Annotated in this window: 49 protein-coding genes (1 of these 49 running past the window's edge); 14 read left to right on the top strand and 35 right to left on the bottom strand. The window is 36.0% G+C overall.

Translation table 11 applies throughout. The features are described from left to right. The 35 genes from ESZ48_RS13230 to ESZ48_RS13060 all read right to left on the bottom strand — a co-directional run. Nucleotides 1–1842, bottom strand: partial view of a hypothetical protein gene (locus ESZ48_RS13230; protein ID WP_129017982.1) — the 5' portion only. Its footprint begins 99 nt before the window's first position; only the first 1842 of its 1941 coding nucleotides appear in the window; it begins with the start codon at nt 1840–1842; its stop codon lies beyond the left edge, outside the window. Nucleotides 1843–1845: 3 nt separating this feature from the next. Beyond that, complete coding sequence (rffA, locus tag ESZ48_RS13225) at nt 1846–2991, bottom strand: dTDP-4-amino-4,6-dideoxygalactose transaminase (protein WP_129017981.1); 1146 nt, start codon at nt 2989–2991, stop codon at nt 1846–1848. Between the two features lie 25 nt (nt 2992–3016). Beyond that, nucleotides 3017–3889 carry a lysylphosphatidylglycerol synthase transmembrane domain-containing protein gene (locus ESZ48_RS13220; RefSeq protein ID WP_129017980.1) on the bottom strand — a complete coding sequence of 291 codons (873 nt, stop codon included), beginning with the start codon at nt 3887–3889 and terminating at the stop codon, nt 3017–3019. Beyond that, nucleotides 3870–4943, bottom strand: a complete 1074-nt coding sequence (locus tag ESZ48_RS13215) for a CapA family protein (RefSeq protein ID WP_129017979.1) — start codon at nt 4941–4943, stop codon at nt 3870–3872. The genes ESZ48_RS13220 and ESZ48_RS13215 overlap by 20 nt, the downstream gene beginning before the upstream one ends. Before the next feature lie 137 nt (nt 4944–5080). After that, nucleotides 5081–5785: a formyltransferase family protein gene (locus ESZ48_RS13210; RefSeq protein WP_129017978.1), complete on the bottom strand. Its 705-nt coding sequence runs from the start codon at nt 5783–5785 to the stop codon at nt 5081–5083. Between the two features lie 26 nt (nt 5786–5811). Further along, nucleotides 5812–6996, bottom strand: coding sequence for an ATP-grasp domain-containing protein (locus tag ESZ48_RS13205; protein WP_129017977.1), 1185 nt, complete (start codon nt 6994–6996; stop codon nt 5812–5814). Nucleotide 6997: 1 nt separating this feature from the next. After that, nucleotides 6998–7933 carry a glycosyltransferase gene (locus ESZ48_RS13200; protein ID WP_129017976.1) on the bottom strand — a complete coding sequence of 312 codons (936 nt, stop codon included), beginning with the start codon at nt 7931–7933 and terminating at the stop codon, nt 6998–7000. A gap of 14 nt (nt 7934–7947) precedes the next feature. Continuing rightward, nucleotides 7948–9198, bottom strand: coding sequence for a glycosyltransferase family protein (locus tag ESZ48_RS13195; RefSeq protein ID WP_129017975.1), 1251 nt, complete (start codon nt 9196–9198; stop codon nt 7948–7950). An 84-nt stretch (nt 9199–9282) separates the two neighbouring features. After that, nucleotides 9283–10473 (bottom strand): glycosyltransferase family protein, encoded by a 1191-nt coding sequence (locus tag ESZ48_RS13190; protein WP_129017974.1) that lies wholly within the window; start codon nt 10471–10473, stop codon nt 9283–9285. Further along, nucleotides 10474–11448, bottom strand: a complete 975-nt coding sequence (locus ESZ48_RS13185; protein ID WP_129017973.1) for a glycosyltransferase family 2 protein — start codon at nt 11446–11448, stop codon at nt 10474–10476. 193 nt (nt 11449–11641) lie between these two features. Continuing rightward, the gene (locus tag ESZ48_RS13180) at nt 11642–12676 is read right to left on the bottom strand and encodes a CgeB family protein (protein WP_129017972.1); all 1035 of its coding nucleotides are present in this window, start codon (nt 12674–12676) and stop codon (nt 11642–11644) included. Nucleotides 12677–12820: 144 nt separating this feature from the next. After that, a complete protein-coding gene (locus ESZ48_RS13175) occupies nt 12821–13915 on the bottom strand; it encodes a glycosyltransferase family protein (RefSeq protein WP_129017971.1) in 1095 nt (364 codons plus the stop codon). An 87-nt stretch (nt 13916–14002) separates the two neighbouring features. Continuing rightward, nucleotides 14003–15115 (bottom strand): glycosyltransferase family 4 protein, encoded by a 1113-nt coding sequence (locus ESZ48_RS13170; RefSeq protein WP_129017970.1) that lies wholly within the window; start codon nt 15113–15115, stop codon nt 14003–14005. 2 nt (nt 15116–15117) lie between these two features. After that, a complete protein-coding gene (locus ESZ48_RS13165; protein ID WP_129017969.1) occupies nt 15118–16077 on the bottom strand; it encodes a glycosyltransferase family 2 protein in 960 nt (319 codons plus the stop codon). After that, the gene (locus tag ESZ48_RS13160) at nt 16068–17306 is read right to left on the bottom strand and encodes a glycosyltransferase (protein ID WP_129017968.1); all 1239 of its coding nucleotides are present in this window, start codon (nt 17304–17306) and stop codon (nt 16068–16070) included. Before ESZ48_RS13160 ends, ESZ48_RS13165 begins: the two co-directional genes overlap by 10 nt. Continuing rightward, nucleotides 17307–18206, bottom strand: a complete 900-nt coding sequence (locus ESZ48_RS13155; protein WP_129017967.1) for a polysaccharide deacetylase family protein — start codon at nt 18204–18206, stop codon at nt 17307–17309. Beyond that, nucleotides 18206–19111, bottom strand: coding sequence for a hypothetical protein (locus ESZ48_RS13150; protein ID WP_129017966.1), 906 nt, complete (start codon nt 19109–19111; stop codon nt 18206–18208). The genes ESZ48_RS13155 and ESZ48_RS13150 overlap by 1 nt, the downstream gene beginning before the upstream one ends. Then, entirely contained in the window at nt 19111–19350 is a 240-nt protein-coding gene (locus ESZ48_RS13145; protein ID WP_129017965.1) for a phosphopantetheine-binding protein, read from the bottom strand. The genes ESZ48_RS13150 and ESZ48_RS13145 overlap by 1 nt, the downstream gene beginning before the upstream one ends. Continuing rightward, nucleotides 19343–21073: an HAD-IIIC family phosphatase gene (locus tag ESZ48_RS13140; RefSeq protein WP_129017964.1), complete on the bottom strand. Its 1731-nt coding sequence runs from the start codon at nt 21071–21073 to the stop codon at nt 19343–19345. Before ESZ48_RS13140 ends, ESZ48_RS13145 begins: the two co-directional genes overlap by 8 nt. 36 nt (nt 21074–21109) lie before the next feature. Beyond that, nucleotides 21110–22297 (bottom strand): SDR family oxidoreductase, encoded by a 1188-nt coding sequence (locus ESZ48_RS13135; RefSeq protein ID WP_129017963.1) that lies wholly within the window; start codon nt 22295–22297, stop codon nt 21110–21112. Next, nucleotides 22294–23181, bottom strand: a complete 888-nt coding sequence (locus ESZ48_RS13130) for a glycosyltransferase (RefSeq protein ID WP_129017962.1) — start codon at nt 23179–23181, stop codon at nt 22294–22296. Before ESZ48_RS13130 ends, ESZ48_RS13135 begins: the two co-directional genes overlap by 4 nt. Next, complete coding sequence (locus ESZ48_RS13125) at nt 23178–23609, bottom strand: GNAT family N-acetyltransferase family protein (RefSeq protein ID WP_129017961.1); 432 nt, start codon at nt 23607–23609, stop codon at nt 23178–23180. Before ESZ48_RS13125 ends, ESZ48_RS13130 begins: the two co-directional genes overlap by 4 nt. A gap of 219 nt (nt 23610–23828) precedes the next feature. Further along, nucleotides 23829–25028, bottom strand: a complete 1200-nt coding sequence (locus tag ESZ48_RS13120; RefSeq protein ID WP_129017960.1) for an ATP-grasp domain-containing protein — start codon at nt 25026–25028, stop codon at nt 23829–23831. A 1-nt stretch (nt 25029) separates the two neighbouring features. Next, nucleotides 25030–26112: a DegT/DnrJ/EryC1/StrS family aminotransferase gene (locus ESZ48_RS13115; RefSeq protein ID WP_129017959.1), complete on the bottom strand. Its 1083-nt coding sequence runs from the start codon at nt 26110–26112 to the stop codon at nt 25030–25032. Beyond that, the gene (locus tag ESZ48_RS13110) at nt 26109–27551 is read right to left on the bottom strand and encodes a lipopolysaccharide biosynthesis protein (protein ID WP_129017958.1); all 1443 of its coding nucleotides are present in this window, start codon (nt 27549–27551) and stop codon (nt 26109–26111) included. Before ESZ48_RS13110 ends, ESZ48_RS13115 begins: the two co-directional genes overlap by 4 nt. A 173-nt stretch (nt 27552–27724) precedes the next feature. Then, complete coding sequence (gene rfbA, locus ESZ48_RS13105) at nt 27725–28597, bottom strand: glucose-1-phosphate thymidylyltransferase RfbA (protein ID WP_129017957.1); 873 nt, start codon at nt 28595–28597, stop codon at nt 27725–27727. A gap of 71 nt (nt 28598–28668) precedes the next feature. Continuing rightward, nucleotides 28669–29718: a dTDP-glucose 4,6-dehydratase gene (gene rfbB, locus ESZ48_RS13100; RefSeq protein ID WP_129017956.1), complete on the bottom strand. Its 1050-nt coding sequence runs from the start codon at nt 29716–29718 to the stop codon at nt 28669–28671. A 245-nt stretch (nt 29719–29963) separates the two neighbouring features. Beyond that, the gene (locus ESZ48_RS13095) at nt 29964–30884 is read right to left on the bottom strand and encodes a 3'(2'),5'-bisphosphate nucleotidase CysQ family protein (RefSeq protein ID WP_129017955.1); all 921 of its coding nucleotides are present in this window, start codon (nt 30882–30884) and stop codon (nt 29964–29966) included. A gap of 164 nt (nt 30885–31048) precedes the next feature. Further along, nucleotides 31049–31624, bottom strand: a complete 576-nt coding sequence (locus tag ESZ48_RS13090; protein WP_129017954.1) for an acyltransferase — start codon at nt 31622–31624, stop codon at nt 31049–31051. Between the two features lie 502 nt (nt 31625–32126). Beyond that, complete coding sequence (locus ESZ48_RS13085) at nt 32127–33083, bottom strand: Gfo/Idh/MocA family oxidoreductase (RefSeq protein ID WP_129017953.1); 957 nt, start codon at nt 33081–33083, stop codon at nt 32127–32129. Nucleotides 33084–33598: 515 nt separating this feature from the next. After that, entirely contained in the window at nt 33599–34624 is a 1026-nt protein-coding gene (locus ESZ48_RS13080; RefSeq protein WP_129017952.1) for an NAD-dependent epimerase, read from the bottom strand. A 10-nt stretch (nt 34625–34634) separates the two neighbouring features. Further along, nucleotides 34635–36026 (bottom strand): UDP-glucose 6-dehydrogenase, encoded by a 1392-nt coding sequence (locus ESZ48_RS13075; RefSeq protein ID WP_129017951.1) that lies wholly within the window; start codon nt 36024–36026, stop codon nt 34635–34637. A 67-nt stretch (nt 36027–36093) separates the two neighbouring features. Then, nucleotides 36094–37041, bottom strand: coding sequence for a GDP-L-fucose synthase family protein (locus ESZ48_RS13070; protein ID WP_129017950.1), 948 nt, complete (start codon nt 37039–37041; stop codon nt 36094–36096). A 2-nt stretch (nt 37042–37043) separates the two neighbouring features. Then, nucleotides 37044–38159, bottom strand: a complete 1116-nt coding sequence (gmd, locus tag ESZ48_RS13065) for a GDP-mannose 4,6-dehydratase (protein ID WP_129017949.1) — start codon at nt 38157–38159, stop codon at nt 37044–37046. Nucleotides 38160–38327: 168 nt separating this feature from the next. Then, entirely contained in the window at nt 38328–38789 is a 462-nt protein-coding gene (locus ESZ48_RS13060) for a UpxY family transcription antiterminator (protein WP_129017948.1), read from the bottom strand. A gap of 554 nt (nt 38790–39343) precedes the next feature. On the opposite strand from ESZ48_RS13060, the gene ESZ48_RS13055 reads away from it, so the two are divergent. The 14 genes from ESZ48_RS13055 to ESZ48_RS12995 all read left to right on the top strand — a co-directional run bounded on the left by ESZ48_RS13055 (nt 39344) and on the right by ESZ48_RS12995 (nt 55984). After that, nucleotides 39344–41512: a T9SS type A sorting domain-containing protein gene (locus ESZ48_RS13055; protein WP_223266450.1), complete on the top strand. Its 2169-nt coding sequence runs from the start codon at nt 39344–39346 to the stop codon at nt 41510–41512. Nucleotides 41513–41670: 158 nt separating this feature from the next. Continuing rightward, nucleotides 41671–43941, top strand: a complete 2271-nt coding sequence (locus ESZ48_RS13050) for a T9SS type A sorting domain-containing protein (RefSeq protein WP_129017946.1) — start codon at nt 41671–41673, stop codon at nt 43939–43941. A 65-nt stretch (nt 43942–44006) separates the two neighbouring features. Next, on the top strand, nt 44007–44171 hold the full coding sequence (locus ESZ48_RS19330; protein ID WP_190246263.1) for a hypothetical protein: 165 nt from the start codon (nt 44007–44009) through the stop codon (nt 44169–44171). 20 nt (nt 44172–44191) lie between these two features. Beyond that, complete coding sequence (locus tag ESZ48_RS13045) at nt 44192–45334, top strand: hypothetical protein (protein ID WP_129017945.1); 1143 nt, start codon at nt 44192–44194, stop codon at nt 45332–45334. Nucleotides 45335–45387: 53 nt separating this feature from the next. After that, nucleotides 45388–46431, top strand: coding sequence for a nucleotidyltransferase family protein (locus ESZ48_RS13040; RefSeq protein ID WP_129017944.1), 1044 nt, complete (start codon nt 45388–45390; stop codon nt 46429–46431). A gap of 72 nt (nt 46432–46503) precedes the next feature. Beyond that, on the top strand, nt 46504–47073 hold the full coding sequence (locus ESZ48_RS13035) for a hypothetical protein (RefSeq protein WP_129017943.1): 570 nt from the start codon (nt 46504–46506) through the stop codon (nt 47071–47073). 1724 nt (nt 47074–48797) lie between these two features. Further along, on the top strand, nt 48798–49160 hold the full coding sequence (locus ESZ48_RS13030) for a hypothetical protein (protein ID WP_129017942.1): 363 nt from the start codon (nt 48798–48800) through the stop codon (nt 49158–49160). A gap of 1862 nt (nt 49161–51022) precedes the next feature. After that, nucleotides 51023–51616 carry a Crp/Fnr family transcriptional regulator gene (locus ESZ48_RS13025; RefSeq protein WP_129017941.1) on the top strand — a complete coding sequence of 198 codons (594 nt, stop codon included), beginning with the start codon at nt 51023–51025 and terminating at the stop codon, nt 51614–51616. 427 nt (nt 51617–52043) lie between these two features. Next, on the top strand, nt 52044–52568 hold the full coding sequence (locus ESZ48_RS13020) for a YceI family protein (protein WP_129017940.1): 525 nt from the start codon (nt 52044–52046) through the stop codon (nt 52566–52568). 112 nt (nt 52569–52680) lie between these two features. Next, nucleotides 52681–53559, top strand: a complete 879-nt coding sequence (locus tag ESZ48_RS13015) for a pirin family protein (protein WP_129017939.1) — start codon at nt 52681–52683, stop codon at nt 53557–53559. A 91-nt stretch (nt 53560–53650) separates the two neighbouring features. Next, entirely contained in the window at nt 53651–54223 is a 573-nt protein-coding gene (locus ESZ48_RS13010) for an NADPH-dependent FMN reductase (RefSeq protein WP_129017938.1), read from the top strand. Nucleotides 54224–54480: 257 nt separating this feature from the next. Further along, entirely contained in the window at nt 54481–55410 is a 930-nt protein-coding gene (locus ESZ48_RS13005) for a DUF5996 family protein (protein WP_129017937.1), read from the top strand. Between the two features lie 48 nt (nt 55411–55458). After that, nucleotides 55459–55743, top strand: a complete 285-nt coding sequence (locus tag ESZ48_RS13000) for a GNAT family N-acetyltransferase (RefSeq protein ID WP_129017936.1) — start codon at nt 55459–55461, stop codon at nt 55741–55743. A gap of 34 nt (nt 55744–55777) precedes the next feature. Next, on the top strand, nt 55778–55984 hold the full coding sequence (locus ESZ48_RS12995) for a (4Fe-4S)-binding protein (protein ID WP_129017935.1): 207 nt from the start codon (nt 55778–55780) through the stop codon (nt 55982–55984). Nucleotides 55985–57671: the final 1687 nt, after the last annotated feature.

Raw genomic sequence — 57671 nt, 5'->3', positions numbered from 1 at the left:
AATAATATAATCTATTTTATAATCATTTATGAAGCTTAATTCTATAGAATTTCGACTTAGACCAGGATTGTTTTTGATTTTATTACTTCCATATTTATACATTGGGGTATTCATTTCCGCAGCCTTTATAGATTGAAATGGGATGTTCTCTTCTCTTATATAAGTAGTTAAGTCTACTTGAAAATAACCATTGCCTTTATGATCAAACAAAGAAGAAACCAAGGACAAATTTGATTTGGCTGCAAATTCAGAATTTTCTCTATTTTCAATGTTTTTATAAAAACCACCTATTTTGTTGTTAATTTCAAGTTGTGACACTTGTTTTAAAAATGATTTACTGAAATTAAATGTCCCTACAAATCGGGAACCTTCTAAGTTGAAAAGCACAAAGATAAAAGAATATAAAAGCTGAAATCCCAGTAAAACAAATACAACTTTACTTAGGAGGGTTTTTATAGTATTTAAGGCATACATTAATCCGACAAACGTCAAAGAAGCTAACATCGGATTAAGCACTATGCTATTAAAAGTTCCTGCTTCCAAATGTGGGACAAATGAGGCAAATAGCAAACTAAATATTTCCATACAAACAGCAACAAAAATAATGACTATGGTATAGCTACTTTTTTTATTTTCATTTCTATTGCGCCATAAATAGACCAAAGAGATAAGAACGAATGGTAGATAGAATAACCAAATGCGTGCCAAGTTAAGTCTAAAAAAATATCTTAATCCTTCAAGTAGATATATCTTTATTATATTCAATGCAGATAAGTCAATTCCTCTACCTCCCACTGTTTTAAATAGAAAAAAATAAAATAATATAATAAAAAATGCAGGAAGGGTTCCTACAATTATGGTGTGTAAGGCTATTGAACCTTTTTCCTTCTGATAGTAATATTGAAAAATACCTAAAACAACCAAAACCACCGAAATTGTAGGCAGGTATAAAATATTAATACAACTTAAAAAGGCTAAGAAATAAACTGCAAAGCTCTTATATCCTTTTCTATAAAATATAAAAAAGCATACAAAACATATATAGAACATATAATTCCTTGGATAATTTATAATATTATCTTGCAAACCGCCTAATAAAAAAGGTAATTTACCCATTGAGAATGGAATTAATAGTGAGGCTACTAATAATAATAAATTTCTATATATTGAAGTTATCTTTAATAACGAACGTCCTAACACATAAAAAGCCAGGGCTGCCAATGCGCAAACAAATGGCGTGAAAACATATATAAAAACGAATACGCCACTATTTAAAGAAGTGTTCAAAAACAAAGCCTGTGTCCAAATCTCAAAATAATGGTATGGAATGGGATTGGCACTATAAAATAATGTTTCGGAAGCAAAATAATTGTACCAGCTATTTGATTTTTCTATTCCATATATATTTAACGATTCAGCGACATCGGAATAAAAGCCAAAATCACCCCATCCCAGTTTCACTATGTCTGGATTAAAGTAATCATGTCTAAATAATTGAACTCCAAGAAAGACCAATGAAAACCCAAAAAACAGTCCAATAGTTTTAAAATCTGTTTTATTTATTTTTTTATACCATAAGAAATCAGGTTTTAATTTTGAATACAAATACTGACTCAATAAAAGCAGAACAAAAAGCACCATTATTGTTTTTCCTGAAGTTATAAAAATGGCATAAAAACAAATTGATAAAATGAAACCTAAAGTGATTTCTAAAAAAGAACCTAAAAAATCATCGTTAAAAAATTGGCGTAAACTACCATATATAAATTTTCCTATTAAAAGGAAGAAAAGCAAATATATGGGTAGTGTTAAAATGTCAAATACTATTTTTGAGAACTCCACGAATTAAGCATTATAAAAATTAATGATCAATTGACTAACCTGTTCTACATCTTCTACATTGAGATCACAAAACAACGGTAATCTTAATAATGTAGCTTCGTATCTATCTGTATTTGGCAAGGTAAAAATCTGATGGTTCTCCAAATAATATTCAGACTTATTCAAAGCCAAATAGTGAAAAACGGCACTAATGCTATTTAATTTTAAATGTTTTATTAAAGCGGTACGTTCTTCTAAATCTTTACACAGTACATAAAACATATGACCATTTCTCGACGCAAATTCTGGTATTTTGGACAACTTTAATACCCCTTTAGCTTCTAAAGGCTTTAAATTGGTGTAATACGTTTTCCAAATTGCTTTGCGTTTGCTTTGAATGTGTTCAAGAGCTTCCAATTGCGCCCATAAAAAAGCGGCGGTAATTTCGCTGGGTAGGAAGCTACTACCTGTATCTACCCAGCCGTATTTATTAATCTCTCCTCTAAAAAACTCAGCACGATTGGTCCCTTTTTCCCATATAACCTCAGCTCTTGCCACAAAGCGGTCGTCGTTGATCCCTAAAAAGCCACCTTCACCACATTGAATATTCTTGGTTTCGTGAAACGAAAACGCACTTAAGTGGCCAATACTTCCCAATGCCCTTGTTACACCATCTTTTCCGGTGTAAAAACTGTCAATGGCTTGAGCAGCATCTTCCACAACAAATATGTTATGTTTGTTGGCAATGGACATAATAATATCCATATCACAGGCAACTCCAGCATAATGGACAGGAACAATAGCTTTGGTCTTAGATGTGATCAACGCTTCCAAACTTTGCTCATCAATACCTGGATGGTCACTACGACTATCGGCAAAGACAATTTTAGCGCCTTGGCGCACAAACGCTAAGGCCGTTGACACAAAAGTATAGGACGGTACAATAACCTCATCTCCGGGCTTAATATCCAACAACAACGCACACATTTCTAAAGCATCAGTGCAGCTAGTAGTTAACAGTGCTTTTTTCACCCCTAACTTCTCTTGAAAATAGGCTTGACAGAGTTTTGTGTATTTTCCGTTCCCACTGATATGACCTGTACTGACGGCATCATAAATAAAGTGAACTTCCTTACCAGTGATATAAGGCTTATTAAAAGGTATACTCATAAAAATAAAATTTTATTATTGTGAATTATTTGTCTTTCAGATAGATGACATAGCCAACTAGTCCGACAATAATTTTAGTAAAATACATTAATAATGAAATGGTAATAGCAATAGAGGCATCTACACCGTAGAGTGTTAGAAGTCCTGAAAAAACACCTTCTCTAACTCCTAAGCCTCCTAACGAGATTGGTAACACAGTACCGATGTAAACGATTGGCATAATAAAAATATAAGAAACAAATGGGATGTCTAATCCTAAAAAATTAGAGAATAAATAAGCAATTAATATGTCTCCCATCTGGGCCAATAAAATTACCAAGACCGTTTTAAATGCGAATAGATTTGTAACCTTTAGTTTAAATCTATTTAATACTAAAGTCAGGATTGGAAGCATTAAAATAAGAACAAAAGGCGAGGCTTTTAAAATCACGTTGGGCACATAAGATTGTAAATTGAAACCTGATGGGAAATTTTGAAAGAAAAAACTGATGCTTAATAGGACTAATAAACCGTACAGGCCAGTAAGTCGCTCGCCTAATGTGACAGCAGCTGAATTCTTATAATTGACGCCATGATTGGAAACCAATTTCTTTATTCTTACCGCATCTCCACCAATGGCCCCTGGAAGAAAAATATTGAAAAACATACCAATCAAATAATACTTAAAAATAACTATCGAATTAATTGATTTTTTTAGAAAATAAAGCACAATTAAATGATATCTGTAAGACATTATAAAAAGAGACACACAAGTTATTAGGCATGCAATAAAGATATAAATGAATACCGTCTTATCTAAATTGAGAAGAACCGAAATATCCAGCTTTAAGAAAAGAAAAATCAATAAAGAAAATGAAAATATAATCTTTAAAATTAATTTAATGTTTATATTTTTCATAAATTATATCAGGATTAATCTTTTCTTCTTTTCCATACTTCACTATAAAAACAAAACGTCGATATAACCAATTTAAAAAAAGTCTTTTATTTTTAATCTTATAGAAGTTTTTACTTAGCATATTAAGGTATTCAACTCTGAGTCGCTTTCGCGAAGCATTAACATCTTCAATAGTTGAACTTATAATTTCGCTTTTAAATTCGACATCAATCTTGTCCTTAGTTACAGCTGGGCATCCCTCTTCATTTAAATAACATGAAGTTTGCTTCCAATCCATTAATGCGTCCTTGTCTATAGATAAATTTAATATAGTTGAAATTCTTGCTCGTTTCTGCCAATAATCTGAAACAAAATTACCCAAACTAAAAAAAACAGGAATGTTCTTAAATAAATATGCTGGCTGTAAAACATGAGGATGATGTCCTACTATAGCATCAACACCTAATTTGGATAAATCATTTAAAATTTCTAGCTGTTTCTCACTAGGATGATCAACAAATTCATTACCCCAATGGACATAGATGACAACTTTATTAACAGATTCTATTTTCAATCGTTCTATTAAATTTTTCCATTCCTCATTTGTGGGATTATAGAAATAAGGCACATCAGGAGTTTTCACCTTAAGATAACTAACACCAATTATCGCTAATTTGAGATTATCATGACTCAAGATGGCATATGGGTGGTTTTTTTTTCCAATTACTTTAATAGCAGCTGCTTCTAATGAGTTGACAGTGTTATTAAATGAATCCAGACCATAATCCATACTGTGATTATTTGCTACACTGACCACATTGATGTTGGCTTGTAGCATTACCTCTACAACATTATTGTCACAACACATTGACCAGTTGGAAACGGTTGGTTTTAGAGGGCGATCCTTAATTATGGATTCAAAATTTGCTACATTGAACTGAGCCTGAGAAAAAGAATTTTCAACACCCTGAAATACTTTTTTATAGTTCGTTTTATGATGTAAGCTATCAAAGCCAAAACCGAATTTCACGGGTTGATCTCCAAATATTAAATCTCCAACAAAATTAATTTTCATAATTTAAATTTTTAATTATCAATAAATCTGTTGTTGAAGTGAGAAAATTAATAATATTCTATAGTACTTATTTTAATTGGGTTTTTTAAATTAAAGCACTTTTATTATTGAAAACAGATTTTTCAAAATTAGTAACCTTACATTTTGTGAGGGGTCGACCACTTTTTTAAATTAAAATAGTATGCGAATCGATTTATTAGACGATGTAAAACTAACTTCCTTTTTTTTATGTTATAAAAATACCTACTCTGACTGTTTTTCTTCATATAATTATTCTGAGTAGGCAAATTATAATCAATCATTAGTAACGCTTGAGGAATAAGTTGTGCCGTTAACTCTGATAATCTTCTATGAATCATTATTAGATTCTCCTTTAAGAACAACTTCTGTTTGCCTTGTATGATAATTTCTCCTTGATCAAATTTATCACTTATTGTATGGATAGTTGCTCCATAAAAACCCTCAATATTCGCCCATTGATGTAGATATGCTCTTTTACCTTTATAATCTGGCAATACAGAACCATGACAATTTATAATCGGATATTTAAAATAAATGTTATGTTCAACAGGAATCTTGTAACTCCATCCGCAGCTAATCAAAACATCAGCTTGGAGACTTTTCAACATTTCAATTACTTTCGGGCTTTTAAGCTTTATATCATCAACTATATGAATTTCTATTTTATGTTTTATAGCAAGTTCTACAGCACATCCAGTATCAGTTTCGCACATTAAAACGAATGGTTTCGTTCTTATGATTGGATTATCGATCAATGCAGAAATAACTATCTCTGTTTTTTTTGCATTGGCAGGGCCTAATAGTATCCAATTATTGATCATATTTTTATTCTTTAGATTATTTTATGTTATATTAACATAAACAAGTCATCATTCTTTATAGCTGCCACATTTTTATAATAATTGTCTGCATCAGATTTCAATATCATATAACCAATTAAATCAGAATTATTAGTCATTATATTTGCTTCTTCTCCCTCCCTTTTTGCGTAATTAATATGTTCGATAAATGAATATTTCGACTTTAAAACATTCCGATTGGCGATTTTTGAAATTAGACCCTTTCGATGAGACCCAAAAACAGCGCTACTATAGGTTGTTGGATTCTTATTTGGAGAAAATTCGACCTCCAATCCCATAGTCCATTGAATTAATTTTTCGTTTAAGTCAATTCCATAACTTTTCTTGATAAGATCGACAATACCGTTACCGCCATTTCTTAATCCCATCTCAATGACTGTTAAAATGCCTTCATTTACCATAACATCAAAATTTAAAGGCCCTGACCTATAACCAAGAGTATTACAGATAGCTTCGAGATGCACTCTAATTTGATCAATAACTGTTGGATTAAGGCTGCCCGGAATGGTATGACCCAAAACTAAAGCTCCTTTTAAATGTTTAGTAGTTGTTACAATAAATTCCACTTTGCCGTTCACCATAAAAGCATCCCCTCCAACTTCTTGACCTAGGATAAATTCCTCTATGCACACCCATCCGTTACGGGAATAAGATTTAGCAGAAATAAACGTTGACTCTAAAGTTTCAATTGAATCATTTGCGCTAATGAAATGAATTCCCCTTGAACCTGAAGCATCATCAGGCTTTACAACAAATCTACCGGAAGAATTTTGAATATATTCTAAATACAATTTAACATCTTTACATTTTATAAAATCAGGAGATTCAATTTGATTATCCTTTTGGAATTTTCTAAAATTTGTTTTACTGGATACGATATCTGCGGCGAAAAATGTAGGCCCAATTAACTGATATTTATCCACCAATTTTCCAATAGTAGGGAGCGCCACATCAGAACCCGTAGTCATTATGGCTTTAATGTCCTTTTTCTCTACAAGTGCGGATAGCTTATCGTAATCTGTAATATCTATATCTACAACCTCATCACAGAATTCAAGTCCGGGATAATTGCCTTTGTAAGTCGCCACAATTATCCAATAGCCAAATTCCTTAGCTCTTTTAATGAGATTAACCTGAAAAATTCCAGCTCCTAATATTAGTATTTTTTCCATTCTATTTATATAGAGAATCTAAACCCGGTTTTTGTTGTTCCTTTACAATTCTAATTAAGTATTCTCCAATGATTCCCAAAGCCAATAAATTCAATCCTCCAAATAGGCTTATTAAAGATACAATAGAGGCGTAACCAGGAAAATTGATATCAAAAAATAATTTTCTGATCAATACAGTTATTATGAATAAGATGGAGCATATAAAACCAAAAGCGCCTACATAGCCTAAAAGTTTTAAAGGGAGCGAGGAATAATGTAGAATGTTATTTAAAGTCAGACTCATCAATTGCTTCAGAGAATAACCACTTTTACCAAACTGTCGGTCATTATGCTTCACTTCGATATTCTCAATGTTATGGGTTGCTCTAATTATAAGACTAGAAACGGCTGGAGAAGAATTATAATTATTAACAATAACATTTACCAAATCATTGCGCATAATTCTAAATGGTGATTTTTTTAAACCTGCTGGTTTGCTCAAGAACATGACGTCAGCTTTGTTAATAACGTAACTCCCAAAATTTCGCCATGGAGAGTGTTTTTTGTCTCCTGAAAAAGGAATAGCGAATACAGCATCTGGTCCATTTTTTTCAGCTATCCTTGAAATTAACTTTGGAATTTCACTAACAGGGTGTTGCAGATCATCATCCATTGTAATAACAAATTCTCCTTTGGCTTTGGATAATCCGACTAACAAGGCCATGTGTTGTCCTTGATTCTTACGTAACGTAATTACATGTACAAAGTCAAAAAGCAAATCGAGTGTCTCTAAGGTTTTATTGGTGTCTAAGAAAAATGGGCTGTCGTTAACAAAAATGAGTTCAAATTTAATGTCTATTTCATTTCCGAGAACACCAATTTGTTGGGTCAAAAGTTCCAAACTTTTAGTGCTTTTATATACGGGTACTACTATTGAAACGTCGATTGTGTTTTGCATAATTTTTAATGAACTTAATTTTTAATTTCTAGAGCTTTATCCATCGCCTCAGCCAATACTTTTGCAGATTGAATACAGGTATAGGCGCCCAAATGCTCCAAATTAAGATCCCATTGCACTTCGTGTTGAAAATTGATTAGGATGGATCTTAATTTTTTCACAATCACTTCTTTGGAGTCTCCATCATTATAAGGCATTAAAAACGCGTCAGCATTAGCCTCTCTAATCACATCAACCGCAGAACTTTCAGCGTGCAACATTGAGAATAAAGGGCGTTTACTCAACAAACATTGGAATGTTTTAGAAGCGGTATAGTGGATTTCTGTACTGCCAAAAAGCATGACCCGATCCGCTTTAGACAAGAAATTAAGGATATGCAAAAACGGGAACCGTTGGCGATGTTCAATGACAATATCCTCCAATCCATAATCTTTGGCATAGGCGGTAATACGCTTAGCCGGATAAGATCCGGTACCCACAAAATACAATCGCACTGCGGCGTCCCATTTTCCATCTGCCCTTAAGGCAGCTACGGATTCAAAAAAAGACTGCACAAAAAGATGCGAGTTAGGCAAAAATGCACCGGCATACAACCACGGCTTACAATCAGGCTGATCGTCCCAAGGCATTTTTAAGCCTTCCAACTCAATCTCATGATCATTAGGATCAAACCCATAGGGCATTCCTGCATGAACTGGAGGTGTTTTAAAATTTCGATCGATGACGGGCTGGTAATAGGGCGTTGACACCCCAGTAATCAAAGCGGCCTTTTTAACCGCATAAGGTTCTAAAGTTCTTGCCACAGCTTGGCTTAGCTTCGCTCTAAAATCACTCTGATTGGTAATATCACGTACCCATGGATCTATATAATCAATACCATAAGGAATTCCGGTTTTGTCATGAACTATCCGTCCCAATAGCGCTGTATAGAACGATGGTATTGGAATCCAAATAAAATCAATCTGTCGTTCTCTACACAGCCGCAATGCTTCCTTTTTTAAAAATGGAAAGGCCCGCAACCCAATATCACCTATCAATCTAGGTTTGGTCACGTTATAGGCTTTGGTATAAACCACTTCAATATCCTTAGAAACTGTTTTACCTATGAGCGGATCAGGTGTTTCTTCATAATATTTAGAATCGACCGTGAGCAATAGCGGATGCCACCCAAATTGTTTTAGATAGTTGCCCATTAAACGTGGACGCTGAACACTAGCTAAATTCGCTGGCACCCAATGTGGATGAATTATCAATACAGTTTTCATATGCTTATATGTAATACATTCTATTTTCAAAAATTAAACTCTATATAGCCAATCCTCAGGCGTCTAAAAACTTACTAAAGAAAATTATGCAAGAAGCCTCTTTAATTTAAGTTGTTCATTTTCCCAAGCAAATAATTTTGCCTTGTTCCATCTATGCTTTTTTCTTTCTATTGCAATTTGTTTCTCATCAATTTCCACTAAAGATTCAATTAAAGTTTTACTTATAATAACACCTGATTCATAGTCTAGGGAATTCATAAATTGCGTTTGCCCAAACGTATCTGTTGCTACAATGTATAGACCAGCTTGGGCATACGCTAAAAACTTATTTGTCAGACAGATGTCCCTATTAAGATCGGCCTTTACATTTTCAAGAGCTAGACCAATATCCATACGACTTAGAAATTCATGCAACGCCTCTTGCTGCATAATATCATGAAATATGACATTCTCGTCAAAACTGAATGTCTTTAAATAGTCCTTATTTTTGTTACCTATAAGGTGAAATTCGATGTGTTCATAACTCTTTGCCGCATCAAACACCTGTTCCAAGCCTCGATTGGGGCCAATATGCTGAGAAAACCAAACGGCTTTGATACGCTCTGAAGAGTTTTCTTTGGGTTCCACAAAATCAGTGGCATGGAATGCATTAATAATGGTTTCCTGTTTGGTTCCATCGGGAACTTTGAAATGTTTTTCACATTCCAATTGAATTCCTTTTGAAGCATAAGTAATGGCCTGTGCCTTGGCAAAACTTTCTGCCATGAGGTGCATTCTGTTCTGTTTTTCCAAATGCTCATTAAAATAAAGCGCCTCTCCTGGATAATAATCTTCTATATCTAACTGCAATGCGATTCCCTTCTGTTCTGATAGCTTTACGGCGGCGTAAAAAGCACCTAAATTATGTGCCACTATCCTAGAATAGTTTGTTTTTTCCGATAACATTTGAGCCGTGTCCGATAGCTGTAAAGCTTTGTCATTGTTGGCAAAAGCACAAATTTTAAAATTTTGAGGTGCTTTACTGTTATACAAGATGGCTGCTTTATGGGCAAGTTTACTTTTCAGCGTTTGGAACACCGCTTTTTTTCTATCAATTTCGATAAATTGAACGTCAGGATTTCTAGTTATAATAGCTTCTGAAAGTTCCGAGCTCCAATCGTGATGCTTAAAACACAGGACATGACAATCATAATCGCTTTTTAAAGCTTCAAATTCTTTTACCAATCTTGGGTTAGAAGCCAAACTTGACGTTGTGATAAATAGAATTTTATTCATTTAGGATTTTATGTATTTATGAGCAAAAACAGAGAACGCCTTTGCAGCTCGCCAGCCAAATAAGTGTTTTATACTTTCAATCAATTTTCCTCCCAACACGGGCATATAGGCGCTGCCTCCAAAGTACTTTACATTTTGAATAGCCGTCTTATAGATGGCAAGATGCTTAGGATAGGCATCTATAGCGATTATTTTATATTGGAGCGCCATGGCATTCTTATAAGCTTTAGTGTCTTTAAAACTACTTAGTTGCTCGGCTTTAGAGTTGAGAGACTCGAATTGACTAGAAATATGCTTTTCGGTCTTTCCACTACTAATGCTGCCTGCATTTCTGTGTTTTCTATAATAACACAACACACCTTCCGCAAAACAAATGCCTTGTGAGGCCATAGCTACTCTGCAGAAAAACTCGCCATCTTGGTCTTTCACTAATTCTTCATTCCAAAACCCTGCTTTGTCCATCACTGATTTTGGCGTTAACCAGGCATGCTGTGCAACCATATTATGGTTTATGCCATCACCGCCATAAAGATTTAATAAAAAATCCCCAGGAGTATCTGTTGTGTCTAAAAACGAAGCATCCGTAATAACTCCTTCATCAATGGTTTCATAAAAATGCCGAGTACTGCATATCGCAACCTTTGTAGGTTCGTTTTCCAGTAAGGTCACTTGTGCTTTAATCTTATCATGATCCAATACATCATCCGCATCTAAAAATTGAATGTAATCACCTTTAGCCAAACGCAAGCCGTGGTTACGTGCGGCGCAGGCTCCTTTTTTAGGATTTTTAGCAAGTTTAAGATTTGGCTGATTAAGATTCGCAATCCATTCAAACGACCCATCTGTTGAACCGTCATCAACTATGATGACTTCCAAATTTTTATGAGTCTGATTGAATACGCAGTCTAATGTCTCTTTGATAAATTTTAAACTGTTATAATTTGGGATGATGATGGAAACTAATTTTGAATGCATTTTATTTTTTTTCCTAAAACATTGATCTCAACAACTTGAGTGTTGGGAATCAATGATTTTCTAATTCTACAGTCAGGTCAGGCATTCTTTGTTCTCAAGGGATGCTGAATTGTTAATTAAATTTGATACAGATTTATAGAACATATTTTCGAGTATTTTGAAACCATTTCCTGATTTAATACAATGCTTAATTTCAATTTAATATTATTTTTAAAAGGTCCCCAAGTATGGATTCATAATCAAAACCACTTGAATCAACTTTCTGCTTCCCTTTGTTTATAAGTTCTTCAAGCTCGTCAGAATTATTTAGATAATATTCAATTTTTTCCACTAAATCATCAGCGTCGTCATAAAAAATAACTTCATCATCATTATAAAAAGACGTTAGTTCGCTATTTTTCTCGGTAAGTAATGCTGTTCCGCAGGCAGGAATTTCAAAGGTTCGGGTGGTGTGATATTCAGGGAATCTTTTAGAAAGTAAGCCCAAGGCGAATTTTGAAGAAGATATTAATTTACTATAGTCTTCATCATAAACTAATTCTCCCAAGAAGTTAAGATTATCAAAATGCCCATTTCGTTCAACAAATAATTCCCATTTTTTGCCAACGATAGTTAAATGAATTCCAGCCGTTAACAATTTCTCTGCAATTTCAAATCTGTGAGGTTCCGCCAAACCGATAAATACGACAGAATTGGTTTTATCGTGATATTGATGAAATGGTTTATGAATAATTTTCGAAAAACCTTGAGTAACAAATAATAATTTTCCCTCAGGTATTCTTTTTAAATACTTATCTATTTCGGCGGTTTTTGTAGTAATACAATAGTCATAGTATTTTATAGTCTTTTCAAAAAACCGGGATTCGTTTTCATAAAATGCCATATCAGGGGTATAATGCACGATTTTTCCAGCTTTACGCTTCAACTCTTTTAAAATTATTGGCTTTATATAAACACCTTTATCTACCCAAATCAAATCAAATCTTTCGCCCTTTACATTAGCCTGAATATAATCGTTAACGGCCAATATTAGCGGCCCCATCTTATAGCGGAAACCAAAAGATCTTAGGAGTTTATTTGTTTTTAGAAAGGGAATATGAGTATCAATAATCTCAACGGTCTTAGGGTTTAATAGAGCGATCAATTGATTAGCACGCATTTTACTGGTCGTGCCTTCCGAATATTGTCCTATATATAAAAACGAGTTAATTTCCTTTGCTTTAAACATCTTGTTCAAGATATGCTCAATCTTTAAAAGTATAATTAAAAAAAATGATTCTTATGACTGAAGAGTTAGATGACATATCTTTGTTCAATTTCTATTATTATTGATAAAAACTATATTTCCGCATTAAATAAAATCTTGAGATTTCTATAATGATTTTCGCTCGGTTGCAGCCTCTAAATCAAAATCGCTGTACATTTGCGCCGCTAATGGTTCATATACCGTTTCACAATAATACGGACTTTCTTTATACGTTAGTTTATCTTTGTCCAGTGCGTTTTGAAAATTGAATCTGTAAAGATTTTCAAAATCCACCATTAACATTTTCGGATACGAACTTCTAATTTCATAATCTTTTGATGTAACAAGTTTGTCAGAACACCACACATCTAAATCCAAAGCTAAATATTCGAAAATTTTATTTGGCGCATTGTACGTGAAATTGAGAGAATTACCTTTATAAAGCACTAAACCTACATCATATAAACCTTTTAAATTAGGGATCTCATCATAATTAAGACTTCCTTTAAAAGTTACATTATCATAGGATGTCAATTTTTCGATAATAATTCTGTCTCTTAAGTGCGAATAGAAGGTGATTTCGAATTTTTCATGATTACCGTATTGCTTCAAAACTTCATTTAGGTACATGGTCTCAAAAGATAGGGAACCAATATGAAGAAGTTTTATTTTACTTTTATCCCTTTGATTAACATTAACTATTTTGGATTGGTCAATCCACTTTTTTGGTGGATAATTTGGCAATATCCTATGCTTTACACGATCAAAATTCAAATGATATTGATCAATAAAAATCTTCATCCTGTACCTATTGGTCTCTGAAATCCATTTTGCTTTGGCATATAAATACCTTTTCTCCAATCTGTTTAAAAAATTATGTAAAGGTCTGCCTTTTTTTAATTGTTCAATGGTAAACAATTCATGATAATGAATGTACAAATTGATTTTCTTATAAAATAAACTGTATACAACAAACGGAAAAGACGACAAGGTCTCATAAAAGAAAAGGCTCTGAGGTTTGTACTTAAAAAGCTTCATGATTACCGCACTATATATATATATATACTGAGTAAGCTTTTTAAATGCACTCATCCCTTTTTCAATACCTCGGTATCTTATGATTTGAATATTGGGCAAAGCAACCAGACGCAATCCCGTATTGGGTTTTGTGGTAACAAGTATTATTTCTGTAGTATTATTGGGGTGTACATTATTTGACAAATAAGACGCAAAATTAAGTGCAGGCGGGTACATTTCAATGGGTAGAAAGTGAAAAACAAAGATTCTATTTTTTTTAATTTGGGGCATTTATGCTTGCACTGAATTTGTAATCTCCTTTATTACTCGTTGACCTACAGCATTCCAAGTATTATATTGTACCGCATTTTTACGCGCATTCTTCCGCATTACGCTATAATCAACAGGATTGACAATTAGTTTTTTCATCAAGGATTTCAATTCTTTAGAATCTCTTGGATCGTTTAATAAGTATCCAGTTTGACCGTCAATTAAATATTCTGGAATGGCGAATTTATTTGACGAGATGGCAACGCATCCATAGTAGGCCAACTCATTTATGACTAAAGTATTAGTGTCCTTAATTGTGGGATGAATTAAAGCAAAAGCATTCGCGAAAACATTCATCAAGGCTTTCTTTTCCAATGCATCAGCTTTATTAAAAAAGCCCAGATAATAAACCCCTTCAACAGCTTTGATAGCATCTCCTGGATCTTCTCCCACAATCTGTAAATTTATATCGTCATAGGTCTTTTTTAATTCTTGAAAAGCTTCTACTACAACCTTTCCTCCTTTAGGAATAAATTCTCTTGAGATAAACAAAAAATTAAAGCCTTCTTTGTAAGTATCTGCATCAGGAATGTCGATAAAGCCACCTACGCCCACGTTTACGAAATTGTTACCGTCCATGTTGTAGACTTTTTTAGTCTCGTTCAGAGCCCACTGTGATCTGAAAAACACTTTCTCGGCGTTTTTTAACCAGACGGCTTCTTTTTTATAAATCCTGTCTAAATCCGACTCTTTAAATTCCTCTTTATTATTATAGATGTCCACATAAGTTGCAAAACAGGCGTCATTAAAGCAAAAGTAGGGCTTGTTAGGTTTTATTGCTATCCATTGGGTAAACCCGTGGAAAAAATAAGCATCGAAATCCCCTTCTATAGTTTCAAATTTTTTTCGAACATCATCCAATCTTAATTCTGAAAAATAATGATAATTCCTTTTTAAATACAACTTTCTCAAAAGAACCGAGCCCGCTTTTGACTTCAAATCCGGGCAGGGATATATTAAAAAATAACTAATCTCGTAAACATCCTTTAAATAGTTATAGGTTGCAAAATTAACACCCGAACCGCCACCGCTAGATTCATTTAAACTTGTATTAGTAATGTAAGCGAGTCGCATTTTTAAAATTTTATGACATTCAAAATGTACGATTTAATTTTAAGCATCGGTAAAAACCCAATTAATTTTGCCCCCTTTTTAAAGTTTTCACCACCTACAGGCCACATTTTCATATATCCTAAATCGTAAAAATGAAATTTTGCCTTGGCTACCAGATCAGAATGCACATTAAAATTGCGATAGATGAAATTTAGAAATGTATATCCAAGCCCCTCCTTCAATTCATCGGTCAATCCATAATCGGAACAGGTCTTTTTATTTAATATTAAGGAATTCAATAAAGAATCTGCTTTAACCCAACTTGTATTTTGAGATTGCGAGATCGAATCAGGATTTCCAGATCTGTAATACACCTTCGCTGAAGTAGCATATTTAATACTGGATGCGTTCACTAAAACACGGGTGAAAAATTCGCCGTCTTGGTTAATTAACAAGTCCTCATTCCATTGACCTGCCATGATTATGATCTGCCTTGGGACCAACCAACTATGAACAGCAGCCATTCCTTTCCCACTCCAAGAATCATTTAACCACATGTACGCTTGGTCATAATTTTTATTTATGAATTGATGATTGGTAGCATATTCATCGATAAATCCAACAAATCTGATCCATTCACAGAAATAAATAGCGTTCAAACCAAATTTGGAAGCCAAATTCATTTGATCATGTATTTTATTCGGACTTAACAAATCGTCCGCATCCAAATATTGGATATATTCTCCCTTTGATATTTCAAACCCATAATTACGTGCAGCACAAGCTCCTTTTCTTGGATTTTTTACCAATTTTAGATTTGGTCTATTGAGTTTATTTACCAACTCGAAGCATCCATCTGTTGAATTGTCATCAACTACAATAATTTCGATATCCTTATAAGTTTGATCAGAAACAGAGTTTAGTGTCTCTTTAATAAATTCGCTACTATTATACATTGGTATAATAACTGAAACTAAGAACATTGTTGCGCTAAAAAATCAATAAAATTCTTACTATTTTTCGCTAAATCAAAAGATTTTAGATAGGATTGCAATGCTTCCTGACGACGTAATTGATGTAATTCAAAGGTCTCGTTGGCTAAGACTTCAATAGCATCGACAACCTCTTCAACCTCTGGGTTCGAATTTAGTAAAATGCCGTTTTTTGAATTTACCAATTCAGAAATGCCACCTACATCTGTCGCGATTACAGGAATTGAAGCAGAGAATGCCTCCATGATTACCAATGGCAACCCTTCAGTTTCACTAACCAATATTAAGGCATTGATGCCGCTTTTAGAAAAATAAGATCGAATAGCGTCTGGAGTTAACCAGCCTAAAAACTCCACCTCGCAGGTGGGATTTTTGGCACTCACTTTGGCCACGATTTTTTTTAAGTTATGTAAGGCATCTCCAGGTCCATCACCAATATGCGTCCATTTGATTGGTATTTTAACTTGTTTTAGCGCTTCTATAATAAGCTCCACCCTTTTTAAAGGTATAATTCGAGACACACTTATGATGTGAAATTTTTGTCTATTGCTCACTTCATTTTGTGCCATGGCATTGGCGCCCAAATAATGTAAATAGTATTTCTTTTTAATAAACGGATATAACTCAGCAGCATAATTGCGACCGTGTTCACTTATAAAAGTACAAATCTTAGAGCGTTTTAATATTTCCTTTTTATAAGGAATATAATTGTTATGTCTAAATTCATATAAATCATAACCATGCATTCTACAGACGATATGTCGGTAGCCCCATTTGTAAAGTAATGGCACAATTAAGGCATTGTGCATGGTCCATTGAAAGAATAAAACAATCTGTCCCTGTTCTTCTCTCCTATCCTTGAGTTCCTTGAATATATCCTTTTGTACAATAATATTGCTATACACTGTAGATAAATACCAATCCACAACACCTTTTTTACCGTGTAATAAAGCTTTAAAAATTTCAAAATACCAAGGTTGTGGTTGTGTCGATGCAAACACATGTTTTAAATATTTTCGTTTTGCGAAAAATGACTTCCTTAAAGTGGGATTAACAACGCGCACATTTTTTGGAAATGTAAAAGTATTATCCTTTATATAGGTAAAAGGCACAATAACAACCTCATCGAACTCCATTGCAGCTTGGTTAATTTCAGCAGATTTCCAAGTATAATCATCCGAAAACGGGTAATTGTCCGTAAAATAATAAATTCGTTTCATTTAATTATTTAAATGATTTAATTTATCATAACTTTTTTGAAATGGACTGAAGCTATTAAATACGGATTGCAAATTTTTGGTATCTACAGAGAACCTTAAAAACGGTTGTCTATAAAAAGTATTATAACCATGATGTGCTAAAAAGGGAACAACACCCAATTCTTCAGAAATTTCCAAAGTATCTGCATTCCAATCGTGAGGCTTACCAAATGGAATCGCGAAATGCGGCACATAATTAGGCCATCTTTGCATATGTTCAATATTCTTTAGCAGATTTTCTTTCTGTGCTTCACGTGATAGCATAGAAAACCGTAAATGCTCGTGACCATGTAATCCAAAATGAAATAAGGGGTTGGTGCATTTTTCAAAAGCCTCATAGTTTGCATAAAATGGCGAATCGCGACCGCTATATTTTTCGTTACACTGATTTTCCAATTTAAGTAGTTCATGATACGTATTGTGATCTATTGTGTTTCTAATAATTGGTGCTGCATTAATTAAGTCCATATCCTTAAAATAAGGTCCCAAATTATACCAATAACCAATTTTTTCTGAACCGTATGCCGTATTAATGAAAAAAGTTGCGGGAATTTTCAATTGCTCTAAGATGGGCAATGCCAACTTGGTCATGGAGGCGTCGCCATCATCAAAAGTGATACTTATTAAAGTTTCGTTGATGGTTTTATTTTTTAAAGCCTCCAACCCCTCAGTAAGTGATACTATTTTAAAATTTTGTTTTAGAAAAGAAAGATGTTCTTTAAATAACGACACACTATTCCAAATATTCTCATTATGAATATTTGGATCAAATGTTTCACCAATTTGATGGTAGTTCAGCACAACAAGTTTTGATTTAGGCACCAACTGTTTCTTTATTCGATTTTTAAGATTATTTATCATTACTTATCTCCAATATTTAAATAAAAAACTTCAGAATATAAATAATCTATCATCGGGATACCATCTTGATTGGCTTTGACATAAATAGTATCTTTGTACTGAGTATCTATACGATCTGAAGGTAAAACTTCAATAAATGATTCAGGTAAAACCAAACCCCCAACTTTTTTTTTGAAAAACAAATAATGAATCAAACTATCCACATTTTCTATTAACATTTCAGGAGAATTTGTGTAATGTACTTTATAAAGAAAATAGGATTTTGTGACCAATGGCTTCGTAGTCAGTGACCTGGCTAAATTATTTATTTGTTTTACCCATGCCGGTTTTTTATCAACTGCCTTTAAAACCAATTCAAGTGTTTTCTCTTGATTTGGTAATTTTAGATTTAAACTTAATCCAATATAGGGCTCGTGCCATTTGGTAATAGCTGATTGAATCGGTATGGATTTTATCTTGACTTGGGCAAGAAAAGATGTCATGCTATATGAAGGCTTTATTATAGTATTGACTATGCCTAATTTTGAGAACTTTAATTGTTCCAGTATCTGCGCAACCTTGCCGTTTGCGCTAAAATTGGTAACAATACCATCTTTCAACCGCATGTATGGCATCAAGAGTTTTAAAGATTGTTTTCTGTAAGCCTCTTTTACAATCCAAGTGTGTGAATTATAAAACTTAACGGGTATATCATCTATGGTTCGATAATATGTAAAACAACCAAAATACCCTACCATGGGTTGTGTTTCAATCGACGTATCTATTAGGCAGTACCCCAATAATAAATCATGATCAAAAAATGCTTTTTTGAATCCGTCAAATGGTTGCTTGCCATAGACTTCGATAAATAACTGGTAAATTTGATCGAAATCATACTTTTCGACCTCACGTAACGTAACCGCCACTACACTTCTAATTTTTCCTCAAGATTGATCTTGATCAATTGAAAATTGAGCAGGTCCAAAATTTCCTCATCTTCAAATTCGATGTCAAATTCTTCCTCCAAAGCAGTAATTAGGTTAATAGTACCGATAGAATCCCAATTGTCCAAGTCATCTGGTCCAGTGTCTTCGTTAATATCTGTGGTTGGAACATCAAATACCAACGCCATGATTTCTTTTAATTTCTCTTCAATATTAGGCATAATTTACTTTTATATAATTATAAGCATTTGTAGCTGCAAAACTAGGTTTTTTCATTGCATATGACTTCCCTGCTTCTGATTCCTCTATAAGTTCAAAATGTATCTTATCATAAAAATCAACAACTTGAGCATTTTTTTTACTGACTTTATATTGTGCTTTTAAAAACTCGGTTTTCTTAAATACTTGCGAAAGCACTTCTTCTAAAAATTGATATTCAATATTTCTTCCCAGAATCCGGCAACTCATCAATAAGGTATCAATGCTTGCGATATTCTCTTCAGTGTGATGGATAATGCAAAGTCCAGTGATACCACTATCACCAAACTTATCCTTAACACTAAACGCAAAACAATCATAGTCAGCATTGTTAACAAAATGTTCTATTTGAGATTCAGTATATCTTTGCGTGGTCAAGTTAAATTGGTTGGTTTTCTGGGTCATTTGTGCCATTCGAGAAATGAGCTGTGCATCATTTATGTGAATGGTCAATTCTAAATCCAAAGATTCCAAAAACCCCGCAAAATCTTCAAATTTTGTTTCAGCATTGGCGCGCTCAACATTCTGCTTGTATTGTTCAAGTTTTTTGGCATCTTCTTCACTTTCGTTAAGTTGAATAAAGTAATTTGACCACTCTTGCTGATCGATATAATATTGAACAGCATTTTTAGGTACTTGAATGGTGGTTACGGAAGGTACTTGATCACGCATCATCTGTACTTCAAAGTCAGAATCATCAACAAACACGAAGGAATCAATCCCAATGTTGAGTTGCTCAGCTAGTTTCTTGAGATTTTCTCCCTTGGGTTCCCAATTTACTTTTTTTGCTACTAATTGGTCCTCTTTTAATGACAGATCCAAATGATCGCTTAAAACAGCATCCACATCGGCCGCATTATTCTTACTAGCCAATGCCAAAAGCACGCCTTTTTTGCCCAGACCCATTGCTCTGTATTGTGCTGCTGCGAAAGGTTGACCTTTGTACTCATTCTCATCCATGCCAATGTTATCATCCCCATCTTCTCCCAAGATACCTTTCCACAAAGTATTGTCACAGTCCAGTGCTAATAGTTTATTGACTTGGCCCGTCAAAGCATTAAAATAAGGCTGTACCAATTGCACATAATTCCAATAAAAATCATGTTTGTAGAGCAACTTATTTTTAAGATAGCCTTTATAATCGATGGTTTTATCAATCCCAGATTGTACCATGCATTTATCAGTATTGATCCACTTGATGGACGATGGTGCGTATTGCTCACAAAAATGATTGAGACGACCTGCAAGCGCTTCAAGCGCACCATTTTGCGTCTGCAAAAAAGTGAAGGGCAATGCCGTAAACCGGTTCATAATTACTAAAGATGCTTTTGAAAGCGCATCAAAAGTAAGCTTTAATTCATGTTGTATTTTTTGTTCCAGTGCATCTAAATGTTCATCTGTAAAAGTGTCGATTTTATATTCCAACCCATGCAAACAATTAGCTATCTCCCAAAAAATAAGAACGGTTTTATGCTCCACATTTAAATCTTGTGCATTTTGTACAATGTTATCATAATCGCCAAAAGCCACTTCAGCCCTAATTTTGTGCACTGCACAACTATACTTTAAGTACTCCTTAATGGGATTGGTAGTAATATTATTAAGCACCAGCAAGTCAACAGTGTGTGGCTGCTGTTCTTTCTTCAACTGTGCATTAGCTTTTAAAAGTTCTAAATAACTGTTCATTTCAATATTGACTAATGATTTAAACTTGTTTAATTATTACCACATCACCTGACCACCATTAATACGAATGGTCTCTCCAGTAATAAAACCACTTTTTGATGAATCGGCCAAAAACACAATGGCCTTGGCTATATCCTGTGGTGTTGCCAAACGTTTGAGTGGCGTTTTTGCTGCGGTGAGCAGTTTTACTTTTTCTGGAATTTCACTTACCAGATTCGTCGGTGTAAGACTTGGTGAAACTTGATTTACCCTGATCTTTTTTGTTGCCAAATCCAATGCCATAGATTTCACGAAGCCTTGTAAAGCAGATTTCGCTGTAATGTAATGCGACCAATTATTACTTGGATGCTCAACAACCTGAGATGAAATCATGACTATAGAAGCATTACTTTTGAATAAGGAATTCCGCAAACAATCTTGAATAATTGACAATGGAATCTTAATGTTTATATCCAATTGACTTATAAAATCACTCCACTCCAATTTTTCGAAGGGTATTACTGGAATTGGAGTGGACAAAGCATTAACAAAAGCGTCTATCTTTAATTGGTAGCGCTCCAAAAATTGTCCAAAAACCATATCAAAATCGAGTTGATTTGAATTAGCTTTTAATAATAGTAATTGATTGTCTGAAAATTCTCTCTTTATTTTTAATAAGGCTTCTGAAGATGAGTTATAATGTGCAATAACTTTCCAGTTTTGCTTAAGCAATAATCTTACTGTTTCATAACCAATACCTCCAGAGGCCCCTAAAACTAAAGCTACTTTTTGAGTTTCCTTAATAGTTTCATCAATCTCTTTTGGCTCCTCCTCGGTGTGTTGTACCAACTTTACTTTGGCAACACCTTTAGTAACTTGTTGTTTATTTTGATTGAAAATATTAGTTGAAAGTTCAATTATTTCATCACGATCATATTTCTTTATGACCTCTGCAATTACAGTTATTGTATCTCCTATTCGAACAGGTAGCAAGAAATCAAGACTTTGGGAATACCATAAAGCACCATCACCTGGTAACTTAGTACCGATTACTGTTGAGATGAAAGACGCACCCAACATACCGTGAGCTACTTGTTTTTTAAATGCCGTTTTTTTTGCAAATTCAGCATCAACGTGCAATCTATTATCATCACCTGTTAATTCCACAAAATTAGAAATATCTTTTGCGGTTAAGGTATGAGTCACTTCTGCCGTTTGACCTATTTGTATTTCAGCGTATTTCATTTTACAAAGTTAAAAGCACCTCGAATAAGAGAGCGATTCAATTTAATTATTTTGTGGTTCAACATTATATTAAACAATTCTTTTAATTCTTTCTTATTATCTCTACCAGAAGCTCGAAATGCGGTAAATACTTGACTTTCTAAGGATTTTTTAATTAATCTTGAATTTTCATCATTACCTTCACTTTTCATAAAAATAGCTAGTAATCGCGATTTCTGATAAGCCTTAAAAAAATCAGATTTTTTAGAAAAAATACCTGCATTGTGGACTCTATAAAGTGCTAAATACTGTGGTAAATAATAATAAGGTCTTTGCATGGTTACTAATAAATGCAAATACCAATCTCCTATAGACAATTGTTTAATCACATCTAGAGAATCAATATTGATCAGTTCATTTCTAAAGAGAATTGTATTGGAATGAATTTTATTTTGGAAGACGATATCCTCAAAACATATAACCCCTTCCTCTTTTAGAGGAATTCGCTCTTCTGATTTTTTTTCAATATCTCTACTAATTACTTCTCCACAAACACCTCCATATTTCGGATTCTGCTCTAAAAAATCAACCTGCTTTTGGAGCTTATTTTCGTCTATCCAATAATCATCGCCTTCACAGAACGCAATGAACTGACCCTTTGCATTTCTTAAACAATTTAAATAATTCGCATTAGGTCCTAAATTTTTTTCAGGATATATTCTTTTTATTTTGTTTGGGTGCTTCCCATAAAATTGATCTATGATTAATCTAGAATTGTCAGGTGAACAGTCATCTCCAACTAATATTTCATACTCAAACTTAGTTTTTTGATCAGTCAATGACTGAAGAGTTTCATGAAGATATGATTCGTGATTATAGGACAGAACGATTATAGAAACTTTCATTTCAATTGATGCTTTAATATTAATTTACTGTCATGTATACTTTCGGAATCAACTAAGAAACCCAGTTTCTTATAAAAAGAAAATGCTCTGAGGTTTTCTCTATCAACTTCCAATTTTACAACCTTGGGAGAAACTAAATTAATTAATTCGTTATATATCTCTGCGCCTCCACCCGGTTTTAAACTACACACTAATGTAATGTATACAGAGGGTTCTATAGGACTTACAATATAGTAAAACATGAAAGCTAATAATTCGTTTTCTTCTTCGATAATTAAACAATTGGCATTTTTTTGTAATTTCTTGGCATACTCGTATAAATCAAGTTCGGACGACAAAATTGGAACAAAATGATGATTAACACTTACAATTAAATCATGTATAAAACTAAATTTAAGATTTTCCTTTTGATAATGCTTAACTGACATCTATGATTTAATTTACTTCGGATTTCAAATTCTTTTTAATTAATTGCAATGCATACTGGAATAACAATGTGCTTTTTAAACTAGCAAATTCATTGGACTATGAAAACTCAAAAATAAATCATTTAAATAATAAAGTTTCCATGCCCATAAAAATTTAGGTTGAAAGGAAATCTCTTGTATTTTGTTTGTTCAATATTATAATTTACAATTCTTCCAAAATTAATTAACTATAACTTTAATATACTTTGTATAATCAGCCAAAATAGATTCTAAGCTACTTGCATTTTCACATTGAAGAACTAAAGTTCCAATTGTTTCATTTGCACCTATAAAGGCATTCACCTTATCTCCTTCATTAACCCAGATATCGATTTCTTTTAAATATTCATTTAACACTGGTTCTATATATAGCTCTTTAAAGAATCCATTCACATTACTATATAATATTATTTCAGCCCAACTACCATTATATTTAGGTTGAAATACTTTCGATATTTCTTCTCCTAAAGCTGCTTGAATAGACATCGAAATTAAATCAATACCAGTTACTGATTTTACCATTTCAGAAAGTCTATTCCCACCTCCTCTAGGCGAAACCTCCATGATGTATGCTTTTCCATTTGTAGCCTCACGAACTTCAATATTATAGATTGATGACTCCATTTTGAGCAGGGTGATTAATCTTTGTAATTCCGATTTTAAATAATTCTGATTTTCTTCAGAAATAGATGAAGGCCAACTATACGCTGATGGGGTATATGGGTTGGGAGAATTAGCATCAAACCGTTGATTGGAAAATGAAACGAATTTTAAATCTCCATTAACAGAAAAGCTATCTGAATCTGAAGAAAATGTTTTTCCTTGTAAATAATCTTCAATAATAAATGTCTTAGAAGGCGAATTAGAAAGGGCATTTTCAATTGCTTTAGGTAGTTCATCTTCGTTACTCACTTTCATAACCCCTTTGCTACCCGCTGAATCAACAGGCTTTACAATTACAGGCAATTCAAAATCGGATATAGTTGAAATTGCTTCATAATTATTGTTAAATGTTCTTGATTTTGGAACATTGAAATTGTGCTTTTCTAAAAACGCTCTAAACAATCCTTTATTTTGGAGAATATTCACTGAATTATACGGGCCAGGACTAGGTATGTTCATGTTTTCTGAAACATATGCCGCTGTTGTAACCCCAGGATCAACAGCAAAAGACATAATACCGTCTATTTTTAACTTTTGTGCTAATTTTAAAACAGCGTCTTTATCAAGTATACTAACATTATGATATTCATCTGAATACTTATGAGCTATATTTTCAGGTAGATAGTCACAGGTTATAACATAATGCCCCATATTTTGAGCCGCTTTAATGACCGGTATTAAATACCTTAGACCGCCTAAAAGTAATAATTTCTTCATCTTAATTATTCTGGATTCGCAGTAAAAGCCTACTGATCAACTCAACTTCTTCCACTGTCAAGTCATAATACAATGGTAAGCAAAGAACTCTTTTCGCAATATCATCGGTAACCTCAAGGTCTTTTGGTTCTACATATGGTAATGAATTTGCTAAAGAGGGATAAAAATAACGTCTAGTGAATATTTCAGTAGCGGCTAATCCTTTCATACATTTTAACATTAAAGATTCATCATCAAATATCAAAGCATAATATGCATAGTTTAAACTTCCCTCTCTATGAAATACTGGTTTAACAGCTTTTAATCCTTTTAGATTCTTATCATAACCTTCAGTTAGAAGTTTTCTTTTTAAGTGTATGGCATCAATATAAGACAAATTAGCCAAACCCATTGCTGCATGAAATTCGGAGTTTTTACCGTTAATTCCTAATTCAGCAAAAGACTCTGGACCATCGAAACCGAAATTTCTAACGTATGCCAATTTTTTCAATAAACTAGCATCTTTTGTGATGACTAAACCACCCTCTACAGAATGATACAATTTTGTTGCATGCAAACTGCATATACTAATGTCACCATACTCAAAAATAGATTTACCATAGATTTCAACGCCAAATGCATGTGCGCCATCATAAATGATTTTTAAGTTGTGCTTTTTAGCTATTCTGTCGATTGACACTACATCACAAGGATTCCCGTACACATGTGTCGCTAATATCGCCGTTGTTTTTTCGGTAATCGCGGCTTCTATTTTGGTAGCATCTATGTTTAAGGAATTCTTATCAATATCCACAAATACAGGTTGGCAACCTTCCCAAACGATACTGCTAGTAGTAGCCACAAATGAAAAAGGTGTTGTAATAATATCACCTTTTAAATCTAAAGCCTTAATTGCCATTTGAAGAGCCACGGTTCCATTAGTTACAAATAATAAATGCTTAAGTTTTAATTCGGCCTTAAGTTTCATTTCTAACTCACTAGCTAAAGGCCCCATGTTAGTTAGCCATTGACGTTTCCAAATACCGTTGAGATAGTTTTCATATGCCTCCTGAGGAGGTAAAAATGGTTTTGTTATTGGTATCATTTTCTTTTTAATACGATTATTTTAAGTTCTTTAAATATACTTAGTTTAACAATTTGAGCTAATAGGATAAATGACAAAACGCCAACGGTTCCACCGATAAGAAGCCTGACGAAATCAATGGCATCAATAGTTACCATAAATATATCGATAATATAAACTAAAATTCCTGTGATCATTGCTAACAATATGATGGGTGCCAACTCTTTAATCTGCTCCCAAGCTGGATAGTCAATAAATTTCCCGCTGTAATGCGTGTTTACGAAAAAACTCAACATAGAAACTATGACGCTTCCATAAAGTAAACCAAAAATACCAAACTGGAAAGAGATTAATATAACGATAACCAATAATATTTTTTTAACAATTTCAAGTTTAAGAAATAATCCACTTTTTCCTTTAACATTCAAGATTTGTAAATTATAGGCATGTATGGGATAAAGAATTCCACCCACGCATAAAATTTGAAAATAAGGAACTGATGGCAACCATTTCTCTGTAAATAAAAAACGAAACAATGGCTCCCCTAATACTGCCATAATTATTAGTGTAGGAGCGATAAAGAAAAGTACCATTTGCATAATCCTTTTATAGATACCCCTTAATTGCACATTATTATTTTGTACTTCCGAAAAAAGCGGATAGGTGATTTTAGTCACAATCTGACTCAAACTGCGAACGGGTAACATTTGAAGTCCGTCAGCTTTATAGTAATATCCCACTTGTGAAGCCGCAAAGAACTTACCGATGATAATGGTATAAGCGTTAGTAAAAATTGTATCAATGAGACCCGAAAGCATTAACTTAAAACCAAATCCGAAATGTTTTCTGAACCGTTCTCTATCGAAAACTAACATAGGTTGCCATTTCGAGTGAAACCACAATTGTACAGTAGATGCCGTAGATTGAATAATACGACTATACACCAAACTCCATACCCCATAGCCATAAAACGCCAGCAATATCCCTGATATGCCTCCGATGATCATTGAGGGCGTGGAAACTATCATTTGCGTTTTAAAATCCATCATCTTATTTAGTCTTGTCGATTGGATTGCAGAAAAGGCACCTATGATGAAAGTAATCCCTAAAACACGAAGAATTGGAATTAATTCCTGTTGGCCAAAAAAGTCGGCAATCAGCGGGGCAGAAACAAAAGTAATGGCATAAATTACTACACTTCCAAACAAGTTAAAATAGAACACCGTAGAATAATCCCTATTATCTACTTCACCAGAACGAATTAACGATTGTGTAAGTCCACCGTGGATAAGTATATTACCAATGGCGATAATTACTGCAACCATGGCCAAAAGACCAAATTCGGCTGGCAATAATAATCTTGCCAAAATGATTGAAATAATAAATCCAATGATCTGGTTGCCAAATTGTTCTAAAGCAGACCAAAATAAGGCGGTGAGAGCTCTTTTTTTAAGCGTCATATAATATTTTAAGCGCAATAACGCTTATATTGAAATTTTTCTTTTGCAAGTTTTTCATAAAAACCGATTTAACAACGGTTTCATTAAAAGGCCTAAAGAAAGTCATAAGTGCACTTTCTTCAAGAAAGATGTGGCTACTTTGGTTATGAATAATCACTTCACTTTCCGCTTATTTATTTTGAAATTATTAACTTTAGATAATCAAAATAATCACCTTTTAGGTTTTCAATTTCTTTAGCGACCTTCTCTTTGCTAACCCATCCATAATTGATGGCTATTTCCTCTAAACACGCAATTTTAAGACCGGTACGCTTTTCAACGGCCTTAACAAACTCAGTAGCTTCTGTAAGCGCCTCATGGGTGCCAGTATCTAACCATGCAAATCCTCTACTTAATATTTGAAGTTTTAAATTCTCATCCTCTAAATAAGCTTGATTTACTGAAGTGATTTCTAATTCGCCACGATGGGAGGGTTTAACATTTTTCGCAATTTCAATCACTGAATTTGGGTAAAAATATAAGCCCACTACTGCAAAGTTGGATTTTGGATGTTCAGGCTTTTCCTCTATACTGATGACATTGTGTTCTGCATCAAATTCGGCAACGCCGTAACGTTCAGGATCTCTTACATAATTCCCAAAAACTATGGCCTTTCCTTTTTCTTCAACAGATTTTACTGATTCCTTTAATATTTTTTGTAATCCTGAACCGTAAAAAATATTATCTCCTAACACCAAACAAACATCGTCATTACCAATAAATTCTTCACCCAGAATAAAAGCCTGTGCCAATCCATCTGGACTCGGTTGCTCCTTATAAGTCAAATTAATTCCAAACTGACTTCCATTTCCAAATAGCTGTTTAAAGTTTGGAAGATCATGTGGAGTAGATATAATGAGGATATCTCTTATCCCAGCCAACATCAAAACCGATAAGGGATAATAAATCATCGGTTTGTCATAAATGGGCAATAACTGCTTACTCACTGCCAAAGTTAATGGGTGTAATCGCGTACCTGATCCACCTGCTAAAATAATTCCTTTCATTTTTGACCTTTCTAAAGATGTATTATTAAACCTATATTATATATGTTGTCTAGTCGGATAAAACTTAAGAGCTATTTGTATTGTTTGCTATAATACTCCAAATAATCACCACTCGTGACGTTGTTCAACCAAACACTGTTACTTAAATACCAATCGATTGTTTTCGATAAGCCCTCTTCAAATGTTACCGTAGGACTCCAACCTAATTCCTTGTTGATTTTTGTGGCGTCAATAGCGTATCTCAAATCGTGACCTGGACGGTCTTTTACATGAGTAATCAGTTTTTCACTAGTACCGGGTTCTCGGTTTAGTTTAAGATCCATTTGTTGACATAACAACTTGACTAAATCAATATTTTTCCATTCATTAAAACCGCCAATATTGTAGGTCTCTCTTAATTCACCTTTATGAAAAACCAAATCAATTGCAATAGCATGATCGATAACATACAACCAGTCTCTTGTATAATTTCCATCGCCATAAACAGGGAGTGGCTTTTCTTGAATCACATTATTTATAAATAATGGAATTAGTTTTTCTGGAAATTGATAAGCCCCGTAATTATTTGAGCAATTGGAAATTACATAAGGTAAATCATAGGTTTCCCCATAGGCTCTTACAAAATGATCTGAACTCGCTTTTGACGCAGAATATGGCGAATTTGGGCTATATGACGTCGTTTCTAAAAATAAACCTTCCTTCCCTAAGGTGCCATAAACTTCGTCGGTACTAACATGGTAAAACAACTTGTTATCCCAGTTGTCTGACCATAAATTCTTAAACGCATTCAGCAAAATCATGGTGCCCATAATATTGGTCTTTGCAAATGCCAATGGATCTGTTATTGATCTATCCACATGCGATTCTGCTGCTAAATGAATAACACTATCTGGTTTTTCAGATTTAAACAAATGTTCTATAAAAACTTCATCGGTAATATCCCCTTTTACAAACTTATAGTTTTCCTTATTCTCAACATCCTTTAGATTCATGAGATTACCTGCATAAGTCAGACTATCTAAATTTATAATTTGGTAATTGGGGTATGTATTAACAAAAAGTCTCACAACGTGAGATCCTATAAAGCCTGCGCCCCCGGTAATTAAAATTTTTCTTTGCATATCTATACGTTTATGTTTGTTGACTATTATTTGATGACTATTTTAATAGATCAGTTACTTTTATGTTAAGTTTAAATTAGAAATCTTGCCTTAAGCCACTCCGCACTTAATATGGCTCCGCCCCTATCACTCCCATTAAACTCATTAACGTCATGACAAACAGCTATTTAAACTAAAGCCTAAAACACTAGAATCAGTATTTTAAGCGGCTGCAAAATTACGACAATATTGAGAAAATACCCTTTTTAAAGTGGCTTTTGTTTCTGAACGATAAACCAATTGTTTAAAAGCTCTTTCCTATTGTACATTATGGGCTTTTTAGTTTCCCAATCTACGACTTCAATTCCGGACTGTTCGCAAATAGCTTGTCCTGCGGCAGTATCCCATTCCATGGTTGGTCCAAATTTTGGATAGCAGTCCGCCTGTCCCTCTGCAATCAGGCAAAACTTTAATGAACTGCCTTTAGAGATGATGTTGATATTATCATACTTATCACGTATTTGTTGAATATAGGCGTCTGTTTCTTGAGATGGATGCGAGCGGCTTGTTAGAATGGTAAAAGTCTCGTCCTTTCTGGGTAAAGGAAGCTTTATGGCACATTTAATTAAATCATCAACATCAAAGTGATTGATATTTACATTAACCTTATATGAACCTGAAGTTGAACTTGCCCGCCCTTCGTTCGGGTGAAAAATTGCCTGCCCATCCGTAGCTCTGCGAAGGAGGGAAGTTGCCTGCCTGTTGCCCGCCTGAATGACCTTGTCGGGCAGGGCGAGGCAGGAAAAATATAATTCACCAGTAACTGGCACAAAAATTACACCCAATACTGGTTTTTGATTTTCAATTAAGGCAATATTGACGGTGAATTCGCCATTGCGCTTAATAAATTCTTTGGTACCATCTATAGGATCGACGATCCAGAGTCGCTCCCAATCTTTGCGCTCAATGTAAGGAATGGATTTCCCTTCTTCTGAGAGTATAGGAATGTCCGTAGTACTTAAGTGAGCCATGATAACCTCGTGAGCAGCCACATCTGCTTTGGTCAATGGTGAATTATCGTCTTTAAATGCCACCTCAAATTCATCGGAATTGTAAATGTCCAAAATGACTTTCCCAGCTTCTAAGGCAGCGGTGATGGCGGTATGTAGGTTTGAGGGATGAGGCATTAGGGATTAGGCATTAGGGTTTCAGTTCAATTTTTCAGGCTCCACTTCGACAAGCACACTACGAAAAGCTCAGTGCCGGTATTGGTTCAAAGGTATTCGTTAATCGTTGTTCATTAATTTGAAATTTGCATGCTTAATACTCAGAACTTAATTCTTAATACTTATTACTCAGTACTAAACACCATATCATCCTCCAATCGATAAGCCGCTCCCGTTTCCGGACAGGTTGCCAAATGGACTTGATCAAATTCTAATTTATGACCGGCCTTACTCACCCAACCTATTTGTCGCCCAGGATTTCCGACCACTAATGCAAAATCAGGGACATCTTTGGTCACCACAGTGCCGGCACCAATAAAGGCGTAGGAACCAAGCGTGTTTCCGCAAACGATGGTTGCGTTAGCGCCAATAGACACACCTTTTTTTAGTAAGGTCTTTTTAAACTCCTGTTTTCTGACAATAAAACTTCTGGGATTGATAACATTGGTGAATACCACCGACGGCCCAATAAACACATCATCTTCTACTTCAACACCTTCGTAAATAGAAATGTTATTCTGCACTTTAACATTGTTTCCAATAGTTACGTTGGGTCCTACCACACAATTCTGCCCAAAGGAACAGTTTTCACCAATGGTCGTATTGGCCAAAACATGACTGAAATGCCAGATTTTGGTATTGTTTCCAATGCTCACATCGGCATCGATATAACTGGATTCATGTACGAAAAAAGTGCTCATAGAAAATAGGCATTAGTAATTAGGTGTGAGGGACTTGCCCGAACGCAACTTTTAGAACGGGTGGGTTAGTATTCAGTTGGCAGTCCGCAGTCTTCCCGCCTTCGTGAAATACTTCGGACGGGCAGGCAGTTGGCATTTTTCGCTCTGCACTCTTCTCAACTTCCCTGATTAGTCTTATCCCTTGTTCGTAATCAAAAATCAACATTCTTCAACCCGCCCGTAGCGAAATGGCACGTTTGGGCGGGTCGTTAATCAGTCTTAGCATTTCGGTCACCGGTCTCCCGTCATCTGTCATCCGTCTTCTTCTCATTAGACACTACCCACTCACCACTCATAACTCTGAACTCATAACTCGAAAGTCATCCGTCTTCCTCTCATTAACCACTACCCTCTCCCCACTCATAACTCTGAACTCATAACTCGAAAGTCATCCGTCTTCTTCTCATTAACCACTACTCTCTCCCCACTTATCACTCACCTCTCATAACTCACCTCTCACCACTCATTTCACCAACCTACAAAACGGATGATAATCTCCTTTCAAGCCAATAGGGTCGAGGTTTCTGATAGCAGACACCGTACTGATGGATCCATAAGCCTCATCAAGACCAAATCCGTTACCTTTTAATATTTCCTCATAACTTTTTGTGTGCAGGTCTGCAAAACCCCCACTAAATTCTATGGCTTCATCATCAATGGTTATGGAACGGAACGTTGTGTGACCATTATTTTTCATGGCGTCAGGAATATAATTATAGTTCACCGATAAAAACCATCGGACGTTGGCGTTTTTTAATTTCAAAAAGCCCGCGTTAGCATCCGCAGACTTTAGATGGACGATATTTTCCTCCACCTCGCCAAAAATCCAACATAACATATCAAAAAAATGCACCCCAATATTGGAAGCAATCCCTCCTGATTTGGATTCATCGCCTTTCCAAGATACAAAATACCATTTACCTCTTGAGGTCAAATAAGTCAACTCAATATCATATAGTTTGTCAGGATCATTTTGCAACTCCTTTGTAACCTTCTCTTTTAATGCGACAATAGCAGGATGAAGCCTTAATTGCAGGATATTGTGAATTTTCTTTCCTGTCTCATTTTCAATAACTTTCAACTGATCCACATTCCACGGATTCAAGACCAAAGGTTTTTCCGAAATGGCATCTGCCCCACTTCGCAATGCAAAACGAATATGGGAGTCATGTAAATAGTTTGGGGAACAGATGGAGACATAATCGATTTTATTCCCGCTATCCCGTCGCCATTTATCCACAAAACGATCAAAGCGCTCAAACTCCGTAAAAAAACTGGCTTGGGGAAAATAACTGTCCATCACCCCAATACCGTCATAAGGATCCAAAGCAGCCACCAAGGTGTTACCTGTTTCCTTTATGGCTTTCATGTGACGGGGCGCGATATAGCCTGCGGCACCGATTAAAGCGAAGTTTTTCATGAGGTGAGGCATTAGGGATTAAGGATTAGCGGATTGACGATTAACGATTAACGATTTTTGATTTCTGAATGTTGATTTTGGGCTTGACTTGAATCTTATTAAAGTGCCTGTTAAATTATTTAATTTTGAGTTCTTGCCCTAATTAAAGGCGAACAATCCCCAAGAGCCATCCTGGCGTCCCTTGCGGTAAACTTTGCGCCCTAGCGGTTAAATTTGAACATAAAGCTAACGATGTTTTTTTCGCAATGACAGCAAGGACAAAAGCCTTTGAATACTTTTCCTTATTTCGTTAATAGTCTTCTCTCTCAAAATAACACTGGCTAATATTCATGAGATTGCTTCGTCATTCGTGCCTCATTCCTCGCAAGGACGCCTTCATTTAGATTCGTGCTTTTGTATCAAATATTTTCAATGTTTTAGGACTCTAGTCTTGATTCTAATAGCGAAGCGGTCTTGATTCTAGATTCTTGATTCTAAAAGCGACCTGTGCTGAGCGCAGTCGAAGCAAGCCGTCTTTATTCTTTTTTATAAAACCCCCGATACCACTTCACAAAGGCCGCTATTCCTTCAGCAACCTCAGTGTCGGGCTGATAGTTAAAATCATTTTTTAATAAGTTGACGTTGGCATAAGTCTGTTTGACATCTCCAGGTTGCATGGGCATCATTTCCTTGATTGCTTTTTTCCCTAAAGCTTCTTCTATCGCTTCAATATACTCTAAAAGCTGCACAGGCTGACTATTCCCAATATTGTAAAGTTTATATGGTGATGCATTGGTGGAAGTGTCCAGTAATGTTTTCACGACCCCTGAAACAATATCATCAATATAGGTGAAATCGCGAGACAGATCGCCGTTGTTAAACACCTTCACAGGTTGCTCATTGAGAATGGCTTCAGTAAACAGGAACATGGCCATATCAGGACGCCCCCAGGGGCCGTACACTGTAAAAAACCGTAAGCCAATCGATTCAAAACCGTAGAGATGGCTGTAGGCATGCGCCATCAACTCATTGGCTTTTTTGGTTGCGGCATATAAGCTTATGGGATGATCCACATTAGCCGTTTCCTCAAAAGGTACCGCATCACTGTTGCCATAAACACTTGAACTGCTCGCATAGACCAATTTTTGGACTTTGTAGTTGCGACAACATTCCAAAATATTTAAAAATCCCGTCAAATTACTATCCGCATAAGCCTCAGGGTTTTCTAAGGAATAACGCACTCCAGCTTGAGCTGCCAAATTGCAAACGAGATCAATAGTATGTGTCTCAAAAAGTTTGGGCAGAGCAATTCGATCTTCTAAATTCATCTTGACAAAGATCATCCTATCACCATAAGTGGAACTTGATGTAGAATTCAACTCTTGAATGGCTTCACTTTTATCAATACCTAACGCTTCTAAACGTGCCAATTTTAAATTGACATCATAGTAATCGTTAATATTATCGATCCCGATGACCTTGTGACCTTTTTCTAAAAGCGCTTTGGATACATGAAAACCTATAAATCCAGCTGCTCCGGTAACCAATATCGTTTTTGACATAAGCTTAGTGTTATTTCCCAATGGCATAAAAATGGAAGCCTATGGTTTCTAAAGCCGACTGATCCAAAATTCCGCGACCATCAAATACAAACGCCGGTTTTTTCATCTCGTCATAAATTTTTTGCCAATCGTAGGTCTTAAATTCATCCCATTCCGTTAAAACAGCTACGGCATGCGAATCTTTACAGGCGTCATAAGGATTAAGAACTGTGGTTAAATTCTGTTCGTTATCGGCTTCAGAACGCGTATTGAGATAATTAAGGTCTGCCTGCATTTGTTGAGCAGTTACTTTTGGATCATAAACAACGATATGGGCTTGCTCTTCCATTAATTGATCTGCCACATAAATGGCAGCAGACTCTCGCGTATCGTTGGTGTCCTTTTTAAAGGCCCAACCTAAGAAGGCGATTTTCTTACCTGAAATGGTATTGTAAAGCGTTTGAATGATTTTAGAAGCGAAACGGCGTTTTTGATAGTCGTTCATAATGATGACTTGCTCCCAATAATCGGCTACCTCATTTAATCCATAAGATTTAGCAATATAGACGAGGTTTAAAATATCCTTTTGAAAACAGGAACCTCCAAACCCGACCGATGCTTTTAAAAATTTTGGCCCGATTCTGCTATCTTTCCCAATGGCGATGGCGACCTCGTTGACATCAGCCCCTGTCACTTCACATAATTCTGAAAGTGCGTTGATGGAAGATACCCGTTGGGCCAAAAATGCGTTGGCGGTTAATTTTGATAATTCAGAAGACCATAGATTGGTGGTCAGAATATTTTCAAGTGGCACCCATGTGGCATAGATATCCACCAAAGCTTGGATGGCTTCAAAGCCTTCTTTTGTTTGTTCACCTCCAATCAGCACACGATCTGGCGCCATTAAATCCTGTACTGCAGTGCCTTCCGCTAAAAATTCTGGATTGGACAGAATCTGAAATTGTACCCCATTCCCGGTATTGTGCAAAATACTTTTGATGGCTTGGGCCGTCCTTACAGGCAATGTAGATTTCTCTACAACGATCTTATCCGTTTTGGCGACTCTGGCAATCTGTCTTGCGCATAACTCAATATATTTTAAATCGGCAGCCATCCCCTTCCCTTGACCATAGGTTTTGGTGGGTGTATTGACCGAAATAAAAATCATATCGGCAGCTTCAATAGCGGCATCAACGTCCGTACTAAAAAATAAGTTCCGATTTCGGGCGCCTGCCACAACTTGATCTAAACCGGGCTCGTAAATAGGCAACTTACTCAGGTCTTCGTCATTCCAAGCGGCAATACGAGCGGCGTTGATATCCACAACGGTTACTTTAATGTCTGGGTTTTTTTGTGCAATGACCGCCATGGTAGGGCCTCCAACATATCCAGCACCAATACAGCAAATATTCTTGATTTTCATTCTCTTTAAGTATTTTTATTAGATGTCAGATTAATTCAAAAGTCAGCTGACACAAATCATTCTTATTTTATAAAATATTCTTTTTTATCGACTTCTGATTTTCAAGAAACCACTCGTAAGTCATTTTTATACCCGTATTCAAATCAATTTTAGCCTGCCACCCCTGCTCCTTTAATCGGGATACATCCATTAATTTACGTGGGGTGCCATCAGGTTTTGAGGCGTCCCATTTAATAGGACCTTCATGCCCCACAATGTTCTGAATGGTTTCAGCTAACTCTTTTATGGTCACATCTTTACCCGTACCTACATTATAGAGATGTTCAGGAAGAACATTTTCTAAAGCATAAACCACCGCTTGTGCCATATCATCCACATGAAGGAATTCCCGCATAGGCGTTCCACTTCCCCATAATTCTACAGTTTCATTGGTCAGTTTTGCTTCATGGAACTTTCTGAGCATTGCAGGTAAGACGTGGGACGATTTCAGATCGAAATTATCATGAGGTCCATATAGATTTGTCGGCATAAGACTGACAAAATCTTTTTTGAATTGCTTTCTAATGGCTTCACAGGCTTTTACACCGGCAATTTTCGCAATAGCATACCACTCGTTAGTGGGTTCTAAACTGTCCGTCAACAAATAGTCTTCTTTTAAAGGTTGCGGTGCCAACTTGGGGTAAATACACGAACTTCCTAAAAAGATGAATTTTTTCACTTCGTTCTGATGAGCGCCATCGATCAAATTATTTTGAATTTGAAGATTTTCCATTAAAAACATATAAGGGTGTTCACTATTGGCCAAAATGCCGCCAACCTTAGCAGCCGCGTCAATCACAACCACAGGTCGTTCACGCTCATAAAAATCAGTGACCTGAGCCTGGTTTCGCAAATCGAGTTCCTTACTGCTTTTCCCAATTAAGTTGGTGTATCCTAAATGGCTGAGAGCCCGCCATACGGCAGAGCCTACCATCCCATTATGGCCAGCAATATATATTTTTACATTTTTATCCATGGCTATTCAAAATAGTTCAGCGTCTTATGACCTCCATCTTTTAGGTACTGTTCTTTCTGCATGAGTTTAACATCGCCTTTCATCATATCCTTAACCAAATCCTGCAAATTGAGTTGAGGCACCCATCCTAATTTATTTTTAGCTTTAGAAGCGTCTCCTATTAGAAGATCCACCTCTGTTGGTCTGAAATATTTAGGATCAACATTCACCACTTCTTTTCCTATTGGCAATTGAAATTTATCATTATGGCACGCTGTTACAAAGGCTTTTTCTTCAACTCCTGAACCTTTAAATTCTAAGTCAACCCCAACCTCCGCAAAGGCCATTTTTATAAAATCTCTAACCGTGGTGGTTTTTCCTGTAGCAATGACCCAGTCTTCAGGTTTATCTGCTTGAAGGATCATCCACATCATTCGGACGTAATCCTTAGCATGCCCCCAGTCTCTTTTAGCATCCAAATTCCCTAAGAAAACCTTATCCTGTAAACCAAGAGCAATTCGGGATACCGCACGTGTAATTTTTCTTGTAACAAAAGTCTCACCTCTAATTGGGGATTCGTGATTGAACAAAATACCATTACAAGCATACATGCCATAAGCTTCCCGGTAATTGACCGTTATCCAATAGGCATACATCTTGGCAACTGCATAAGGCGAACGCGGATAAAATGGCGTGGTTTCAGATTGTGGCACTTCTTGAACTTTTCCAAAAAGTTCAGATGTGGAGGCTTGATAGATCCGTGTTTTCTTCTCCATCCCTAACAGACGTACTGCTTCCAAAATTCTTAAGGTTCCTAGACCATCTGTATTTCCAGTATATTCAGGAATTTCAAAAGAAACACTAACGTGGCTCATTGCGGCAAGATTATAAATCTCGTCAGGCTGGATCTCCTTAATCAGTCGGATTAGGTTAGTACTATCGGTCAAGTCACCATAATGTAAGAAAAAATTTCGATCTTTTTCGTGTGGGTCTTGGTATAGATGATCAATCCTATCGGTATTGAACAAAGAAGTCCGTCTTTTGACACCATGAACTTCATAATCTTTATTCAATAGAAATTCCGCAAGATAAGCGCCATCCTGACCAGTAATTCCAGTAATTAGTGCAATTTTTTTCATTTTAAACGTATAATTGATTCTTAAGTAACTTAATGGCTTCGCCATTGACAATCACACAAACCTGTGCAACCACCTGATATAAAGCGAACTATTTAATAACTAAATTGGTTGAATTTAGCCCCAAAAACAGGCAAAAATAGGATTAATTTATAGAATGGATGGACTGTTTTACTTAATTTTTAACTTTATCACGAAGCCCAAATTGTGCAAAACAACCCAACATTGGTTTCCTGAAATATATTTTACAGTACCTTTATTTGCAGCGAAACCAAACTCCTTTAAATTGATTTCATGACCTACGTCAATCTTTTCTGTAGAGATGACTTGTTGCTTTTGGTTGGCAATGTCTTTGAGCACTTGCACTTCCTTTTCCGGTACAATAGCAGGTTCACCCAACCAGAACAGATATCTAACTGCCCCGGGAACCGTAAAAACTTTTGCGCGATCTTTTTCAGCGATGTTAATCAGGACCATTGAAGGCAATAGCGGCACGATAACTTTCTTCTTACGGTCACTCCATTGCCTTATTTCTACTCGGGTGGGACAACAGATTTCAAATCCATCTTTTTCCAACCGATCGGCAACTTTAAGTTCGTATTTGGGTTTTGTAATGAGTACGTACCAAGGCATGGGCTCCTGTTTAGATGAATTGGGTTTACAAAGATAGGAAACTGTGAGTCAAAATCACGAAAGCCACAGAATTTAAAATGATTGAATCTCCTTTAAATCAGAAAAACTGAAATGTTAGAAGTGCCACAATTGAGAGTTTTATTTTGTGCTTTGTAATTGTCCCTAAGAAACCCGCTAGAACTAAAAGATCATATGGAATTCTCTAATCATTAAAATTACTGCAGACTTACGACTTCCACTAGGTAATAAAAGATTTAAAATTAGATATGGCCAAAATCCTAGAATTAAGAAGAAGAATAAGAAGAACCTAGGTGAAATTATACCTGAAGATCAAAGCGTTTATTTCCCATTATTTGTAGTGCACACCCTGGTCGTAATGTTATAAAATTACTAAGGCGTTTTGGACATAAGTAGTTTATACCTACTTTTGACTTGAATTTTCCAAGACTTAAATTTCATCTTAAATAAATTCATTTATAATTTTGCTCAAAACTCAGTGGATGGCTAATAGAATTCTGATGAAACAAATGATGACAATATGCTTGTCAACATGTATGGCATTACCATTTTTCGGTCAGGATATTGCCGCATTTTCCGGAACTAAAACACCAGAAGTTGCGACCGCTCCAAATATAACTGCTGCACCATTAACCCGAGGTCCGGGACTGACCGTCAGTGGTGGGCTAACATTTAATAGTGGCAATTGGACTACCGATAAGAGTATTGATCTTAGAGACTATATTGAATGGTCTGTAACCGCCGCCCCCGGCTATATTATAAACATCACTGAATTACAAATTAACTTTGACAGAGATCCCGATGGGTTTTCTCATTTTTTTACTGGGAATGGCCCCGCCAAAATAAGAATAAGAACCAGTTTAGACGATTTTAAATCTGACATCTATGCCCATGACAAAGTAAGTAATTCTGGACAGTCCCCTACCATTGAAACAGCACTTAGATCTGCTCCTGGAGATACCATAATTTTCAGACTTTATGGATTTGCAGCCAATATTGGCATGTTGGGACCATTGGGAACCTTGGACATAGAGGGCGGACTGGGCACGGTGCTTGGATTGGAAAATACCGGAATTCGTCTTGCAGGCAAGATTATCTACGATGGTTTACAATATACTGATGGTACTTGGATACCGCACGCCCCTAACGCAAAAACTGCCGGAGAGAACGTCATAATTTTTAATGGCATTTATAAGGAAAAGAACCACGTACAGGTCAAAAATTTAATCGTGAATCCGGAAGCCGGGGTTATGGTTCAAAAAACAGGTGCCATTACTGTGAACGGCGATGTATCCACCGCAAGCAATATCACTTTACATTCTGGGGAAGATGAGTATTCAAGCTTGATTGTCACTGGTAATGTTACAGGAACTGTCAAGTACCAACGTCAAATGAAAACCAAAACCTTGCTGGGAGGTTCTGGCAATGAACTGCTTGTTTCAGCCCCGGTAACCGGGGAGAACTTTAATGATTTTAGAGCAAGAAACCCCAATATTGTGACCAACACGACCAATACGCCGTTTTTATATGGTCCATTTGAAAAAGGAAAAGCGGCATATACCAACTATTCCAAGAAAGATAACGCCGTGTTCACACCAGCAACAGGATACAAAGCAGCGGCTACCAACAATGGCAGTTTCACCTATAAAGGCACCGTGAACACCAGCGCAGTGCATAAAGAAATTTCAAACTCGGGACCCGCCTTGACCGAATGGAACCTTATCGGGAATCCGTATCCTTCCTACATCAAAGTGTCCGATTTTTTAGCCGTAAATAATGCACAATTTGCACCAGTTTCATCCGGGATGTACACTTTCAATGGCGATGTTTCACAGGGCTGGAGCATTTACAACCTCGCCTATCTTACCCTATATCCCAATGCAGAATTAACCCCTGGACAAGGCTTTATGGTAGCCTCCAAAAATGGTGGCGGACTAGTTAGCTTCAACCCAACGATGCGTACCGCTGGTAAACCGAACGAATTTAGTGTGGACAAATCACCAGTGGAAGATAAAGTAGGCTATTTAAGGCTGAAACTTGAAAGCGGCGTGCATAATTATCACACCGAGTTTTATTTTAATGAACACTCAACAAAAGGTCTGGATCCAGGTTATGATGCCGGTATCTATGGTGGAAAAGCTCCAGATTTTGCAATCTTTTCACATTTGGTAGAAAATAATAAGGTTCTTGATATGGCCATCCAATCTTTTGCCTATGCTGATCTTGCCCACGAGCTTAGCATTCCAATAGGACTTAATGCTTCTAAAGGGCAACGCGTCACCATAAGTATTGCCGATGCCATTCTACCAGAAGAGACCGAAGTGTACTTGGAGGATAAATGGACAGAGACCTTTACCCATTTGAACTTGGCCGATTATCAATTCATCGCAAATTCTGAAGAGCCAGATTCTGGACGTTTCTTTTTACATTTGGTTAAGGCTACCTTGACTTACGGCGACACTGGTCTGAACGATCTTCAAATCTTCACCACCAACGGGTCCCAAACCCTACACATCGAGGGGAAATTAAAGCCAGATACAATCATCACGGTTTATGATACCCAAGGGCGACGTTTGATCAACAGTCAGCTTGATGCCCAAATCGAAAACAATAAAGTGGACTTATCTATAGTATCTCGCGGGATGTATCTTGTAAAATTACGATCAGGATCGATGGAGAAGATTAAGAATATTTTCGTATATTAAGCTTCCAAATTGAAAATCTTAAAAGCTTGATCTCATGAAAACTGCATAAAACAGACCTCTATTTAATTTTTTCATCCCTTTGTTCGAAAAATGCATTTACTTTTAATATCTTGCACGCAATTAAAATCTAATCACAACCCTCATATTAACACTATATTATGGCAAAAAATTACAAGCGCTGGATGCTTTTAACTATCCTTCTTATAACTTTTAACATCTCTTATTCGCAACCTCATCATACCATTACGTTTACTGGTAATCCAAATGATTTTAATGCCGTAGAAAAGATAACTGGCGGGGATAACGTTGATTATTACGTCACATTTGACGAGACTACGATGTATTTTGGTGCATTTAGAACAAACGGAGAAAACTTTGATGCTTATGACCATTTTACATTATATCTTGATACAGATCCTACACCAGATTTAAAGGGCAAGGGTTCTCCTACAGGATTCCCTCGCGATGGTAGAATACCTACTCTTCCTTACAGGGCTGATCACAGCATTGCAATAAGAAATAATGTTGGCGGTCAATCCTTCCACCACAGAAACAATGGAACAAAATGGACAGACCAAACGTCTGGAAATTTATCAAGTTTCATACAATACACTTCTTCAACAGCATTAGAAATCGCCATACCAAAATCTAAAATAGACCATGCAAAAGGCATTTATTTCAGTATATTTATGTCTAATAATAGTGGGTTTTTCGGCTATGGAGATGTTGGATATCCAATTACTTTTAATGGCAATACTAGCTCAGGTTACTTCGGTGGTATTGGCATCAATACCAATACAGTTATACCAACACAACATACAAATACCCCAATTTTACATACTTTTAATAACGAAAACGCCTTCGAGGAACTATTTGCTGGCGGAAAATACGCACATATTGTCATCGATGATGAATATCAACGCACAGTTACAGGAGATATAGAGCTTGTGGCAGGAGGCACCGCTTATATTGGTCCAGCTAGCGCCTTGACGGTAGATGGCACTTTTACCAATAACGGTTTGGTCACTTTAGTATCTAACTCAACGAAGTTTCCAAGTTTAATTCCTACATCAGTGAATGGCATAGGTACGATACATTATAGCAGGTATGTTAATGGGAATTCACCAATAGGTCGCAATGATTTAATCTCTGCACCACTTGCCGGACAGACATTTGGTGCTTTTGCAGCTGCTAACAGTAACTTGCTGAGTAATCCTATTAACAATGCTCAAAAGGCTTTTGCTCCATTTAACAAGACTACTGGAAAATATGAAAATTATGATACCATCAACAACGCAAATACCATTTTAACATCTGCCTCAGGCTATAGAGCGTCTTCAACAGGTATTGGTGGTTTATTTACGTTTACTGGAACCGTAAATACAAATGCGGTAAGTATTCCAATATTAAATACTTCCAACGAATTTGCACAATGGAACCTCATTGGAAATCCTTATAGTTCTTATATAAACACGAGACAATTTCTTTCAAACAATTTAAATGAAATTGATGATAACGGTATAGGTATTTATGGGTATGCTGGAGGTAGCCCTGATATTTGGGACGTCGTAAACTTGTCCAATTCTAACCATTTGATAGCTCCTGGGCAAGGCTTCTACGTACTTTCAAAAATTACCGGAGGTACTATAACCTTTGACCCAACCTTAAGAGAACCTGGAGAGAGCGATGATTTTATCCCAAATAGAAGTACAGCAGAAGAGGACGAAGCGAGCATACGCATCAGGATTGCAAGTGGCTCAAAATCTTATCACACCGACATCTATTTCAACATTTACGGCACCCTAGATCATGATCCTGGCTACGATTCAAAACTAATAGGAAACCCTACTTTTTCGATATATTCCAAATTAGTTGAAGACAAAGACAATCGTAATCTTCAGTTACTTTTACAAACTTTACCTTATAGCATATTAGACTCTGAGGTAATTGTCCCTATTGGTATTAAAGCCAATCAAGGCGAGCAATTAACGATAAGTGGCATATATACTCCGTATCCTCTACCACTACCTAGGGAGGTTGACGTTTATTTTGAGGATAACATAACGAACACCTCTATACTTCTTACTACTGGTGATTACGTTTTCACACCAGACACCAATCTTTCAGGATCAAAAAGATTCTCATTAAGATTCACAAACAGCACACTAAATTTGGAAAGTTCTCATTTTGATAATCTACAAATTTACAATCCATACAATTCAGGACATATTATAGTGAAAGGTCAGGTCTCTGAAAACTCCAGATTAGAAGTTTATGATTTGAATGGACGTTTATTGCAAACAGCTGTCTTCAGCAACAATGAAACAACAAACCGATTTGATGTTAGCGGCTTGTCTTCAGGAATTTATATTGTAAAAATAAACAATACAACAGGTTCTAAAATAAAGAAAATACAGATTAATCAATAAACTATATCACGTCAGATTTGACGGGTAGTGTTTGTGTATTAATAAAATTACCATATATTTGAAACATGAAAAAGAAAAATCCTAAAACAGAAATCACACGAAAAGAAGCTCTGCAGCGCATGGGTAAATATGCCGCTCTGACGGCTATAGGCACATTTGCTATATTAACTCCCGCTAAGGCACAGCAGGATTCAACACCTCCTATAACTGGAGGAGATCCATTTCCATAATTACACAATAGCTTTTTGACTTGAAAAACAACTTTTTCGCAACAAATTCTACCCAACTATCAGACAGTTGGGTTTTGTGGTTTGAGGCTTCCAATCAATATATTGTTATTTCCAAAGCACTCAAGGTACTATTGGATGTTTATTTTGCCTCTGAAAGTGAATATGATTTTAATAAACAATTAAAATCATTTATAAATATTTCAAACCGCAACTCAAATACTTACTACGCTGAGATCAATGAATTACTAAAAGAGGTAAACACCTCTTCAAAAAGCGATACCTCAAATAAATCCAGTACTGTTTACATAAAAAAGACGGACTTTAAAAAGAATTATAGGTTTGGTAACACGTCAATCACCGTGAATTATGGTTCTATTGACATTCAAAACTTAATTCATCCACAATGGTCGCATGCCGCAGTATTGAAAGAGGACATGTCATCCACCGTATTTGATATCTTTGAGAAGGAGAATCATCTTTATTTATTTATAAATAAGAGGTATATTGGCCATTATCCTGTATCAGAATACCATTTGTTAACCGGCCAATTCGCACTACAGCTCATCAATACGCTTTACCATAAAAACGAAGCTGATTGGATTGCCACGTTTCACGCATCTACGGTGTGCAATGACAAAGAAGCCATCATGATCATTGGCGATTCGGGGAATGGGAAAAGCACCCTCTCTGCTGTGTTGATGGCCAATGGCATTGATGTTTTGGCAGATGATTTCACCCCTTTATTGGCAGAAGATTGCGAAGCATATCGTTTCCCATCTGGCATCTCTGTTAAAAAAGGAGCATTTAGTGTCTTGGAACCTTTATTTCCAAACTTTAATGAATTCCCTTTATACAAGAGTAATTCAAAAAATGTAACGATCAAGTACATTCCTCCCATCAATGGTTTTGGGCAAACAAAATCACATTTTCCTTGTAAAAAGATTGTGTATGTCAATTATGATGCTAATGCTAATACATCAGAAATGAAGGAAATCGGTATTGAAAAAATATTAGAAACATTAATCCCTGAGTCATGGCTCTCGCCATTGGGATCAAATTCTAAACTTTTTTTAGATTGGCTTAAAGGTCTTTGCTGTTATGAGCTCACCTATGCTGATAATGCCTTTGCGGTTTCAAAATTTTCTGAGTTATTTGACTCATAATTATCGCTATATCATTTGTGTTAATTACATTTGAAGGTGACTAACTAACGACCTTGGAGAAAAGTTCAACTTATCAAACATTACAATGGATTGCTGAGATCCTGAGTTTCAAGAATAATGAAGCCCAGTTAACCTCAAAAATTAGAGCGACCAAGCTCAATTGGGAGCATATTGTAATCATTGCCAGTCAACATTTAATGTTACCAGCGCTCTATTGCCAACTCAAGGCAAAGAATCTTTTGCCTTACATTCCAACAGATTTAGATGAGTATTTAGAAGAGCTCACAGCCATTAATCGCAATAGAAATGAAAAACTTTTAAAAGAAGCACGTGCTATCTCAGAGGTATTGAATCATGCACAAATAGATCATGTTTTTATTAAGGGAATTGCACTAATAGCAGGAGGGACTTTTAAAGATATAGGGGAACGCATGATTGGAGATATAGACATTTTGATTGCTCCTTCGCAAATAGATGAAGCTTTTAATCTTCTGGAACACAAAGGCTATACTGAAAATGTCTCGTTCAATTACGAAACAAAAAACTATCGCCATTTAGCACGACAAATAGACCCTAATAAACTAGGCGCCATCGAATTGCATAGTGAGGTTTTAGTGCATAAGTACAGAGCGCTCTTGGATCCTAATGTATTGCTCAAAAACAAACAGAAAATCGATGGTATAAATGTTGCTTCCACTGAAGATTCCATTCGGATCGCTATTTTTACCACACAAATTAACGATAACGCTCACTTTTTTGGATATATAAAATTAAAGACCATTTATGATTGCTTAGCATTAGGGCTGCAAGATAATGTTGAATTACAACAAGTTCTCTCCAACATAAAACAATCACAGTCTTTCTTGAAATTATCAAGCATATTCTTTTCAGAACTTCAACCTTTCAAGACTAGCAGCTATTCTAGGCTATTGAAAACTTATTTTTGTTTTAAAACAAAGCATCCTAGGCTAGGATGGCTCACTCAAAAAACTTTAACATTTATCACTGCTTTTTTGGAGCGACTAAAATTGCTTATGGTCAATAAAAGTTACAGAACCCACATTTTAAAAAACAAAATATCAATTAGGAAAAGATAATCTTTCAAAAACACAACAAATTAGCTTTGTAGTTTAGAAGTAAAGGAGTATTTTTGCTCAAAGTTTTTTTTTATGAGAAAGTTGATGATTTGTTTGTTTATTTCCGTTTTAGGATATACTACCGTTAATGCTCAAAGATTCCGAGCTTTTGATAAAGATTGGAAAGTTAGTGTTGGTGTGAACGCTGTCGGCAACTTAGGATCACGAAATCCTGTTAAAGACTTGGGTGATTATGGTTTTACATTTCCACTTGCTATCGCCCTTGAACGCCAATGGACAGAAGAATTCGCTTTGGAACAAGATTTAAGTCTAAATGGTTTTAAAGCAGGAAAATATTTAAATGATGGCTATCCAAGTGAAAATCTAACATACTTTTCCACAAACAGCAATTTAAAATGGTATTTTGGAGACTATCTTTTTAAATTAGAATCCCTTGATGTCTATGCTAGTGCAGGTATCGGTATATTTTATATGAGTGAATTAAATGCCTCTGCAAACCTCTCAGGTGGCGTTCAGTATTGGCTTAATCGAAAAATAGCCTTACGCCTTCAAACTACCGGAAAATTCGCGGCAAATGCAAATGACCGAGAATACGCAAACAATCACTGGCAACACGTGTTGCAAGTCGTGTTCCGTCTGTAAATTCTACATTTCAATACTTATCTAATTGCCTGCAGACCTAAATTTTAGCAGCTTCTTTAGGATGTCTTATATTTCATAAAACTAGAATATATAATATAGTCTTGGAGAGTTTATGAATGTTTCAATGATCAGAAGCTGGAAGTCCTATCCAAAACCTCTCAGCCTTGATCTGCATCGGCATAAGCCGTATAAAAGATTCTGAATAATATTGGCATTTATTGCCTATTTCTCAAACATACTGACTCATAAAAGGTTAAATAAATTTATTGGTACACTAGACCAAGATTTATTTATAGATCTGTATAGCTATTTTAGGACGGGTCACACAAAATAGGTATAGCGTATCTCCTCCTTAGATACCCCCTACTTACTCCCTACATTCACCATAGACATCCTCAAGATTCCGAATTTAACATTCAAAGTCAAACTCTTTCAAGTTCAAGTTCAAGTTCAAGTTCAAGTTCAAGTTCATTTTCCCCCTCCGCAAATGCTACCCGCCTTCGCTAAAGCTATGGACGGGCAGGCGGACGGGGAGGCAATTTCAACTTCACAAAATATGGACTAAAATGAACCTACTTCGATAGTCGATGTTCAGCCTTCAATATGCGATACTTTAATGGTTGTTTTTGGACGGGTCCCATTCATAGATACCCCTACATACTCCCTAGATACTCCCTACATACACCATAGACCTCTTCAAGATTCCGAATTTAACATTCAAAGTCAAACTCTTTCAAGTTCAAGTTCAAGTTCATTTTCATTTTCATTTTCCCCCACCTCCGCAAATGCTACCCGCCTTCGCGAAAGCTATGGACGGGCAGTCGGACAAGCAGGCAATATCAACTTCACAAAATATGGACTAAAACGGACCAACTTCGATATTCGATGTTCAGCCTTCAATATTCGATACTTTAATGGTTGTTTTTGGAAAGGTCCAATCCAGAGATACTCCCTACTTACTCCCTACATACACCATAGTCATCTTCAAAATTCCGAATTTAACATTCAAAGTCAAACTCTTTCAAGTTCAAGTTCAAGTTCAAGTTCATTTTCATTTTCATTTTCCCCCTCCGCAAATGCTACCCGTCTTCGCTAAAACTATGGACAGGCAAGCGGATGGGCAGTCAATTTCAACTTCACAAAATATGGACAAAAACGGACCGACTTCGATATTCGATGTTCAGCCTTCAATATGCGATACTTTAATGGTTGTTTTTGGACGGGTCCCATTCATAGATACTCCCTACATACTCCCTAGATACTCCCTAGATACTCCCTAGATACTCCCTACATACACCATAGACCTCTTCAAGATTCCGAATTTAACATTCAAAGTCAAACTCTTTCAAGTTCAAGTTCAAGTTCATTTTCATTTTCCCCCTCCGCAAATGCTACCCGTCTTCGCTAAAACTATGGACAGGCAAGCGGATGGGCAGTCAATTTCAACTTCACAAAATATGGACAAAAACGGACCTACTTCGATATTCGATGTTCAGCCTTCAATATTCGCTATTTTAATGGTCGTTTTTGGACGGGTCCAATCCAGAGATACTCCATGGATACTCCCTGGATACTCCCTACATACACGATAGACATCTTCAAGGTCCCGAACTTAAAACTCAAAGGCTAACGCTTTCAAGTTCCCGCCTCCGCAAATGCTACCCAGCTTCGCTAAAGCTATGGACGGGCAGTCGGACGAGCAGGTAATTTCAACTTCACATAATATGGACAAAAGAGGACCTACTTCGATATTCAATGTTCAGCCTTCAATATTCGGTACTTTAATGGTTGTTTTTGGACGGATCCAATCCAGAGATACTCCCTACTTACTCCCTACATACACCATAGACATCTTCAAGATTCCGAATTTAACATTCAAAGTCAAACTCTTTCAAGTTCAAGTTCATTTTCCCTCCTTCGCTAAAGCTATGGACGGACAGTCGGACGGACGGGCAATTTCAACTTCACAAAATATGGACAAAAATGCACCTTACTTCGATATTAGATGTTCAGCCTTCAATAATCGATACTTTCTGCCATTATTGGTGTTTTCCACCAACAATTTTGCCCAAAGGAAAAGCCCATAACTTTTTGACTTCATTATTTCTTTATAAAGCCACAACAACTAAGGTTTATCAACTTTCAGAAATATTTAATTAAAGAACATGAAGTTATATTACAACACGTTCTTATCGATGCATTAGAAGTGAAAATCAGGAGAATTCGCTTAAAAACTTGAAGAAAAGTGATTTGGGAAAGAGGGATTGGTTATCTCTTAAAGCTCGGCTTTGAAAATGGAGTAAACGAAAAACACTCAAGCAAGCTAGGAGTTATTATCATTAAAGGATTACATTTCCCTAAAAGCTCCACTTTGAAATCAATATTCGATACATTAATGGTTGTTTTTGGACGGATCCAATCCAGATATACTCCCTACTTACTCCCTACATACACCATAGACATCTTCAAGATTCCGAATTTAACATTCAAAGTCAAACTCTTTCAAGTTCAAGTTCAAGTTCAAGTTCATTTTCCCCCCTCCGCAAATGCTACCCACCTTCGCTAAAGCTATGGTCGGGCAGTCGGATGGTAAGTCAATTTCAACTTCACAAAATATGGGCAAAAATGGACCTACTTCGATATTCGATATTAAGCCTTCAATATTCGATATTTTAATGGTTATTTTTGTACAGGTCTCATCCAGAGAAACTCCCTACATATTCCCTACATACACCATAGACATCTTCAAGATTCCGAATTTAACATTCAAAGTCAAACTCTTTCAAGTTCAAGTTCAAGTTCATTTTCCCGCCTTCGCTAAAGCTATGGACGGGCAGCGGACGGGCAGGCAATTTCAACTTCACAAAATATGGGCAAAAATGGACCTACTTCGATAGTCGATGTTCAGCCTTCAATATTGGATACTTTAATGGTCGTTTTTGGACGGATCCAATCCATAGATACTCCATACATACTCCCTAGATACTCCCTACATACACCATAGACATCTTCAAGATTCCGAATTTAACATTCAAAGTCAAACTCTTTCAAGTTCAAGTTCATTTTCATTTTCATTTTCATTTTCCCCCACCTCCGCAAATGCTGCCCGTCTTCGCTAAAGCTATGGATGGGCAGGCGGACGGGCAGGCAATATCAACTTCACAAAATATGGACTAAAATGGACCTACTTCGATATTCGATGTTCAGCCTTCAATATTCGATACTTTAATGGTTGTTTTTGGAAGGATCCAATCCATAGATACTCCCTACATACACGATAGACATCTTCAAGGTCCCGAATTTAACATTCAAAGTCAAACTCTTTCAAGTTCAAGTTCAAGTTCAAGTTCAAGTTCAAGTTTAAGTTCATTTTCCCCCCTCCGCAAATGCTACCCGCCTTCGCTAAAGCTATGGACGGGCAGGCAATTTCAACTTTCACAAAATATGGGCAAAAATGGACCTACTTCGATATTCGATGTTCAGCCTTCAATATTCGATATTTTAGTGGCTGTTTTTGGACGGATCCAATCCATAGATACTCCATAGATACTCCATGGATAATGTATGGATAGTGTATGGAGAATAAATCCAAACGAGCTAAGAAAAAGAAATTGTTCTGTACAATGTGAAAAATGAGAGGAACGCATATCTCTACCTATTCATAACAGATTTTAAAATAACTTTGATAGGTGCAGGTCATAAATTTAAAAAAAACACATCATAATTCCTGTACTCGCCTGAACGGACGGGCAGGTTCGTGGCTAAAATAGGCATAGAATCAATAATATCGGAACGGATCCTGATACTTATCAAGAGTATAATTTTAACCTTTAACTAGATAATAAAAACACTTCTTCATGTTATTTATTTTTATATGCCATTAGTTAAAAATGTAAATTTGATACCCACAATAAATAGTCAGTAACTTAATCGAACATTCCGAACAAAAATGGACCGTCTCAAACTAACAAAATATCTCAGTTCAAATCTTGAAGTTGACGAAAATGATATTCTGTCGATAGTTAAAACCTGTCCGGTAAAAAACGTTAAAAGAGACGCGTTCCTCCTGCGGGAAAATGAACATTGCAAGCACACATTTTTTGTCGAAGAGGGATTGTTAAGACAATATTCCATAGACAGTAAGGGCAAAGAGCACACCATTTCATTTGCGCCAGAAAACTGGTTTGTATCCGATAGGGAAAGTGCCTATTTTAATGAATCATCCTCTTATTATATCCAAGCCCAGGAAAACAGCAAAGTGGTACTGATCGATGAGAATTTCATCGCATTGCTTTCAGAAAAAATTCCGTCTTTCACAGAATTCAACACTAAACTTCTCCACAACCACATTCGCCATTTACAGAATCGCGTCAATATGTTATTAAGCGCGAGCGCGGAGGAACGCTACCTTCAGTTTATTGAAATGTATCCAGACATCCTTTTACGTGTCCCACAAACCATGGTCGCTTCTTATTTAGGTATAACCCCTGAAAGTTTAAGCCGGGTCCGTAAAGAATTGGCACGAAAAAACTTCAGAACATAAGGTCTTATCCTTCGTCACTGCAGCAGCTCTCAAATTGCTGTATCTTGGAATTAGAAATCATTTATTTAATTTGCTTATCGGTAAAGCCACTTCTATAGATATAAGATATTAAGGTTAAAAAGTGGCCAAGTAACATTTCCTTATATGAAAACCGAAGCGTCCTATGCCCTATTAGAACCTTAAGAAATTATACAGAAAATCATACTTCTTTATTAGGGAATGCCACAATTTCCAATGCTCATCATCCTTTCTTCTGGGGTTGTCGGACTAGAAATCTCCCGAATCAGGGCAAATCTCCTTCATCTATAGGTTCATCTTAAACAATTGACTACCAAACAGCTCACTTCTTATCATACATCAATGCACAGGTTGATATAGTAACGTAGTTTTGTATCAAATTAAATGTTTAACATATAAATCTTAAAAAATGACAACAACAGGAAAAACAACTTGGAAAATAGATCCAACACATTCAGAAATTGAATTCAAAGTAAAACATATGATGATTTCAACGGTAACAGGCAGCTTCGGAGAATTTGATGCGCATGTTGAATCAGCTGATGATACCTTTAAAGATGCAAAATTCAGTTTCAGTGCAAAAATCGATTCTATCAATACAAAAAACAGTGATAGAGACAAGCATTTAAAGTCGGATGATTTTTTCAACGCAGAAAAACACCCTAACCTTTCTTTCAAATCAAAATCTTTTGATGGAGAAACAATGGTCGGCGATTTAACAATTAGAGATATCACCAAGGAAGTTTCCCTTAAAGTTGATTTCAACGGGGTGGCTGTTGATCCATACGGTCAAACCAAGGCAGGTTTTGAAGCTGAAGGAACACTTAACCGTAAAGACTTCAACTTAAGCTGGAACGCAGTGACGGAGGCAGGTAGTATTGTAGTAAGTGACAAAGTGAGGTTGATTGCCAATCTTCAATTTATCAAACAGTAATAAATAAATAAAAGTTTATTTATAAAGGTCGGTAACTCACACATCATAAATCGGATTTCCGATATGACGAGAAGTACCGACCTTTATTTATGAGATATAAAAAACCCATAAAATGAAAACAAGAACAGTAGAATTAGTAGCAAGCCCACGCGAGCCGCATTTTGTTGGCGATGGGTTTCGGGTACACAACTTCATACCGAGCGGTTTTCGCTTGGACATGCAACGCATGAGTCCCTTTATAATGTTGGATTACAATTCAACTTATAAATTCCCACCTTCCGATAAGCCAAAAGGAGTTGGCGTCCACCCCCACAAAGGATTTGAGACGGTAACCATTGCCTATAAAGGGAAAGTAGCCCATCACGACAGTAGTGGCGGTGGTGGCATTATTGGCGAAGGGGACGTTCAATGGATGACCGCAGCAAAAGGCATTTTACACAAAGAATACCACGAAGCTGAATGGAGCAAAAAAGGTGGCGACTTCCAGATGGTGCAGCTATGGGTCAACTTGCCCGCCAAGGACAAAAAGACCGATCCGAAGTACCAAGCCATAAAATACAAGGATATCAATCGATATGAATTGCAAAATGGCGCTGGAACTATTGAAGTCATTGCAGGAGAATACAAAGGCACAAAAGGATCAGCTTCGACCTTTACTCCGGTACATATGTTCAACGCCAAGCTCAAACAAGGAGGAAAAGCCGACTTTCAATTCCCGGCTGAGTACAACACGGCACTTCTGGTCATCGAGGGCAATATTGTGATCAATGGAAAAGAAGAAACACCAAACGACCATTTGGCACTCATGGCCAATCATGGCGATACTTTTGAAATTGAAGCCACCGATGATGCCGTAGTTTTAGTTTTGAGTGGTGAACCCATCAACGAACCAATTGCCGCGCAAGGTCCTTTTGTAATGAACACGAGGGAAGAATTGATCCAAGCGTTCAATGATTACAATATCGGAAAATTCGGTTATTTGGAGGATTAATATTAACATAATCCTTGTCATGAAATCAGTCGCATAAGCCTCATCGTAAATAACCAATAATAACAATGAATAATAATAATAATAATAATAGATGAAATTCCAACTCAAAATCATTATTGGCAGTACCAGACCTTCACGTAAGGGTCCTATCGTGGCAGATTGGTTTTTAAATATTGTAAATCAACATTCTAATTTCGAAGTAGAAGTGCTCGACTTAAAGGAAATAGATCTTCCTTTTATGGACGAACCAGAGCATCCGAGGCTACAGAAATACACCAAAGCACATACCAGAAAATGGAGCGAAACTATCGATAGTGCCGATGCTTTTGTGATCGTGACCCCCGAATATAATTTTGGTTATCCAGCCGCATTGAAAAATGCCCTCGATTATCTCTCTGCGGAATGGAGTGAAAAACCAATGGGATTTGTGAGTTATGGTGGGATTTCAGGAGGAACTAGAGCTGTTCAAGAACTAAAATCTCCAGTAACTGCTTTAGGAATGATGCCGTTGCCGCAGGCCGTAAACATTCCGTTTTTCGCTCAATTTATCAATGAAAATGATGTTTTTGAAGCTAGCAAGTCTATTGAGAATTCGGCAAACGCCATGCTAAACACATTGGAGCGTTGGACAAAAGCCTTAAAAAATATGCGAGATAATGCATAAGATTGATTAACTTTTAGAATTGAAAATGATTTAAACAAGTTCCAATCCAAAACAAACCACCACGGACTGGGAAACCATTAGTTTATATTGGCAGACTGAAAGTCTGCGTAGCAAAATAGCGAACATAGGATATGAAAAAATACATAATTATTCGTGTTCCCGATAGCCATCGAGACGTGGCTAAAACATTTGAAGAAACTAAAGTACCTGCTATGAAATTTCAGGGTTTTTACCCTTAACTAGATAATAAAATGATTATGGAAAATCCACTTCAACTTCCCAACCTTCCCTATAAGGAGAATGTACAAAAGAAAATGACGCTACATCTGTTTTTACAGATTATAGGGAAAATTCGTCTAAAAATGACCCCAAGAAAAAATCATTGGTGGTACATTACGCAGTACATAGGAACCCGTGGATTCACATCAGGTCCAATCCCCTACAACTCAGGATCAGATCAGTTTGAAATCACCATAAACGTTGTAGATCAACAGTTGGAGGTTACTACAAGTCGAGGTGATTTTGATCACTTCCCGCTACACAATACGCTTACGGTTGCCGATTTCTATAAACAATTGATGGGGATCCTAGAAAAACGGCATATTTCGGTATCCATTGTAAATGTGCCTTTTGACTTGGGTATCGAAAAACCTTTTGATGAAATTACAGAATACCATCACTATGACCCCGATTACACCAAAGATTTATGGCGAATAATGCTTTGGATAAATAACGTTTTCACAGAATTCAGCGGTCGTTTTTATGGCAAAACCTGTCCTGTCCAACTTTATTGGCATTCGTTTGATTTAGTAGTCACGCGATTCTCCGGGAACGAAGCCCCTCCAATGCCAGCAGATGCACGACTATCAGACAAGGATGCTTACACCCACGAATGCATAAGTTTTGGATTTTGGCCAGGCGATGAGAATGTTCCCGAACCAGCATTCTATTCCTATACCTATCCTTCACCTAAGGGAATTGATAAGGAACCTATAAAACCTGCAACTGCAGCATGGATCGAGAGTAACGGGAGCCCTATGGCACTTCTGAAATACAAAGATTTACTGAACACAGAAAATCCAAGGCAAGAGTTACTCAATTTTCTGGAGTCCACGTATCAAGCAGGCGCCAAAAAAGCGAATTGGGATATTAAAAAATTCAGAGTTCCCGATTTGGAGGATCTGTAACGAATAATGACAATTGAGAACGTTAATAACTTATAAACACACTGTACTATGACAAAGATAGAACGAGAAGACAATGGCAAAAAAGGACGATTCGTTATTTATGAAAATAATGAAGAAGCTGGTGAAATGACCTTTACTTGGGCTGGTAAGGACAAATTTATAATTGACCACACAGGCGTGGAGCCAGCATTTGAAGGGAAAGGATTCGCAAAAGAATTGGTCATGGCTGGCGTTGATTATGCAAGGAAAAACGACGTAAAAATCATTCCCCTTTGCCCTTATGCCAAAAGCAGATTTGATAGGGATAAAAGTATTAGAGACGTTTTGTCATAAGCCTTAATGGAAGATAGACAAAGACAATCAAATAATGAAAACAAAAGAATATTCAAATGGAAAGGTGACTATTTTATGGAAATCTGAAAGATGTATCCATTCTGGAATATGTGTAAAAACATTACCCAAAGTCTACAATCCAAAGAACAGACCTTGGATAAAACCAGAAAATGCAACTTCAGAGGAATTGATTGCCCAAGTGGCTAAATGCCCTTCCGGAGCGTTAAGCATCAAACCATAAATACCACGAGAGACTCTAAAATGAAAGGTCTAACATTTGAAAACCCATTCCGTTTTGTGTCCAATCACCAAGACAAAGCGATACACAGATTTCATACCCTTCAGATCTGAAATTCAAACTTTCAGAAACAAAAATGAAAACCATTTATCAGAATGCAGATAACAGATGACACACCAATCACGGTTGGTTGGATTCTTATCATGCCTTTAGTTTTGCAAATTACCACAACCCTGAAAGAAAGAGTTTTTCTGCCATTGTTGGTGTTTTGCACCAACAATTTCCTTACAACATAAATTCCCAAGACTCTTTGACCTGATTCATTCTTTACACATAACAAGAAATTTGACTAGATCCAACAATTCGCATCATTCTGATTTTAAAATACTTCATCTAAATAAAGTTAAATTATTATTTAGTCATCATTTCTAAACTTTAGATTTCAAGATCAAAATGCTGGTCTTAAAATTCAAAATAAAACACCTCCCTTTAAGGATCTGATTTGAAAGACTCGGCACTATAAAACATGAATATTCAAAGGAAAAAATACGTAAGCAAAATTGGATGAAAGGGATTACATTTACCTCAAAGCTCCTAACAATAATTAAGGATGAAAATAGCTCAAACGAAAAAACGCTCAAGGAAGCTTGGACAAAGGGATTGCATATTTCTGCCATTGTTGGTGTTTTCCACCAACAATTTCCTCACAACATAAATTCCCAAGACTCTTTGATCTGATTCATTCTTTACACATAACAAGAAATTTGACTAGAGCCAACAATTCGCATCGATCTGATTTTAAAATACTTCATCTAAATAAAGTTAAATTATTATTTAGTCATCATTTCTAAACTTTAGATTTCAAGATCAAAATGCTGGTCTTAAAATTCAAAATAAAACACCTCCCTTTAAGAATCTGATTTGAAAGACTCGTCACAAAAAATATGAATATTCAAATGAAAAAATGCTCAAGCAAAATTGGATGAAAGGGATTACATTTACCTCAAACCTCCTAACAATAATTAGGGAGAAAATAGTTCAAATGGAAAAACGCTCAAGCAAGCTTGGCAAAAGGGATTGAAGATCCCACAAAGCTCCTAACAATAATTAAGGAGAAAATAGTTCAAACAAATAAACGCTCAAGCAAGCTTGGCTTAAGGGATTGTATATCCCTCAATGCTCCTAACGATAATTAAGGGTGAAAATAGTAAAAACGAACAAACGCTCAAGCAAGCTTGGCAAAAGGGATTGAAGATCCCACAAAGCTCCTAACAATAATTAAGGATGAAAATAGTTCAAACGAAAAAACGCTCAAGCAAGCCTGGCAAAAGGGATTGAAGATCCCACAAAGCTCCTAACAATAATTAACGATGAAAATAGTTCAAACGAAAAAACGCTCAAGGAAGCTTGACTTAAGGGATTGCATATCCCACAAAGCTCCGCTTTGAAAGTAGTTAAAACGAAAAAACGCTCAAGCAAGCTTGGCAAAAGGGATTGAAGATCCCACAAAGCTCCTAACAATAATTAAGGATGAAAATAGTTCAAACGGAAAAACGCTCAAGGAAGCTTGGCAAAAGGGATTGAAGATCCCACAAAGCTCCTAACAATAATTAAGGATGAAAATAGTTCAAACGAAAAAACGCTCAAGCAAGCCTGGCAAAAGGGATTGAAGATCCCACAAAGCTCCTAA

The sequence above is a fragment of the Gelidibacter gilvus genome (assembly GCF_004115975.1).
In the GTDB taxonomy this organism is placed as follows: domain Bacteria; phylum Bacteroidota; class Bacteroidia; order Flavobacteriales; family Flavobacteriaceae; genus Gelidibacter; species Gelidibacter gilvus.
The sequence above is the reverse complement of the archived record's forward strand: the minus strand, read 5'-3'. Positions and strand labels throughout refer to the sequence as shown.

What these genes read in the sequence shown, in the direction of transcription:
- rffA (WP_129017981.1), bottom strand. Translation starts at nt 2,991, where the DNA reads ATGAGTATACCTTTTAATAAGCCTTATATCACTGGTAAGGAAGTTCAC.
- ESZ48_RS13220 (WP_129017980.1), bottom strand. Translation starts at nt 3,889, where the DNA reads ATGAAAAATATAAACATTAAATTAATTTTAAAGATTATATTTTCATTT.
- ESZ48_RS13215 (WP_129017979.1), bottom strand. Translation starts at nt 4,943, where the DNA reads ATGAAAATTAATTTTGTTGGAGATTTAATATTTGGAGATCAACCCGTG.
- ESZ48_RS13210 (WP_129017978.1), bottom strand. Translation starts at nt 5,785, where the DNA reads ATGATCAATAATTGGATACTATTAGGCCCTGCCAATGCAAAAAAAACA.
- ESZ48_RS13205 (WP_129017977.1), bottom strand. Translation starts at nt 6,996, where the DNA reads ATGGAAAAAATACTAATATTAGGAGCTGGAATTTTTCAGGTTAATCTC.
- ESZ48_RS13200 (WP_129017976.1), bottom strand. Translation starts at nt 7,933, where the DNA reads ATGCAAAACACAATCGACGTTTCAATAGTAGTACCCGTATATAAAAGC.
- ESZ48_RS13195 (WP_129017975.1), bottom strand. Translation starts at nt 9,198, where the DNA reads ATGAAAACTGTATTGATAATTCATCCACATTGGGTGCCAGCGAATTTA.
- ESZ48_RS13190 (WP_129017974.1), bottom strand. Translation starts at nt 10,473, where the DNA reads ATGAATAAAATTCTATTTATCACAACGTCAAGTTTGGCTTCTAACCCA.
- ESZ48_RS13185 (WP_129017973.1), bottom strand. Translation starts at nt 11,448, where the DNA reads ATGCATTCAAAATTAGTTTCCATCATCATCCCAAATTATAACAGTTTA.
- ESZ48_RS13180 (WP_129017972.1), bottom strand. Translation starts at nt 12,676, where the DNA reads ATGTTTAAAGCAAAGGAAATTAACTCGTTTTTATATATAGGACAATAT.
- ESZ48_RS13170 (WP_129017970.1), bottom strand. Translation starts at nt 15,115, where the DNA reads ATGCGACTCGCTTACATTACTAATACAAGTTTAAATGAATCTAGCGGT.
- ESZ48_RS13165 (WP_129017969.1), bottom strand. Translation starts at nt 16,077, where the DNA reads ATGTTCTTAGTTTCAGTTATTATACCAATGTATAATAGTAGCGAATTT.
- ESZ48_RS13160 (WP_129017968.1), bottom strand. Translation starts at nt 17,306, where the DNA reads ATGAAACGAATTTATTATTTTACGGACAATTACCCGTTTTCGGATGAT.
- ESZ48_RS13155 (WP_129017967.1), bottom strand. Translation starts at nt 18,206, where the DNA reads ATGATAAATAATCTTAAAAATCGAATAAAGAAACAGTTGGTGCCTAAA.
- ESZ48_RS13145 (WP_129017965.1), bottom strand. Translation starts at nt 19,350, where the DNA reads ATGCCTAATATTGAAGAGAAATTAAAAGAAATCATGGCGTTGGTATTT.
- ESZ48_RS13140 (WP_129017964.1), bottom strand. Translation starts at nt 21,073, where the DNA reads ATGAACAGTTATTTAGAACTTTTAAAAGCTAATGCACAGTTGAAGAAA.
- ESZ48_RS13135 (WP_129017963.1), bottom strand. Translation starts at nt 22,297, where the DNA reads ATGAAATACGCTGAAATACAAATAGGTCAAACGGCAGAAGTGACTCAT.
- ESZ48_RS13130 (WP_129017962.1), bottom strand. Translation starts at nt 23,181, where the DNA reads ATGAAAGTTTCTATAATCGTTCTGTCCTATAATCACGAATCATATCTT.
- ESZ48_RS13125 (WP_129017961.1), bottom strand. Translation starts at nt 23,609, where the DNA reads ATGTCAGTTAAGCATTATCAAAAGGAAAATCTTAAATTTAGTTTTATA.
- ESZ48_RS13120 (WP_129017960.1), bottom strand. Translation starts at nt 25,028, where the DNA reads ATGAAGAAATTATTACTTTTAGGCGGTCTAAGGTATTTAATACCGGTC.
- ESZ48_RS13115 (WP_129017959.1), bottom strand. Translation starts at nt 26,112, where the DNA reads ATGATACCAATAACAAAACCATTTTTACCTCCTCAGGAGGCATATGAA.
- ESZ48_RS13110 (WP_129017958.1), bottom strand. Translation starts at nt 27,551, where the DNA reads ATGACGCTTAAAAAAAGAGCTCTCACCGCCTTATTTTGGTCTGCTTTA.
- rfbA (WP_129017957.1), bottom strand. Translation starts at nt 28,597, where the DNA reads ATGAAAGGAATTATTTTAGCAGGTGGATCAGGTACGCGATTACACCCA.
- rfbB (WP_129017956.1), bottom strand. Translation starts at nt 29,718, where the DNA reads ATGCAAAGAAAAATTTTAATTACCGGGGGCGCAGGCTTTATAGGATCT.
- ESZ48_RS13095 (WP_129017955.1), bottom strand. Translation starts at nt 30,884, where the DNA reads ATGCCTCATCCCTCAAACCTACATACCGCCATCACCGCTGCCTTAGAA.
- ESZ48_RS13090 (WP_129017954.1), bottom strand. Translation starts at nt 31,624, where the DNA reads ATGAGCACTTTTTTCGTACATGAATCCAGTTATATCGATGCCGATGTG.
- ESZ48_RS13085 (WP_129017953.1), bottom strand. Translation starts at nt 33,083, where the DNA reads ATGAAAAACTTCGCTTTAATCGGTGCCGCAGGCTATATCGCGCCCCGT.
- ESZ48_RS13080 (WP_129017952.1), bottom strand. Translation starts at nt 34,624, where the DNA reads ATGTCAAAAACGATATTGGTTACCGGAGCAGCTGGATTTATAGGTTTT.
- ESZ48_RS13075 (WP_129017951.1), bottom strand. Translation starts at nt 36,026, where the DNA reads ATGAAAATCAAGAATATTTGCTGTATTGGTGCTGGATATGTTGGAGGC.
- ESZ48_RS13070 (WP_129017950.1), bottom strand. Translation starts at nt 37,041, where the DNA reads ATGGATAAAAATGTAAAAATATATATTGCTGGCCATAATGGGATGGTA.
- gmd (WP_129017949.1), bottom strand. Translation starts at nt 38,159, where the DNA reads ATGAAAAAAATTGCACTAATTACTGGAATTACTGGTCAGGATGGCGCT.
- ESZ48_RS13060 (WP_129017948.1), bottom strand. Translation starts at nt 38,789, where the DNA reads ATGCCTTGGTACGTACTCATTACAAAACCCAAATACGAACTTAAAGTT.
- ESZ48_RS13055 (WP_223266450.1), top strand. Translation starts at nt 39,344, where the DNA reads ATGGCATTACCATTTTTCGGTCAGGATATTGCCGCATTTTCCGGAACT.
- ESZ48_RS13050 (WP_129017946.1), top strand. Translation starts at nt 41,671, where the DNA reads ATGGCAAAAAATTACAAGCGCTGGATGCTTTTAACTATCCTTCTTATA.
- ESZ48_RS19330 (WP_190246263.1), top strand. Translation starts at nt 44,007, where the DNA reads ATGAAAAAGAAAAATCCTAAAACAGAAATCACACGAAAAGAAGCTCTG.
- ESZ48_RS13035 (WP_129017943.1), top strand. Translation starts at nt 46,504, where the DNA reads ATGAGAAAGTTGATGATTTGTTTGTTTATTTCCGTTTTAGGATATACT.
- ESZ48_RS13030 (WP_129017942.1), top strand. Translation starts at nt 48,798, where the DNA reads ATGGACAAAAGAGGACCTACTTCGATATTCAATGTTCAGCCTTCAATA.
- ESZ48_RS13025 (WP_129017941.1), top strand. Translation starts at nt 51,023, where the DNA reads ATGGACCGTCTCAAACTAACAAAATATCTCAGTTCAAATCTTGAAGTT.
- ESZ48_RS13020 (WP_129017940.1), top strand. Translation starts at nt 52,044, where the DNA reads ATGACAACAACAGGAAAAACAACTTGGAAAATAGATCCAACACATTCA.
- ESZ48_RS13015 (WP_129017939.1), top strand. Translation starts at nt 52,681, where the DNA reads ATGAAAACAAGAACAGTAGAATTAGTAGCAAGCCCACGCGAGCCGCAT.
- ESZ48_RS13010 (WP_129017938.1), top strand. Translation starts at nt 53,651, where the DNA reads ATGAAATTCCAACTCAAAATCATTATTGGCAGTACCAGACCTTCACGT.
- ESZ48_RS13005 (WP_129017937.1), top strand. Translation starts at nt 54,481, where the DNA reads ATGGAAAATCCACTTCAACTTCCCAACCTTCCCTATAAGGAGAATGTA.
- ESZ48_RS13000 (WP_129017936.1), top strand. Translation starts at nt 55,459, where the DNA reads ATGACAAAGATAGAACGAGAAGACAATGGCAAAAAAGGACGATTCGTT.
- ESZ48_RS12995 (WP_129017935.1), top strand. Translation starts at nt 55,778, where the DNA reads ATGAAAACAAAAGAATATTCAAATGGAAAGGTGACTATTTTATGGAAA.